Here is a 57,671-nt window from a genome sequence, read left to right on the forward strand (position 1 = left end):
CGTCTGACGCAACGCCTCGCGCAGGATGTTTTCGGTATGGGGCGACAACAGCCAGGCGTGCAGGCCGTCTTCCTCGCTGTACTGGTGGAAAATCTGCGCCTTGAGGGCAATGCGCGCGTAGTCAGCCAGCGCTTCGGGCTCGCGCTCATGCTGGCCGTACTCGATCAGCGACTCGACAATCAGCCGCACGGCACGCAGCGGCACACCTTCGCTGGCCAGGCGTTGCAGGACCGCCGAAAACCGCGAGAGCGGCATGATGCGTTGCAGTTCCTGCACCAGTTCCGGCTGGTTGTGCTCAAGCCAACTGAGGATCGATTTACTCTCCTGGATCCCCAGGAACTGCGGCCCGCTGAGCATCATCGCCTGCCTCATGCGCTCAATGATCAGGCTCGTCGCGGTAAAGCGTTCCAGCTGCGGGTCATCGAGCAGCGGATCATCAGGCGCCAACCACACCCAATCCTGTTCATCGCGGTCGGCCTTGCCGGGTATTGCGTGCTCGGGTTCAACCGCCAGCGCCTTGCGGTCCACGGCCAAATGGTTAACGACCGAGGCCTTGACCATCGGCACTTCATGCACACAAAAGCGCATTTCATCGGCGGCCAGGGCGTCATCCAGTTCGACTTCAAACGGCGGCAAGGTCAAACCGATATTGGCCACCAGTGTGTTTCGGGCCTGGCGTATCCCGTGGATAAGCTCGGTGACCTCTGGGGTTCCGCGCAGAACCGGGGAAAACTGCAGCAAGTAAGGTCGCGACGGATCAAACCCGCGCAAGTCTTCATCACCGTTTTGCTCCGGGCGCACGGCGTCCGCGGCTTCGGCGGCCGGCTGTTCTTGTCGTTGACGCTGGCGCATCAAGTAATAACCCAGGCCGCCGGTGACCATCGAAATCAGGATAAACACCAGAGTGGGCATGCCGGGCACCGCTGCAAACGCAAGCATCCCCACCGACGCAATCATCCAGCTCTTGGGTTCGCTGGTCATTTGCCGGGCAATTTCGGCGCCCATGTTACTGATCCCCTTGCGCCCATCCGGAGCCACGCGGGTGATGATCATGCCGGCGGTCAGGGAAATCAGCAGCGCCGGAATCTGTGCAATCAGGCCATCGCCGATGGTCAGCACCGAATACAGCCGTATCGACTCGGCGGCGCTCAAGTCGTGTTGAAACATGCCCGTGGTGAAACCACCCAATAGATTGACCACAACGATGATCAAACCGGCGACGGCATCGCCCTTGACGAATTTCATCGCACCGTCCATGGCACCGAACAACTGGCTCTCGCGGGACAATTGCTCACGTTTGTCCCGCGCTTGCGTGCCGTCGATCAGCCCGGCACGCAGGTCGCTGTCGATGGACATCTGTTTACCCGGCATCGCATCCAGGCTGAACCGTGCCGCCACCTCGGCGACCCGCTCCGATCCCTTGGTGATGACCAGGAAGTTGACCAGGGTCAGGATCAGAAAGATCACCATCCCCACCGCCAGATTGCCGCCCACGACGAAATTGCCGAAGGCCTCGACGATGTCGCCGGCGTCCTGTTCCAGCAGAATCAAGCGCGTCGTGGCGATCGACAGCGCCAGACGGAACATGGTGGTCAGCAGCAAAATCGATGGGAACGACGAGAACGCCAAGGGGCCTGGCAAATACAGCGCGAGCACGATCAACAGACAGGATATGCAAATGTTGAGTGCGATCAGAATGTCCACCAGCCAGGTGGGCAACGGCACGATAAAAATAAACACGATGCCCAGGATCACCACTGCGCCCAGGACTTCGGCACGTTGTGCCATTTTGAGCAGTACAGCGTTGATGGCTGACAGTGCAGTCACGCCGACGCCCCCAGGTCGCCGGCAAACTTGATCGGGCCGCGCTCGATCCGCTCCAGTTCCCCCATCACGGCCAAAAAGCTGTCCAGCGCGCCCTGGCGGGTTCGACTGTCAGGCCACAAGGCCAAAGGCAACTGCCGGACCAGAGGGTAAAGCGCGTTGAGAACAATCACTTGCCGGGGGCTCGGGCCACTGCCCAGATCATGCCCAAGTCGCAGGATTTCGCCCGCATCGATGCCGCTGCCGGCATACCCCAGCAGGCGCTGCAAAAGACTGATGGCGTCGTAGCCGATGCCCAGGCGCTGGATCAACGCGTGGCAACCGGCCAACACGGTGCTCAGTTGCCCACAGCTTTGCAGGGCCAGCAACAACGTGCGCAATCGCGGCGTGGTCATTGACGAAACCAGGACCGCGATGTCGTCAGCCAAGGCTTTGCGCATGCTGATGAGCCTGACGGAAAACGTATCGCCGCCGTATACGCCCAACAGTGCCTGCATCATCGTCGCCAGGGATTGGCGCGTGGCCACGCTGGCGTAATAAAGCGCGCGCAGCGCCTGGCGCTCCTGCGGATCACCACCGGCCTCCATCAACGCCGTGGCGAATTTGAGGCCCGCCTGGATCTCCCCTTTAAAGCCCACCGCCAGCATGCCAATAGCATCCCGCGCCAAGGCAGCTTCGGTGGGGCGCACATCATTGTCCGCCTGGGCTTCCAGATGCTTGAGCACCACGTAGGCACGTGCGGGGTCGCCCTCGGCGAGCTCTACCAGCTTGTCGACACTGGGATGCTGCTGCAATTGCTGCCTGAACCGCCGCGAAATAGTCGCCAGGGACTCCTGAGCAGGATGGCCCAACTGCTCATAAAGTTGCGCAAGCTGTTCGGAGGGGGGCACGCGAATCGACACCGAGCGCTGAGCGCGGTTGTTGGCAATCACTTCCTGGTCGAAGAGCGAAGCAAGCTCATCAACCTTCGCGGGTGCGGGCGTGGAAACAGGCGCAACGGCAGATTGATCCAGGCGCTGGGCAGAGGGCGCATCTTTAGGGGATTCGACTTTCATAAGCATGCCAAGACGGGAAGAGTGTGTCCCTATGTGGCAATGCCTGCCGATACGGTTCCATCAGAACGCGGCTATCGAGACGTTTGACAAGACCGGCACAAAGCCTCGGCGCTTTTTGCAAACTACTGCGCAATATCTCTCCATTTCAAGATATTTACCCTTAATAATCAGCTAGTTACGAGATTTTTTCATTTGGCACACCCAGTGCTAAAGGGGTTTCCATCGAACTTATTTCGATAGCGTCTACCCTGAGGAAAAAAACGTGAATATCCCAATTGAAGCTTTAGCGCACCTGGTTGGCAGCTCGCCTCAATTCATGCTCCAACTGACGGACGACCAACAGAAAAAACTCCGGCGTTTTATTCATAAACGCGTACTCAACCCCGAAGATGCAGACGACATACTGCAACTGACTTACCTGGAAGCCTGGCGCAACAGGGAGCGCTTCAGTGGTCAGGCGAGCCTCAGTACCTGGATGTGCGGGATTGCTCAGAACCTGGTACGCAACCACTTCCGCCGCCTGTACGCCAAGCCTGTGCACTGCGAATTCGATGAATCGCTGTGGCATGGGCAGGAGGAAACCAAGAACCTGGATTGGCAGTTCGAGATCAACCGCCGACTGGAGAAAACCCTGACCGCCATCGACCACCTGCCCACAGAAATGCGCAAGACGTTGTACGCCTCACTGGAGACCGACGGCAGCTACCAGGACACCGCCGACGTGTTGGACATACCCATCGGCACCGTTCGCTCGCGCTTGTCACGCGCGCGCGAACACCTCAAGCGCGTCACGCATAACCCGTCGCAACCGTAAGGTCCTCTAGCGGGTAATCGTTGGGCGGCAGGGATATCTGCCCAACCGAATTTTGCTCCTTTCATTCACCGCGACGCGTTCACCAACCGCCCGAACACCCCACTCCCTACCGACTGCCTCAGCGCCAATAACCACCTCAGCGGCGAAGACGCCCTGCCCTGCCTCTCCCACCTGATCCTCAGCGCTTGCGCTACCGTTCTCGACTGCGGCGCCATCTCGCAGCGTCACGATCAACGCCCTAGGGCATCTGCAGAAAATCACCACGACCGTGATTGATCGCTTAATTGAAAGCCTGCGCCCACACACGGCCCGACAGGCGGACGAATGACAAGCCACTCGTCGCCAGAACTGACGATTCCGGTTAAACAATTGAAAGCGTAGAAAAAATCTCGATAAAAGTGCTTGACGCATTCCCGTTCTACGCGAATAATGCGCGCCACTTGGCTACATAGCTCAGTTGGTTAGAGCATAGCATTCATAATGCTGGGGTCCGGGGTTCAAGTCCCTGTGTAGCCACCAAGTACCGATTTATAGAGATCCAAGGATGTCTATGAATCACCTCAAGAAGCCCGCCTCGTGCGGGCTTTCTTGTATCTGGACGTCCAAGCTGATCCATCCACAACCTTCACATCCTGTATGCCCCTGTGTATGCTTCAATAAAAATTGAACTGGAGGCATACACGCATGAAACGCAGCGATATTAAACGCCGTCCTCTCTCCGATACTGCACTAGTCAACCTTGCCCCTGAAGTGGTGGCCTACCGTGAGCTAGACAGCTCGGGGCTCTATTTTAGAGTAAAGCCTAACGGGCAGAAATCGTGGGAGTTGCGCTATAAGAAGCCCGACGGCAAATGGTCGTGGCTCGGGCTAGGCGGTTATCCAGAAGTCAGCGGCGCCCTTGCCCGGCAAAAGGCTGCCGAATTGAGATCAGATGCAGCAGAAGGCAAAAATCCGATAACCGCCAAGAAAGCTAGAAAAGCTGCGGAAGTAGCAGCAACAAACGAAACCTTTGAAGCCCTCGCTCGTGAATGGCATACATCTCGCTTGGGTGGCTGGGATGTCGGCACAGCAAAAAGAGTCCTTGGAGCCTTGGACCGTCACGTATTCCCTCTTGTCGGAAAACGTCCCTATGTTTCCATCATGTCGATGGAATGGATGGAGCTTTTGAGAGGGCTCGAACGTCAGGGCATCCTCGAGCAGATGAGTCGCGTGAGGGCTTACTGCAAAGACATCTACGACCTGGCTCGCGTAACCGGCAGGGCTATGAACAATCCTTTAGAGGGGGTTCATAAATTTCTGTCATCAGGAAAGGCTGAGAACTACGCCCATGTCTCCTTGGAAGAACTTCCCACACTGCTCAGAGCAATACGATCATACCCTCACGCCAAAGATGTTCAGCTTGGCCTCCAACTGCTTACTCTCATGGCTGTCCGTCCCAGCGAGCTTCGAGAGGCATACTGGGCTGAGTTCGACTTTGACAAACGGCTTTGGACCATCCCCGTTGAACGCAAAGGCCGTAAAAAGGGGCGTGAACACCTTGTGCCACTCTGTAAGCAGGCATTAAGCGCTCTTACTGAACTACGGAAAATCACGGGAGCGTACCCATTGCTGTTCCCTGGTCGAAGTGATCGAACCAAGCCTCGCTGCGATACCGTTTTTCTGATGGCGCTAAGGCGCCTTGGTTACGAAGGACGACAGACCGGACATGGCTTCCGTCATATTGCAAGCACTGTCCTCAACGAGCACGGCTTTCCAGCGGACCACATTGAAACACAGCTCAGTCACAAGCCGTCAGGTGTCCGAGGGATCTATAACAAGGCTCAGTATCTGGAGCAACGTACGACAATGATGCAGTGGTACGCCGATCATCTTGACGGGCTTGAGACAGGAAATACCAGAGCCGTGTAAAACTACGGCCTCTTAGCTTCTTGCCCAGTGAAGTGCGTCCGCAGAGCGTAGTGATAGGCTTAGCTTGAAGTCGACCATTTAGGTTGCGGGATGCCACAGCTTGGTGAGCACTTATCCAAATTGAGCTGAATGTCAGCTTTGATACTTTCACGCCGCCTACGAATTAGAGCTGTTGTTAACTCATAATAGTAGACGGTAGCTGGAGCTGAGCAACGCAGGTGGTGCTGCAGAAACCACCTCACATGTTTTTCTTTCCAGGAGTATGGAGTCGCGCAACCCCAGCGCCGACCAATTGCCTCTTGCATCCTTTCCGCTTGCCTGATGTGCCGCTGCCGCGTGGCATGCGCACCTTTGAGCACTGGACTCAGAAACAACGCCATGTCGAACGCGGATGTCATCGCCGACCTCCGATGTAGGCACTCACCACATCGATGCGGTTATGTCCCAACTCATGGCTGATTTGCTGGCGGGCTTGCCGATCAAGCTCTCGATCTTCTCGATGGCCACGACCGCCATTGACGGGTGCCGAGAAGCCCGTCAGTTGTTCATAACGCTCACAGGCATAAGCCGCACGCAGCTCATGAAAGCCTTTCAATCCATGCTCATGCAAGATGTCACGTGCCGATCGCACAACTGACTGCATAAACTCTTTGTAGCTCTCGTTGGGGGCCAACAGGTTCCGACTGCGACCGGGTGAAGCCTCCCAGGCCCTATCCAAGGCGCCACGAATTTGATCAGTAACCGCGATCCAGCGCGGTGCTGACGTGCCTGATCGACCGCCTTTGGTGCCGTCCTGGATGTTGAACTTGCCCAGTTGCCTGGCCTCTCGTTGCAGTCGGGGCAGGTCCGCCAGGATAGCTTCACGCAGACGCATGCCGGTCTCCCGGGCCAGGTGCACAATTGCGCTTACTCGTTGCTGACCGCGCTCTGACAACGCCAGTGCGATCTGCTCGACCTGCACACGGTCTTGTCCTTGCGGTGCCTCACTGCGCACGCCTGAGCGCTGCAGGCCCAGCGCCTTGCTCGGACTCGGGATTTTGACGTACTGATCACCGCGCAGCGCGGCCATCGTTCGGTTCACGCTGGACAGTCGGTTCTGCGCGGTGGCAATGCCCACGTTGCCCTGATCAACCTGCTCCCGCACGTGGACGGCGTACCGCATGAGGATCTCGCGGTCTATCTGGCGCGCGTCGTTGACCCTCGGTCCTTCATCGGATCGACACCAATGCACGAACGCCTGCCAGCGATCACTATGGGCTTTGACGGTAGCAAAATGGCCGTCGCCAAACAGGTCTTTCAGTGCTTGCGGTCCGGCGTAGCTGAGTTGGCGACCAAAGCCAAAATTACGACCCGCTCGCTTAGCGACCCGAGCCATTTTCCTGCTCCTGATCGACTGCCGCGAGCTCATAAAAAAGGGCTCGCCAGTGTGCATTCACAATAGCGAACTGGGCCCAATCAGTCGGGCGGAAACACAGCGTGTTGCCGGCGACGTATAGTTGCGCGCCCTCCTTTTTCAACCATTGGATTATGGCTGTCGTCGAGGTGCTAGCTTTACGGGTGATGGCGACACCGGCGACACCGGCGACAACCCTTGCCTTGTCTGGCTTTGAGCGTGGCGACACTCGCGGCGACAAACCGCACTTTCGGTTCATTTTGGCGCTGAGCCAGATGGTTACGCAGCGCTTCATCAAGATTGAACATGACGCACCTCGAAGGTTTGGCCATCGGTGATCAACCACTGATGATCAATCAACTCGACCAGCAGCTTGGCCGCATGACGGCTGCTCTTGCGGGCAAAGCGAGGACCGTTGCGATTCAGCTCTCGAATACTGAAGCGTTTCCAATCCTTGACCTGCAGCCAGCGCAACAGCCGGTCCGCCTCTTCTTTTACCCTGCACACCGGCTCCTGCTCGGTCAGGCGCTGGATCTCGGTGAGGTAGTAGCCAACTAAGGCCGAGGCCCGCTGGATATGGTCGACCTCCACGACACTGCTCTCCTCCACAACGGCCAAAATGCCGGCGACGCGCAACAGGTTGTCGGCGGCCTTCGAACCGCTGGGCCGCACGCTGGCCAGCTCGCCAAACTCACCCAGTTGAGCTTCGATAGCATCATGCAAATCAATCCAGCGACGACGCGCCAGCGGACTGAGGCTCAGATTTAACAGTTGCAAGGCTCCGTCAGCGGAAAGTGACCAAGGCTGATAAAACAGAGCCGAAAGGCGGTGATGATAACGCCTGAGGGCGGCGTCTTTGGACAAGTCGACAGCCTGGTAGCCACGTTGCCCGGCTAGACTGGTGGGCCACGTCATCAAGCAGCGCCCGAGAATGCCTTGCCCCTGCAGCAACGGGTCACTGAGTAACTGCACGGCCAAATACGGTTGCAGCATAAGGTGCAGGCTCAAGCGTCGGTCATAGGCTCGCAAGCTTTCACCAACCATGGAACGCGCGCGATCTATCGGGCTGCCATCCCAGAGTGACGACAAGGTCGTGACCGCTTTCAAACGGTTATCCCGACTCATGGTGCTGCTGCCAAGGAATTGTCCACCCTCATCACAGAACAGACCCATGCTCGGCAAGTCATGGCAGAGTCCCTTGATCAGGGCCTCGATAGTCGGATCCGTGGTGATCAGCCTAGGTGCTGAGGGCTCCGCTTCGAGCGACATTCCGTTTGCGGGCTCAGAATCGCCAGGCTTGATACGCTGCGCCTGTCGCTGTGCGGCACGGTACCGGACAAGTTGTTCGCGATAGCGCTGCCACTGTTCACGCTCCCATTGCCGTGCTGGGAGCAATGCACATCGATCCACCGCCGTTTTACGATCCCCTGACGCGGCCACCGTGATCAGGTACAACGACAGGGGATAATGTCTCCCATCGAGCTGTAAGCCCGCATGACCTTGAGTGGCCAGCGCCGAAGCAGCCAACACCGATTGTGCAGCCAATGCCTGGGGCACCCCGATGACCTCGGCCATGCGTTCGACTGCAGGCCCAAGAATCCCACCCAGTGCCTGCACCGGATAAGGCGGGGCCACGGGATTCGACTCAATCAGCAGTCGAGGTGGTTGTGGTAGTTCAAGCTTCGGATCTAACTGCTGCATGGGCCCTCTCCTCGTTCATTGCTGGTTGTCCTCACGTAGTCCCGCCACGGCTGTTGAGTGTTATCAGGGATCAAGGCCCCTGCGGCCTGTGAGGTGTTCACTGACGTGGAACGAACGGCTCCTTACGACCGGGAGCAAGGGCATGACCCCATGAATCTGGCCTCCTTAGTCGCATCCGAAGATGCGGGCGGGTAGAGGCTGTGCCGACTGACGAGTTCGGCACCTGGAGATCCGGAGTAAGAGAAGGCAACGACATGGACACCTGGGGCATGCCTGACTGTCAGTCAGATGCTGCCTTTCCATTGGCTGCGGCACCGGTGCCTGTGTCGTTGCGGATGGCGACGAATCGGATTTGTCAGGTCGATTGTCACGAGGAGAGTTGCGGCAATGCCCTGTACGACGTGGCTTGCAGCAGTGGTACGAGCGCCCGTCTCTTTCCAGCAGAAAGAGACGGGCAAGGTCTGGCGCAGCGAAGTGTGCCAAGAGGTGAGGTTGCTGCAATGCAGCGAGGTAGGTCCATCGTCGGCCGCAGGGGGCAGATTGGTCGAGTAGGCATCCATCACTCTTGGGGAGTGACCGTGCGAGCTGCCGGACACTAATCGCACTTGGGGAAGAACCACCACGCGAGGGGCGTAGCCTTAAAGGTTCTGGCTACCTGGGCAGGTGCTGTCAACGACAGCGATCCGTGCACCACTTTTTATACCCACTCGAAAAGGTGGTCAAGCGTCACAGCCAACGCGCTGAGAAAGTGGCGACTGTCGCCACTTCTGTCGCCATGCCCCAGACCACGTTATACGTGGGTTGTCGCCGCCGTCGCCGCTGTCGCCACACCTACATCCATGCCCAACGAAAAGATTCGGACACATACACTGAATAACGTTGCGCTCGATGGAAATCGGGGGGAAATACTGATGGTGAAAGTAGGCGTGGTGTGAATTAAATTTGAGCATGAAGGGTGGAACGCGGCGGCTTCCAGAAAAAGCGAGTGAACCCTCCGATCGGCACGATCAAAGATCGCTTGATCGGAGGGTTTGGCGGGAAAAGCAAATCTCAAACGTCAATTACAAACTCAGGCATCGAAGCGGGTTGATTGGGAGGTGACGGCCTCACGTCGCATGATCAGCGTCTGCTGCAACCGCAGCAAAAAACCTGCTTCAAATGCCTCTTGTGGATCACCTGGACGATGACGTTTTCGGTTCTGAGACAGCGCCCACCATAACGGTAATGATGAGCCCTCAAGCCAAGTCTCTGCGCAACGAACGCCCTCCTTGATTACCGGAGCGAACTCATCGCCCCACGGAGTTTGGATCGCGGGAGCCCCTTCAACTGACGGGACAGAGACATATTCATGAATCTGTTGATGGACGCTTTGAGCTGGGATGCCAGTCAGATTCCGGAACGCCCTGTCGTACAACACCGCGGCGTCATCCAACAGCTCTACTGCCAGCTCAACGTCTTGCGGAAAATGAAGCAGAATACTCTGGGCTCCGTTAAGCCGGAGAGTGGCAGCCTGCCGCAGTTTAATCGCAGCATCTTCAGGGGTAAGCACTGAAGTATCGATGCTGTTGGGTTTGGGGAGTCCGATGAGAAGCGAAAGATCAAACATCACGGAGTCCTCCGAGATAGTTTGCAGCCTGAACCATTTGGCCGGGGTGGCGCACGAGCTTAAAAGGGGGACATGCCATTTTCCTTATCTCCTTGGTTTGATTAAGGAATGCCATCCACCGTTGCGACACGAATGGGTGGCACACCGTACAGGGGTCGCAAACCGGAAACCAAGGAACCCGGCCAGGCCGAAGCCTGCCCTGCACGGTGCGCCATAGAAAAGCAGCAGCTAGCACTTGAAGTGCTGACTGTGCGATATGGCACATACCGCGCCTTGGTTTCGATTCAGGTTGCGACACCCGGTCGCGGGATTGACCGCGACGGAGCAAAGCGTAAATGTGAAGCGGCGACAACACAAGCATGAGTGTCAATAAGGCTGCATTCGAACAAGCGCTCTGAGCAGAAACTCACGCACGTTCGGATTTAGTGGCTATGGCAAGTCAGATACCACGTCAAGCCTTCTTATTTCCGACGCTGTCCGCAGTGATAGAATCGAAAACGCTATACACGACCCCCTCTTGAGAAATGGTATGACTACAGAGCTGACGGAAGAAGAAATGCGTCGGGCGCTATTCGGTGCGCCAGAGGCCCCTGCATCAGTGATCGACACCCATGAGCAAGACACTGCACCAGAAATCGTGATCGCGGAGCAGACAAAGGTAGTGAAGAAAAAGAAACTCTCAAAATCCTTTACTCCCAGATTGAAAGTCACACTGAGGGTGGGGAATGAATTCGAAGGCAAGATGCACGAGATCGTACATGAAGCCGATACGCTCAGTTCTCTAGTTGCAGAGCAAGAAGCTACAAAGTTAGCCAAGAAAAAATTCAGATTTGTGGAAGTTATCTCGGTCAAGTCGATGTAAGCGGGCACGCTAACGTCCGATTAAAGGGCATTTCATCCCTGCGGCCCGCCCGGCCGACAAGTTCATGTGAAGTGAGGGTCTTAACCTCGATTACCGTAGCCGTTCGCAGGCTTCAAAGCTAACGGTCAATCTAACGTTTCAAGGCATAACGGAACTACCAGCCTCCCCCGCTGACCTCGGTCTACGACGGGCAGAAAACGGCCAGAAGCGGACGCTGATGACATGTCACCTCCCGGAGGTCATTCAGGGCTCTACAATAATCAGCAACGATACAGAGCGCCCTGAATAAATTCCCAACAGATGGTTCATATCTGGATGGGTAATGGATGCTTGAGCTCACTGCCGTTGGTTGTCTACTGTAATTTACTTAGTACGTACCGAGGCAGCGAGCAGATGGGCGAATATCGCCCCAGCTTGGATTAAACAGAGCAGTAGTTAGCGGGCGATCATTCCGGCAGCTTGTTCGGTTGCTTCTGTAGTGCGAGTCGCGAGCTTGCGAACCTCGTCGGCAACGACCGCGAAGCCACGACCCGCTTCGCCAGCGCGCGCGGCCTCGATCGCCGCGTTCAGTGCCAGGAGATTTGTCTGGTTCGCAATGCTCTGTATAGTCCCAACTATCTGAGACAATTGAGCGATGTTTTCCTCAAGCGTCTGCTGATGCGCGACCTCTGCCTGTCTTAGCGCTTCCTGCTCGTGCTGCAGATGGACATCCACAAGGGCCCCTACCACCCGAAGCGGCGAGCCGGAGGCGTCGCGCCGAGTCTGACCTCGAGCTCTGAACCATCGATATTCACCGCTCTTCATCTTTAGCCGATACTCGATATCAAAGGGCGTCCTCCCAGACCGGTCGTTCAGGTGAGCTCCAAAGGCTTTTAGGCTTTGCTCCTTATCATCCGGGTGCAGCCTGGATGCCCAGCTATCCAAGACATCAGGGAACTCCTCCACGGTTTCAAATCCAAGCAATCGTCTGAATTGAGGAGACCACCAGAATGGGTTCTTTGGATTTACCGGGTCACCCGCGATAACTTCCATATCCCACAAACCGTCCGAGAGCATTTCCCTGGCCAGTTCGAACCTGGTGATGATCACATCGTGCTCTTCGTCTCGCTCAAGCTGATCATGGATGTCACGCAGAGAACCCGCTACGCGTATAGGCATACCTCGATCATCCCGCAGCGTTTCTCCTTGTGCATAGAACCAGCGGTATGAGCCGTCCTTCATCGCAAGCCGATTTTTCACCTTGTAAGGGGTGTGCCCGGATTTATCGTTCAGATGGCGGGTGAAAGCGTCAAGAGTGGCTTGCTTATCCTGCGGATGCAGGCGATCAGCCCAACTCGCTAGAACATTTGGGAAGTCGCGCTCATCGCTGAACCCCAGAAGGTTGCGTAGTTGCTGAGACCACCAAAAACGATTTTTAAGATTCACGGGGTCGCCGGCGACTACCTCCATATCCCACAGCCCTTCGCTGGAAGCGCGGTTCACAAGGTCGAATCTGATCTCGTGTGCAGAAGCGGACGATGCTGCGTCGCGAAGTAGCTCACGAGCTGCTTCCAATTCCTGCTCAAGCTCCTGTATACGGGATCTGGAACTGCGATCGAGTGAATCAAACGTCCTCCAGGCATCAAGGACTGCAACTGCTTCAGCGCATCCGTCTACTTTTGGCGGTACACCGCGAGTAATCGCAGTCACCAATTGTTTTATCGCGCGACGATCACGGCGCATTCCAAAGAAGGTAGTCATGGTAATTGGACTCATAATTGTTGCGGGCCCTATCCATGGCACCTCGCCACCTATATCGTCACTGAAGAAAAAAGCTGTACACAAATTTAAGTTTGTACACGTTCTTTTTGTATGAATTGCCCCTGAATGAGCAAATGTGTCAACAGACCTCGTTTAAAGGTCGCTTGTGGTCGGTTTCTACCTTTAGTGATCGGCAGTGTTCGGCCAAAGGCGGACGCTTTCCGAACTGAAGCTCAAACTCTGCAAGCAAGAAGCCCATCCTTCGCTTACAGGGCTACCTGAAACACATCACCCCATCGCTTTCTGGCGCCAACAGGATGCATCTGCACGGTTGTCGTAATCCTACGTCGATGCGGCTGTGTGCTATTCGATCAAGGAGTAGCGCTCGGCAGAACGCAATGTGAGCAACGTGATTGGCTAGCGGTAGTTCGCCAACTTTGAAAGATGCAGTCATTGGCTTCGCGGGCAAGGCACGAAGGTTGCGAATTGCTCGGCGTATACCTGAGGTGTCGAGCCTGCTCATCGTTGAGAGATTAAACGCTGCACAATTGCTTTAAGCTCTTTTAGGGCAAAGGGCTTTAGCAGGAGTTCGGTCTGGCCGCTTTTAAGTGCGATCGCCGGGACAGCATTTTCCAAGAAGCCGGAAATGAAAAGAACTTTGAGCGTAGGGCATTTTTCGAGAGCGATCACCGCCAATTCATCGCCACTCATACTGCCGGGCAGGCCGATGTCCGCGATCAGTAACGCTGCCTCTGCTTGTTCTTCCAACTCCCGCAGTGCTTGTGCAGCGGTTCCAGCCTTGGTGACTTGATAGCCGACTTCTTCCAGCGTCTCGCCAATAAGGTCCCGAATAGCATCCTCGTCGTCGACCACGATTACCCTTGCGTTATGTGCCTGGAAATCGTGTTCCATACTGATGGGTACGCTGACATCAACAGTTGTGGCTTGACTGTGGTGCAATGGCAGGAAAAGGCTCACCGTAGTGCCTTTCCCCATAACTGATTCGATCCGGGCTTCGCCCGATGATTGCTGGGCAAAACCATAGACCATCGAGAGGCCCAGGCCGGTTCCAGAGCCCAAGGGTTTGGTGGTGAAGAATGGGTCGAAAGCGCGCTCAAGCACGCTTTGTGGCATCCCCGTCCCGGTGTCAGATATCCGGAAAAGTGCGTATTGCCCTGCGTTCAGCGCTGTAGCGCCATCCGAGGTATCAACGCGGGCCTTGCTGATTTGGATCTGGAGCCGACCTCCATGAGGCATAGCGTCGCGCGCATTGATGCACAGGTTCAATATCGCGTTTTCCAATTGGTGGGCGTCACATAAGCACAGCAAAGTTTCTTCTGGTGCCAATAGCTCCAGTTCGATCCGCGGCGTGAGGCTCCTGCTGATGAGCTCCCTCATTTCTTGAGCTAGCAACGCCAGGTTGACTACTGAGCTCGCCAGAGGCTGACGTCGGGCGTAGGCCAGCAGCCAATGTGTCAGAGAGGCTGCCCGGGCAGAAGCATTTCGTGCGAGCCCTACATATAGTGGTAGGTCCTCTTGCTTGCCCTGGGCGATACGTCGGTCGAGCATGTCCAAGCTGCCCGTGATTACGGTCAGCAGGTTATTGAAGTCATGGGCTAATCCACCTGTTAGCTGGCCCACTGCTTCCATTTTCTGGCTCTGCTGCAACTGCGAGCTCACTTGCTCCAGCGCTTCTTGACATTCCTTGTATTGAGTAACGTCCCGCGCGACCGCAAAGTACAGCCCCTCTCGACGTGCTATTCGCCAGTTCAAGTGCAGCGGTTTGCCATTGGCGCGAGAGCCTTGGGTATCGAGCTCTGCGATATCCCCTCTGCCCAGGGTGAGTAGGGCGTCCGACAGTTGGGAGGGGGAGATGAAGCAGAAAAATGCACCGCCCTTGAGTTCTAGATCTGAAAGCCCGGTTTCGGTTTGCCAGGCTGGATTCATCGCCACGACGTCACCGTCCTCGGCCAACGTGCAGATTAGGTCAGGGGATACATTCCAGATACCATCTCGCTCCAGTGTACGACGCTCGACCTCATACTCCAGACGATCGTTAACATCGGAGAGGGCGCTCAAGGTTCTTCGGAATAAGGCGCAAACAACCGCCATGCCGAAGGTCACGAGGGCGAAACTTGCGCTACTAACCCAGGCTGTCAAGCCATCATTAAAGCCAATCTCGCCAATGAAGAAATAGTGTGCGGTGAGCACTGCTAGCACGCAGCCTATGACCGATGGACCAACGCCGAAACAGAAACCGATGAACATAAGCCCCGGTATGAAAAACAGGTACGGTAGTGCTGTAAAGGGAAGCTGCACGCGCACGGCGGCACAAAGCGCAATCACCACGACGGTGCCGGCGTAGCTAACCGGAGGGCTTGGCTGATTGCGTGCAAATCGGCGCACCAACTCAAGACTACGAGAGAGAATACTGATCAAATGTTGCTCCGTCGGGGCCAGGTCGGAGAGCTGAGGTGCGAATTGTCGGCAGTCGATATGGCGATGGTTCGCAACCTTAGATAATTATAGGCAACCACTCCTTCAGCTTTAAGCGGTTTACAACTAGGGCCTATAGTTTCTGATTATCAGCGCAATGGCTAACAATAATTGTGGGAATTTGGCGCCGTGATAAGCTCAAGGCATAGAATCAACACCTAATCTTGGTATTTCCAGCCGACTTATCACTCAATAGTAGCCGAAATGACCACATGCAACTTATGGCCCGAAGAAGAATGCGCTCGGCTGGTCGACGTAGACCGTTTGACCTCCGACTTGGAAAGCGGCTCGGACCCTGTGCTAAACAGCATTGTGGCGATGGTCTCCAGCTATTTTAAGGTGCCTACTTCGCTGGTCAGCATCATCGAGCGCGACTATCAAGTTTTCAAAGCCCGTGTGGGCATGGAGCCTGAACGGACCTCGCGCGAAATATCCTTCTGCGCCCACAGTCTCGACGAAGTGGGGATGTTAGAAATATGTGACCCTGTCGCTGACCCGCGGTTCTTGAGCAACCCCATGGTAATAGGCGCTCCGTTCATCCGGTATTACGCAGGTGCTCCGTTGACAATCAATTCAGGGCGCAACCTGGGCAGGCTCTGCGTGCTTGACTATAAAGCGCACGCTCCGATGGACGAGCAAGGGCGAACCCTTCTGCGCAACGCGGCCCAGGTCGTGGTGGCGAGGTTGGAATCCATGCACCGCTCGCATTACATCGACCCGATGACTGGCTTACCCAACCGGCAGCGCTTTGAAGCAGACATTCTGCAGGCACCTGATCAGCATGAGCGGGTCGCTGTCCTTATAGAGCCGCTCTCCGCATCGGGGATGGACAGTTTGGCGAAGTCGCTTGGCAGCGAGTTTTTCACCAACTTCATGCTGGCGGTCAAAGAGCTGGTCTTGAAGTTGCTGCCCGCAGAGACGCGTTTGTACCGCTCCGGCACTCTGGGCTTTGTCGCATTGCTCAACCACCGGACACTGTCGCTGTCCAGCCTGGCCGACAGCATAGTGCATGCGTTCGAAAGACCGCTGTACTGTGGGGATATCCCCGTTTTCTCCGATGTAGGGATCTGCGTACTGCCGCACAAGCCCGAATCTGGCCTGCCGACGGATATCCTGCGCCAGATGTCCAGCATCACTGATGCTGCGCGCCGAAGCGAGAGGCGTTGGCTCGATTACGACCCCGCGATCGATTCGAGCCTGCGTCGCAGCACCGTACTTCTGAATGACATCGAAGCGGCACTTGGCACCGTTGATCAATTCAGGCTGGTCTACCAACCTCGTGTCGATCTTGCCAGCAACCGGTGCGTTGCTGTTGAGGCACTGCTGCGGTGGTCGCATCCCAAGCTAGGTGAGATTAGCCCTGCTGAATTCATCCCGCTGGCCGAAACCACAGCTTCTATTCGCCACATCACCAGTTGGGTAGTGCGGCGCGTCTGTGAGCAGCTATCAGAGTGGCGCGCTAAGGGCTTGGAAATGACTGTCTCCCTGAACGTCTCGGCACTGGATCTGACTGACGCACGTCTGTTCGATCAGTTGGTCGAGAGCCTGCAAGCCTTCAAGGTAGCACCACGATTCATTGAGCTCGAATTTACCGAAAGCGTCCTAGTGACTGACTTCCAGGCCGTGCGGGTCCAGTTGCAACGTTTTCGCGATCTCGGCGTTGCCATTGGGATTGATGACTTTGGCAGTGGTTACAGTAACTGGGCCTACCTGCGCGAGATTCCGGCAAGCAGCGTCAAGCTCGATCGTTCACTGCTCGTTGATCTTCAGCCGGGTAACAAAGAATGGCACATAATCCGAGGCCTGATCAGCTTGGTGAGAAATCTTAGCCTGACCGTCGTGGCGGAAGGAGTTGAAACTGAGCTGCACTACCACCTGCTGCGAGGTTGGGGGTGTCAGCAGGGCCAAGGTTATTACTTCGCCAAGCCATTATCACCGGTCGCCCTTCTCGCCTGGCTTGACGAGGGTGCCTGGTTGTCTGGGCGGCCTAGCTGACGTAATGGCGGGCTGCTTCGTTTCGGCGGGACTTGTACAGCCATCTATAGCTAAGAGAAAGCGATTCAAGAAGCGGATAAAATCCGATCTAAACGCATCGATGCGCATCATGAAACTCAGTATCGGAGCTGGAAACGTATCCTCAAATCGGTCCTACCCTGGCGCGTTACAAAGTCTAAACTGAGAATCCAGGAGTACTTTTGGTACAGCGGCAATGCTCAGGATGAGATAGTAAGTCCCGGGTGTGCTTCTGGCCGAAAAGCGTCTGCTCGTGTTAAAGGGCCGGGCTTGAAGAATTGACAGACCATTTGTGCGCTTGAGTTCCTTTACTGTGGTTGCCGGAGTTGGAAAGCAATTTGTCGTTGCAAATCTGGCTTACGGCTGTTCACGACCCGAAGAGCACGAAAGGGGGTGTACCAGGGATCATGCGAGGTGCTCATTTCGATTTTCTTAAGCAAATACCTCCCAATGATCAAGCTACGCCGCTCTCTATGTGCACTGCATAGGCTCCGCATCTGATATCGTCGCGACGCTTCAAGCACAAAATTTTCTGTTGTTACGCAATGCGACTCCTCTTTTGTGGTCTGTAACCCTGACTCCGCAAAAGGAAAGGCTCATGTCGATACGCCCTCTGCTTGGCCTGATTGCATTGCCGTTGTTCGCAGGTTGCCAGTATTTGCCCCACACCAACTACTTCACCGCGCCCGAAAACGAGCCCAATCCTGCCTGGGTACGTATCGTCGACTACACGCAACATGCCGAAGTTTACCAATACGAAAACGGTAAACGTTCCGGCGGCGCTGTTCGCACCGGCCTCCTGCCGTTCACCCATACACAGGACTTGGGTATGCCCAAGGCAGGGCAAGACCTCACATGGGACTATTACGAAACGCAGATCCGACCCGGTATAGAAACGCAGGTGGATCTTTTCTGGGAGGGGTCACTCACTCGCTCCTGCCACATCTCGACGAAGTTTACTCCCCAAGCCGGACTCTATTACCAGTTCAGGCTGACATCCGGCTCATCAGGCAGCTGTAGGGTGTACGCATCGCTGATTGAGGGCGACACAGAAGGACACGGTTGGCATCTCACGCCGAATCCGCAGGTGACCTATAACGGTGATGGACCGACGGCCCAAACCTATTACCAGAACAGCAGGTTTGAGGACCCCGATTATCATCCACCTGAAGCTCTGTATCCGGGGATGGACATTTACTAGATAGGTGCACGACTACAAGGAATCGTTAATTGGCTAGCGCAAAATACTTCCGAACGCTCGGCGAGCGAGCCTCAGAAGATGTGTTCGCATGGGCGGCATTTGTCGCGCAAACAGAATTCCTGTGGAAAGACACAAGGTCAGTCCAGAACGCCGTCGCCTGGCGGCGTATTTGGTTCGAGCTGGAAATAATCAACGGGCTTGCGCTGGCGCATTGGGAGGATGAGGGAAAGCCTGTTAACTGGTCGAGCCGCTGGAATACCGACTTTCGACAAGAAGCGGCGGCCCTGGCGAATGACTTGCTGGAGCTTTTGTGTGATGCAGAATCATCTGGAGGCTGAACCATCACGCTGGTCTCACGCAAAGTGCCCAGAAGTCGGATTGCGGCGAACAACGACCCGACGGTCAGCTCAATAGGGTTCTAAACCGCTCTTCAGGGAGTTCCCCTGCAAAAATTGCGTCGGCTTTCAGCGGCACATTCTCAAAATATGCCAGCTTATCCATGTTCCTTGGTGAGCGTTTTTCGGTCGCGCATTTATACGGCGGCGGGCTTATCTGTTTAGCAGTGTGGTTCGTTCTCAGTAAGAGCAAGCCGAAGCAATAGCCCTCACCGGCTTCGGATTGATCCAATAACTCAAACGGCACTCAACAATTCCTCATCTGATTGGCTGGTGGCCACTAAGTGAATACCATGTCTTAGTTTTGCGGAGTCTTGTGGGTGACTTGCCCGGACGCATACGGATGATGAATAGAATGGGATTGAAGAACAGCGAAAACCAAGTCGGAGTTTTAATTGCCGCTGCACATTTCATCCGGACTGGGCGTATGGATCTGGGTGCTGAGCTGGTGGAGAAACTTTGCCCTCCTAAAGCGCACATTACCGGTGTAGGTGACTACGACCGATGCCAGCTAGTGCGGTTAAACCTGGAGCGTGGATTCAATTTAGAGGGGCTTGATTCCATTAAGCCAGGTTTCGACCACGAATCACTTTGATACGTTGAGCGCCGCCGAACCCCATGCCGCTCCGATCAAGCCCGGATAGCAGGGAAAAAGCGCCACGAATCCGGTTGTATCAACCTGACTTCACCGGACGCTTACCAAGCACACACATCATTCTCAAAGGCAGCCAGTAGTCACGAAAAACGACCATGGCACTCACGAAATTTGAGCACGGCGGGCTGCTTCAGCACAGGTCGTTTGGCTGTACGATGGGCCCCAGGTGGCCGCAGAGGCGCTCAAACAAGTCGGCTTAGCCCAGGTTGATTCAATACGCCGCTCACTCCTTACCCGGCGGATACCCGAACCGCGCCTTGTAGGCATGGGTGAAGTTGGCCGGGTCTGCGTAGCCGACACGGTACGCAACCTGCGCCACCTGCCATTTGCGTTCGCACAACAGTTGGCGAGCCACTTCCATGCGACAGTCGCGCAGGTAGTGCAGCATCGACCTGCCGAACGCCTGCTTGAAGGCGCGGCGCAGCGTGGTCTCCCCCACACCCAGCATGCATGCCAGCTCAGGGCTGGCCGGTGGCCGGGCGAGATTATCTTCGAGCAGTTGCCGGGCTTCGTGCGCCAGATCGCGCTGGGCACGGGTCTGGCCCTGGGGGCGGGTTTGCTGGCCGCCCAGGTGCGCTGCCAGCTCCACCAGTACTGCCAGGGTCAGGCTTTCCTGATGCAGCCTGCCCAGTGCGCCGTGGTAGGGCGTCTGGTACAGGCGCTCGAACAGCGAGCGCAGCGCCATGCAGCGGGGCAGTGGCGTGAAACGTACACCGTCCTGTTGCAGGCGCAGCAGCGGCAACAGCGTGGTGTCGCCTTCCTCGGCCTGTTCGTGAATGAACGAGCCGGCGATGCGCAGCCCCGCCAGCCGTGCGTGGCTACCGGACGGCAGGATATCCACCGCTTCCATTGGCTCGCTCAGGCCCAAGCTGACCGGGGCTTCCGGCGTGTAGCGATTAGGCGTGCGGCGGTCGATGCTATGGCTCCATCCTCCTTCGAGGACCTGCACAATGCACAGACTTTCGGGCAGCACCTTGTGGATGCGCAGCGGCTCGGTAAAGCGAAGGTCGCAGTCGAAATACTGCATCAATGGGCGCACGGTTCGCGCCTGGTAGTACCCGCTGGCACTGCCGATGATCTCCCGCGCGGACGCGTCGAGGATATTTGACCGGCTCAAGGGCTGCGGGCCATCGAAGAACACTTCGGTGTCCCGGTAAGGGGTCCAACTCTGCATGGCTTTCAATACTGGCTAACGGCTATTTGACGTCAATCCGACAATGGGGTCGCAGTATAGTGCTGGTGGTGCTTTTTTAACCAGTGCCTGTGACCGGCGGCCATTCACTTGTGTGAGGCGGTCAGCAACCTTGACGATTCGGTGACTCTGGCTTATCAGGTGCACTCATTTCATTACCGAGGACACTGGCATGTTCCTGAGCACCTGCGCGCGCGCACTCACCGTTGGCGCGTTGCTGCTGACTTCCGCTTTCACCCTGGCCGACGACGCCCGCCCGGAAGTGGCCGACAAGGTCATGGCTTACCAAGGTGAGCAAGGCATGAAGGTATGGACGCTGCGCATCGGTGCCCGCCCTGTCAACGAGGCCCTGGTGCAAGTGGAAGGGGTGGACCATGACTGGAACCTGCGCATCCAGAAAATGAAAGTGGAAAAGACCGCCAAGGACACGCGCTACAGCACCGAGGTCAACGGCCAGAAGTTCGTGGCGCTGATCCTTCAAGATGGCTATGGCGAGCTGTACTTGCCTGACGAAAGCCAGGAGTTGAACGTGGGCTACAGCGAAGGGCTATCGTCACAGGGCAATGCCCAAGCGTTCCTCACCGACTACCTGAACCAGAAGTGATCATGTCTACCTCATCACGCAGGTTGCGGCTGCTGGCCTTTCTGTTTCTGGTCCCGTTGGGGCTGATGCTTTACGCACTGCTGCAAGACGGTCGCGTGCACTGGGCATTGAGCGACGAGCAGCAAATGCGCGACTGGATCGTGGCCGCCGAAAAAGACCCCGAGCATCTTTTGCCGGTGCACAAGAGCCTGACCGGCGGGTATGTGGGGGCCGAGTACATCGTGCCGCACATGCAGCAGGAGATCGCCCGCATCGTGCAGGACCACGGCTGGCTGACGTTACGCGGGTTACTCGCGCACCTGGCTGAGCTGTGTGCGCTGGCGGCCGCCCTGACCGGTCTGGCGCTGCTGGGTAAGCTCAAGTATGACGCCCTGCGCTCTATTCGTTCGCAAGACTACATGCTGCAGCACCTGACACTGGCCTGGCAGCGGGTCACCCAACTGATCTTCCTTGATGTGGCGCTGCTAGTGGCAGGTATCAGCCTGTGCCTGCTCTACGAAATGGTCTGGGCCTACAGCAACTGGGACAGGGGCGGCGCCATGCCGTTGCTGTTCACCCTGCCGCTGTGGGTCGTGCTGGCAGGTGGCGTGCTGTTGCTGCGCAGCATCCGCAAGCGGCTGGCACCGCTGGAGGCACCTGCGCTGGGGCTGCTGGGGCGTGAATTGTCACGCGAGCATGCGCCGGGCCTGTGGCGTTGGGTGGATGACATTGCACGTACGGCCAATGCACCCTCGCCGGATCATATCGTGGTGGGCGTTGATCGCTCCTGGTTCGTGACCAGCAGCCAGGTGTTCCTGCAGTCAGCGCAGGCGCCGCTGCTTGGGCGCACGCTGTATATCCCGCTCACCTACGCCTCGGCCATGAGCCAGGACGAAGCAGGCGCTGTGGTGGGACATGAGCTGGGGCACTTCGCATCCGGCGACACGGAGAAGGGCTCGCAACTGTCGTCGCTGTTCCATAGCGTGCATTCACGTATCCACACCATGCTCGAAGACAACGACAGTGACACCCTGCTGGCCGGCCCTGGCATCTGGGTGTCGCTGTACTTTCTTGAGCGATTCGATCACGCCTTCCATCACTGGAGCCGCCGGCAGGAACTGGCCGCCGACGAAGTGGGCGCCAGGGTGGCCGGTGCCCGAACATTCGCCTGCGCCTTGCTGCGGGTGTGTGCCTTGTCCGAGCTGATCGACCTGCTGCTCGCCAGCCCGCAGACCCGCAACATTGTGCAGGCGCTCAACAGCCACATGGGGCAGCACGCGTTGCCGGTCAGCCCCCACACCCTCGAACACCGTGTCGAGCACCCCTTCGACACCCATCCGCCCACCTTGCAGCGCGTACACAACCTTAAGGTGGCACTGGACGACGACTTGCTACGTCAGGCGTCCCGTCCGGCCAGCGAGGCTGACAGCCAGTGGTTCAACCAATTACTCGCCGACACGGCGCACACCGCATGAGCAGCACGGAGACTTGACCCATGAATAAACCACCCTACCAACCTGGCAGCGCTGCCGACCTTGCTGCGTCGCTGACCGACGAATACAACCAGGCCACACGCACCGAAGCCGAAGACGCCACCGGTAACTTGCAAGCCTTCATCGACTCGGTGCCGGATAAGACCGAGTTTACCTCCTCACCTCGTGTCAAATACGTGTTGCCCATCGCCGCGTTGGTGATGGCACTGCTGGCCTGGGCGGTGCTGCGTGACATGGGTGGGGTGCATCGTCCGGGTGACAAGGGCGGCGTGGGCGCCTTGATCTTCTGCCTGGTCGGGGTTGCCATACTGGTTGCCGCTACCTGGGCCAACCGCCACTCAGGAACGTTTGTGTTCATGACGCTGGATCACCGTTGTCTGCGCGTGCACAACCTCCAACAGCCTATCGACCTGCTGCAGGTGGGGCGTGTGAGCTACAAGAACGGCCGTTGGATGGAATCGCTGATACTTGAACTCGGCTCGGACTCAGGCGAAAACTCACACCAGCGCAAGGTCAGCTTCGAGTTCTCCAAGGCCCTGTTCACGCGCAGCCGTGGTACGCCAAAGGTACGCATCATGTCCGTGGGCTATCGGGTCAACGGAAAACCGCTGCGCGATGACGAGCTCCTGGGCGTGATGGAGAGCTACTTGAACGTGGCCCGGGCTGAGCAGGAACTGGCAGCGCTGCGTCAGCGTCAGATGGGCTTCGTATGAAGTCCGCATTAATTGCCGCAGGGCTGGCGGCCGCATGGGTGAGCTCTTCGCCATACGCAGCTGAGCACGTGCCGCTGTATCGTGAAATCAAGGACTGGGTGGTGGGATGTGACAATACACGTCAGTGCACAGCAGTGTCTGCGTCTGAGGACATGGAGCTTGCGCAGTGGACGGTACGCATTACCCGCAAGGCCGGCCCTGAGGGCAAACTAAGGGTTGCTCTTTATACCCAACAGGACGTTAATGGCCAGCCCCAACTGGACGGCAAACCGTTAAGGAGTGCACTGCAGAAGGGCGATGCAGAATCAGGCGAGGATTGGTACGCCACCGGCGCCGTAGCATTGACGCTGATCGACGAGTTACGCAATGGCAATCGCCTGACTGTAGCTGCGACACAGGGCGAACAGGTAGCCTCGCTTGATGGAATCAGTGCTGCACTGTTGTTGATGGATGCAGTGCAGGAGCGAGTCGGCACACAGAGCGCTTTGATGCGTCGAGGTGCCAAGCCTGACAGTGAAGTGCCGTCGGCGCCGGCCGCACCTGTACTGCCGGAGTTCAAGCCTGTTGGGCAGCCGGATGAAGCAGAACAAAAGCGTATCGGCGATGCGGTGATCGCTGCGACTCTTGATACCTGGAAACAAGACGTCGATGATATGAGCAAGGTCGAGACCAGCGTTTACGCTCTGAACGAGGAACAGGCGCTGGTTATCATCCAGACTTGGTGTGCAGCCTACAACTGCGCATATGTGCTATACCAAGCACCGCGTGAGCATCCTGAGCAGGTCAAGCCTCTTGAAATGCAGGTTTTTCCTCATGGCTTGGGCGATGAGCCAAACGGCGCTGTTGGTTACGATCCGGACACAGGAGAACTGTCGAGTTTTAACCGGGCTAGGGGCTTTGGTGACTGTGGCAGCGAGCAGTTCTGGCGCTTCGACGGTGAGCGGTTCCAGCCTCTGTCGCTATCTGGCATGGTGCGCTGCGCGGGCGTGGAGTCGCCTTATTGGCCTCGGATGTACCGGGCAGCAGATATCTGAAACCGCGCCAGGTACACCTAAGCCCCGCCGTAAAACATGGGGCCAGGTACGTAGGAGAGGAATGTTTTTCGATCCTCAAAACCGAGTGCATAGGGCTGATCAGTTTTCAAAAGGTGCTGCTCGCCGGCACTATCAAGCCCAAGCGTTGCAAGACACCGCGCGAGCTTTATTTTCTTCGTGATAAGCCGACTCCTGACAACATTCGCCTGAGTTACGCAATGCAGGAAAGCGTTAGGGCTATATGCCCTAAAGTACAATCTACTTTTTCTTTTTATCCGGCGCTTGAGTCAGTGCCGAACCTGCAACTGATTTTTCATCAGCGGTAGATTTCTTGTCCTTCAGTTGCTCGCTGGCCTTGGACGCAACACCTTTACTTGTTTTTTCATTGTTAGCCATGCGGAACCTCTCAGTAGGTGTGCCGATGGTGGCACGTTACCTATTTTTAATTTATAGACCACAGTTCTGCTGGGGTCGAATCGTGGATTGAAAAAGCCATGCCTACCAAAGCCCCTAAAGTGCGGCTGGATGACCGTATACTCGATGCGCAGATAAAGGCAAGCCACTGGCTTGCAGATGGCAACAAGGCCTTTGCAGCAGGCCGAGTCACGAAAGCTGATCGATACTTTCAGAAGGCACGATTTTGGTTAGATCGCGCAAATCATCTTTCAGGGCAGGGTGAAAGCCCGGCTCCATCCCGGTAAAAAGCATAGAAGTAAACGATGAGGTTTACACGATCCTGAGCGACGCGAAAGTCCTTTGCTCGGCGTCATTATCAGCTCACAGGCAAGCCGCTAGGTGTCACAGGTGAGGTTGCAGAGTATGAAGCCGCTCGCATTCTCAATCTCAAATTGGAGTTGGATAGGCAGGCAGGGTATGACGCGACGGTATTGAGGAACGGCGTGGCCCTCAAGATCCAAATCAAGGGTAGATATTTTTCCAACCCTCAAATGCGAGGCGGCCGAGTAGGATCCATTGATTTGAACCAGCCTTTTGATTGGGGCCACTTGTGGGCATGACGGGTGATACGGGCAACGGTCACTTCCCTGGGCAGTGACGGTAGGTACCAGTGCGGTGGGATTGGCCCGCATTCAATACTCACGGAGTGCCCCCCAAGCTTAACCTCACACGGCTGTCAGTACTTCACCTTGTAGGTTGGTGTATCCTCCGGCCGCTGGCTTTTTTTGCACCGCCAGAAAAGTCGTACGCATCAGCTGCGCGACCCGCAGGTGCAGATGTTCGCAGGCTTCGAAAAAAGCTAACGGCATGTCTGCGGCGCCTTCATCCAGCAGGTTGGCCGTCTCTTGAATGAGTTCGCTCATCTCTTGCTGCTGTCTGATGTGTGCTGTTTCAGGCATGGCGGTTATCTCAGGCGCTGTGAGCGTGGATTTCAACCTGACCAGCCAGAACACACCGGCCACCGAGGCGCTTAGGACCAGCGCAATCGTGCTATGCGATAGCACGCATGCCCCAATACCTAGCTGGCTCGCTGGCAAGCGTATACACCGTCCTGAGGCCCCATTTATTCATCGAGAAGGAGGTATCGATCACTAGCTCCTGAGCGACGCCAAGAATTAATAAGCCTGTGGTAACTACCAGCAGGTATCCCGCGGTTTGACTCGCCCATGTCCCAAGGTTGGCATTTGACATAAGGGCCTGCCTTTTCATGCCGTTCACGGCACGCGGCGTGTATTCAACCCGCTGGTCCAAACGTTTCGCCGTCCCTGGTCAGGGTTATGTACACCGGCTTGTGGGAATCGTTGGTGGTGTCCCACACAAAAAAATGCCGGCGCGGCACACCCATGGCTTGAGAGTTATCGATCACGCGGGGACGTGTATCCTCATCAGCCGCGGTGAACTCAAAACTGTACCTGGGCAAGTTTGTGGCAACGTCATACGGTGCCGCTTGCCGCCAGTATTTTTTATGGATCAATCCTTTTTTTCAGTAACCATCGCTACATCGTGTTTGGAGTGGCTACGTTGGTAAAGCGTCTATCGACGCCCCCCTATCAACAAAGTGTGTGGGCAATTAACGCTTTAACAATACAGCGAGGCCTGGATCAGCCCGATGTGTAATTAGCGCCCAGCTGCTGCCATTACCAACGCCCTCACTTCTTGCCTGTTTCCAGCATTTCCGTTGGCGTAAAGCCAACGGCAGCGTTATGACAGCCCCAGTGGGTGATACGCCAGTCACCACGTCATAAAATCACTTCCACGCATATTCCCAGGTGGAGCAACTTTTTTCGAGACGGCAACATCCAATTCGCTGATTGTATAACGATAGCTACCTTTAACCCGCTTATCCATTCATCACAGGAGTACGTCATGTTTACTGACATCAAACCGGGACCCAAACCTAAGCGCGAGGACGGTCAGGATGATCGCAGACGGCATGTAGATCCGCCTAGCGAGAAAAAACACCCGACCTTGCCACCACACAAGCACAAGCCGGGCGACTGATCAATTGTAGTGCGACACTTCAGACTTGTTTGACATGTGCCCGCCAACAGCGGGCTTTTCCATTGAGACAATCAAGTTACGCATTCGCGCTATGATTGAGAGCGATAACAAGCCCCACATAGTTTTGCAACTGCGCGGAGAAACATAGACTGGGTAGGTCAGGCTGAAGCCCAATAACGCGGCAATAGCTGATCTATGGCACTTTCACGTTGGCCATGAAGCCTCTGGCAAGCCCATTAACATGCACCGATTGGGTGCTTGCTCGCGATACAGATTTAACTATGGATTCCCGTTCAGGCAGTTGGAAATTGATGGTATCAAGATGTGCATGTCGAATGGCTTAACGAGCACCGCGGTATCGTTTGGTATCCGGTGTTCCAGGTCAAGGCCGGCATATCCAGTAATGAGCAACGCTGGTAGTTGGTAATACAGCATTCGGCACTTGTGGGCAGTTCGCATCCATCTATGTAACCGCTCAAGCCAACGTCACTGGTCATCAATGCGAATGGCGTTTTATCGTCCTTCAGTCCTCTAGAGCGGCGGTCGCATCGTAGACGGCGACAACCTCATGCCCAAGCTGCATTAGCCAGGCAGCAAGCGTTTCGCGCGCCTCGAACTCGTCATCGACCAGTAAAATTCGTATTCTGGGGGTTGCAAATCACTGGTCATCTGCGAATTAGTTGACCAGCCAACGACCTGACGAGAAAACAGGTCTAGCACCACCGCCAAATACAACCAGCCTTCATTCGTACGTAAGTACGTGGTGTCGGTGATCCAAACCTTGTTGGGTTCCACGACAACTAACTGGCGCGTCAGCTGATTGGATGAGGCGACCGCTCGATTACCGCCGTACTTTCCTGGGCGGCGTCGATAACCTGTCTGAGAATACAGACCTTCAAGACGCATAAGCTTTGCCATACGATGACGATCACAATCCTCACCGACCTCGCGCATATCGTCATGGATTTTGCGATAGCCATAAACGCCGCCGCTCTCCAGCCAGGAATGCTTGATCAAACCCAGCAGTCGTCGGTCGTCTTGGGGGCGTACAGATTGCGGCTCAGAAAGCCAGGCGTAATAACCGCTGGGATGGACTTTCAGCGCCAGGCAAAGCCGTCAAATCGAACAGTCGCCTGCGCACTGCTTCATAAAGGCGTACTTCAGCCGTGCTCCTTGGCGAAGTACGCGGCGACCTTTTTAATATGTATCGCTATTCAATAACGCGCTTGAATTCCGCTCGCAGACGACGCAGTTCAGAGGGGTAATGATCGTCTTGCTATCGTTCTTCTAAAGGTTTGCTGTAGCGTTTTATCCAGGCATAGAGGCTATGCGTCGACACGCCAAGGCGGGCCATCACATCAGCGACAGGCAGCTTCTTTTCGGTTACTCGATTGACCAATTGGATTTTGAATTCTTCTGGGTAACGCGGGTTGCTCATGGCACCTCCTAATTGGCCTCATTTTAAGGCAAAGAGGTACATACGAAACCCGCCGCGATTCAGTCTGGAACATCGTTTTGTTGAGATGAACGACGCGATGCCAAGCACAGATATCAGGGCAGTAGCCGTTGAAAGTCCGTCAGTGTGTATGCCTATGTGTATGCCTTAATGATTTAGTATTCAGAAAATATTATAAATACAAAATCTTAGGACTCCTGTTCAAATGACTGTGTAGCCACCAAGTACTAAAAACGGCTTACCGAAAGGTAGGCCGTTTTTTTATGCCTGAACAAAAGCCCTCAGGCATACTCGCCCCCAACCACAAGGAGGCGATACGTGAACCCGCACTTCCCCACCCACGGCATTGCCACCGAACGGCTGATACTGCAAGCCGCCCAGCCGTCTCACGCTCAGGCCCTGCACACCTATCTGCTGCAAAACCGCGCTTACCTGCGACCCTGGGAGCCCACGCGCGACGATGACTTCTTTGCACTCGATGCCATCACCCAACGCCTCGAAACCATGGCCGAGAAAATCGCCAGCGGCGAAGCGCTGCACCTGCTGATACGGCGCGACGGTCAGATCATCGGCGCGTGCAATTTCACCAATATCGTGCGCGGTGCATTTCAAGCCTGCCACCTGGGCTACGCGCTGGACGAATCGGCTCAGGGCCAGGGCCTGATGCACGAAGCGCTGAAGGCTGCGATTGCCTATGTGTTCGATGCCATGAAACTGCATCGAATCATGGCCAACTACCGCCCCGAAAATGCACGCAGTGCACGCCTGCTGGAACGGCTGGGGTTTGAGCGCGAGGGTCAAGCGCGGGCTTATCTCAAGATTAACGGCGTGTGGGCGGACCACGTGCTGACGTCACTGATCAACCATGCGCAGAGCAACTGATGAGCCTCAGCGTATTCGCCATCATCCTCTTGGGCGCCGCGCTCCACGCCACCTGGAACGCCGTGGTCAAAGGCGGCGCCGACAAGCTGTTGACCACCTGCATGATCGCCTCCGTCGCCTCGTTGATCGCGTTGGCCGCCACCCCGTTTCTGGTGCTGCCGGCAAGAGAGAGCTGGCCGTTCATCGGCGCGTCGGTGATTCTCCAAGTGCTGTATTTCGTGCTGGTGGCCTCGACTTACCGCATTGCCGACATGAGCCAGACCTACCCGATCATGCGCGGCACAGCGCCGCTGCTGGTCGCGACGGTGAGCGTGTTTGTGTTGGCCGAGCCACTGTCGACATCCGCCTGGCTTGGCATTGCGGTGATCTCACTGGGCATTTTGAGCATGGCCCTGGCGCCTTCTTCAGGGCAAAGAAAAGGCCTGGTGCTGGCCCTGATCAACGCCGGCGTGATCGCCGGCTACACCCTTATCGATGGCTTGGGCGTGCGCAAATCCGGCGCGCCAGTGGCCTACACGCTGTGGATTTTCCTGCTGACCGGCGTCCCGCTGGCGACGTGGGCGTTAGCTTCCCGGCGCGCGCTGTTCTGTGATTACCTCGCGCGTAACTGGCGCTTGGGCGTCGTCGGCGGCGTGGGCACGATCGCCTCGTATGGCCTGGCGCTGTGGGCCATGACCGCAGCCCCCATCGCGACCGTTTCGGCCCTGCGCGAAACGTCGATCCTGTTTGGCGTGGTGATCTCGGCCTGGGTGCTCAAAGAGCGTCTGACGCGCGTGCGCATCGTGGCCGCGTGCGTGATTGCCGCCGGGGCGATGGTGTTGCGCCTGGGATGAGCAAGAAGCATGCGCTCAAAAAAACTCCGTATCTGTATTTTGACGCCTTAAAGACCCACTGTTAGTGTCCAGCCTCCCTACTCGGAGTGCCCTCGATGAAACTGGATATCTATCAAGTCGATGCTTTCAGCCAACACCCCTTTGGCGGCAACCCGGCGGCAGTCTGTCCGCTCACCGAGTGGCTGCCCGACGAACAACTGCAGAACATCGCGGCTGAAAACAACCTCTCCGAAACCGCCTACTTCGTACCCCGTGGCGATTTCTACGAGTTGCGCTGGTTCACCCCGGCGGTCGAAGTGGACCTGTGTGGCCATGCCACGCTGGCCGCAGCCTGGGTGTTGATTCACCAATTGGCGGATGCACCCGACGTATTGCGTTTTGCCACCCGCAGCGGCGAGCTTCGCGTGACGCGCAATGGCGACGAACTGGCGATGGATTTCCCGGCCAAACAGCCCCAACGCTGCGAGCCGCCAAGCGGCATGTTGAGCGCATTGGGGATTGAGCATGCCCAGGTGTTTGCCACCGACGACTACCTCGTGCTGGTCGAAGACGAAGCTCAAGTCGCCGCCCTGACGCCGGACTTCGCGCGGCTCAAGGGCCTGCCCAAACGCGGGATTGCGGTGACGGCCAAAAGCACGCGGTTTGATTTTGTATCCCGTTGGTTCGGCCCCAACGTGGGCGTCAATGAAGACCCGGTCACCGGTTCCGCGCACACCTCGCTGGCGCCCTTCTGGGCCGAGCGTTTGGGCAAGTCGCAGTTGACTGCTGAACAGGGCGGCAAGCGCCGTGGGCAACTGCGTTGCGAACTCAAGGATGACCGCGTGATTATCTCCGGCCACGCGGTGCTGTACCTGCAAGGCACGATATACCTGTAAAAAGCCGTAACCCAAGGACAACAGATCATTCTCAAAATGAACGGAGTTCAGCGCGTGTTTTCGATTTCCCGCCGTCAACTGTCAATGATTGCCGCCGCCCTCGCCCTGGCTGGCTGCCATACCGCCGTCAATGAACAACCGCCCGCGCCGGAGCTGGGTTCGGGTTATCGCACCGACCTCACCACCCGCCACGCCGAACGCCATATGGCCGCCGCCGCCAACCCGCTGGCTGCCGAAGCCGGGCGCGAAATGCTGCGCCAGGGTGGCTCGGCCATTGATGCCGCGATTGCGATGCAGGCCGTGTTGACCCTGGTGGAGCCGCAATCATCCGGCATCGGCGGCGGCGCGTTCATCATGCTGTGGGATGGCAAAAACGTGCACGCATATGACGGCCGCGAAACGGCGCCCGCGGGCGCCACCGAACGCTTGTTCCTTAAAGCGGACGGCACGCCGATGGCCTTTGCCGAGGCGCAGATTGGTGGGCGTTCGGTTGGCACGCCAGGCGTGTTGCGCGCGCTGGAGATGGCACACAAAAAGACCGGCCACCTGCAATGGGCCAAGCTGTTTGAACCGGCGATTCGCCTGTCCGAGCAAGGCTTCGCGATTTCCCCGCGCCTGCACGCGCTGATCGCTGCCGACCGTTACATCGCGCAATCGCCCGAGATGGCGGCGTATTTTCTGAATGCCGACGGCACACCTAAAGCTGCCGGCACGCTGTTGAAAAACCCGGCGCTGGCCAGCGTGTTCAAGCGCATCGCCAAGGAAGGGCCGGATGCGTTGTACCAGGGGCCGATTGCCGATGAGATCGCGCGCAAGGTCCAGGGCAACCGCAACGCGGGCAGCCTGTCGCAGGCGGACCTCAAGGGCTACACCGCCAAGGAGCGCACGCCACTGTGCACCGACTACAAGCGCTATCAGGTGTGCGGCATGCCACCGCCGTCGTCGGGCGGGATTGCTGTCGCGCAGATCCTCGGTACGTTGCAGGCGTTGGAAACCCGCGACCCGCGCTTGGCCATCGCACCGATGAAGCCGGTGAAAAGCACATCGCCTGCCGGCCTTGAGCCCACACCTGAAGCCGTGCACCTGCTCGCCGAAGCCGGTCGCCTGGCCTTCGCCGACCGTGGTTTGTACGTGGCCGACGCCGATTTCGTGCCGGTGCCGACCGCAGGCCTGGTCGCCCCGGACTACCTGGCCAAACGCGCCACACTGATCGGCGACCGTAGCATGGGCATCGCCAAGCCGGGCACGCCTGCGGGCATCCAGGTGGCGTACGCGCCGGACCGCTCGCCGTTGCGCATTTCGACCTCGCAGGTGGTGGCGGTGGATGACCTGGGCGGCGCCGTGTCGATGACCACCACGGTGGAAGCGGCGTTTGGTTCGCACGTGATGGTTCAGGGCTTTTTGCTGAACAACCAGATGACTGACTTCTCGTTCATCCCCGCAGAAAACGGCCAGCCGGTGGCCAACCGCGTCGAGCCGGGCAAACGTCCGCGCTCGGCCATGGCGCCGACGCTGGTGTTCGATCGCAAGAGCGGCGAGTTGCTGGCCACCGTCGGATCGCCAGGCGGTTCGCAGATCATCGAGTACGTGAGCAAATCCCTGGTGGCGATGCTCGACTGGAACCTCGACCCGCAAGCGGCCATCAGCTTGCCCAACTTTGGTAGCCGTAACGGCGCCACCGAGCTTGAGGCTGGGATGTTCAGCCCCGAGTTGAAGCAGGTGCTGAGGGACAAAGGCCATGCACTGAGCGAGATTGATATGACCAGCGGCATCCAGGCCATCGTGCGCACGCGGGACGCCCAGGGTAAGGCGTCGCTGAGCGGCGGCGCCGACCCTCGGCGCGAAGGCGAAGCGGTCGGCGACTGACTTTATTGAGCGGAGAGAGCCCCTTGCAACAGGCAAACAACCTCGGCGCCATCCCCGGCGTCGACCACGGTTTTTGTTCGATCAATGATCCATTGCGGCCGCACGAGGTGTTCATCTGCAAGCAGGTGCACAGTGCTTCGGTGATTGAATGGCAGGCGCAGCAGGTGAGCAACACCATTGAGGCAGACGGCGTGTTCACGCGCGCGCCTCAGCCAATCGCCGTGATCACCGCTGATTGCCTGCCCATTCTGATCGCCGCACACAGTGGTGAACGGGTCGCCGCCGTGCATGGCGGCTGGAAGGGCCTGCAAGGGGGAATCATCGCCAATGCGGTGAAACAATTGGCTGCCGAGGGCATTGCCGTTGACCAGTTGCGAGTGGCTATCGGGCCGTCGATCAAGCCGTGTTGTTATGAAGTGAGCGCCGAGTTTATCGCGCAATTTCAGGCGGATCAGGGGCACGTATGGCGTGACGCTCAGGCGCCATGGCACTTCGAGCAACCGACGCCACGGCTGTCACCGCAGATTGCACCGCCCCACGCGCGGCAAGCGGGAAGTGCGTGGTTTGACTTGAGTGGTTACGGGGTGATGCTGTTGCAGGCGGCGGGCCTTAAGCGTGAGCAGATCGACGTCAGCGAGGTGTGCACGTATTGCACATCACCGACCTTCGCCAGCTACCGCAGGAGAACCCACCACCCTGAAGAGCCAAAGACGCTGATCTATTCGTGGATCGCCCGCAAAACCTGAGGAGCAAGCTCGTCGTGGCGAGCGGGCTTGTTGTGGCGAGCGGGCTTGCCCCGCGTTGGGCTGCGAAGCAGCCCCAAAACCACCCAACTCATTTCTGTCTGACACAATGCGGTGAGCCTGACGGGGCTGCTTCGCAGCCCAACGCGGGGCAAGCCCGCTCGCCACAAAAGATAGCTCGCCACAACAATCAGCGGCTGATCTTCAGCCCCTTGCGCCCCGCATGTCGCTCCAGCGCCAGCTCAATCAAGCGGCTTACCAATTCGCTGTAACTCATGCCCGCCGCCTGCCACAGATTGGGGTACATGCTGATGCGGGTGAAGCCGGGCAGTGAGTTGATTTCGTTGATCAGCACTTCGCCGTCGTCGGTGAGGAACACGTCGACTCGCGCCAACCCGGCGCAGCCCAAAACCTCAAACGCTTCAATGGCAAGTTGGCGAATACGCTCACTGGCCTCAAGGCTGATATCAGCCGGCACCACCACTTGGGCGGCCTGGGCGTCGATGTATTTACTGTCGTAGGAATAGAAACCGCTGCCCACCACGATCTCGCCGCAGCCGCTGGCGACAGGGTTTTCGTTGCCCAACACGGCGCATTCAATTTCACGCCCCCGGACAGCGGACTCCACCAGCACTTTTTCATCAAAGCCCAAGGCCAGTTCGACCGCGGCATGGTACTCGGCCTCGTTGCTGACTTTACTCACGCCCACCGAGGAGCCCTCGTTGGCGGGTTTGACGAACATCGGCAAGCCAAGCTTGTTCACTGCTGTATCAAAAGCGCTGCGCGCCGCGTTGCGACGCGTCAGGGTGATGAACGGAGTAACGGCAATACCGGCATCGCGCAGCAGGCGTTTGCTGATGTCCTTGTCCATGCACACCGCCGAGCCGAGCACGTCGGAGCCTACGAAAGGCAGGTCCGCCATGCGCAGCAGGCCTTGCAGGCAGCCGTCTTCGCCAAGGGTGCCGTGGACGATAGGGAAGATCACATCGATGTGTTCCAGCAGGCTCTGCCCGGAGGTTTCCACCACTTGCTGGCTGGTCTTGCCCGGCACCACCGCCAGTTCGCGGTTGGACTGGTTGAGGGCGATCAGGGCCGGGTTTTCCTGGTTTATCAGGAAGTTCGAGGTTTCGTTCAGGTGCCAGTGGCCGGCCTTGTCGATGCCGATCAGAACCGGCTCGAAGCGCGAGCGGTCCAGTGCATCGACGATGTTGCGCGCCGACTGCAGCGAGACCTCGTGCTCGGCCGAACGGCCACCAAAAATAATACCTACCCGCACCTTGCTCATGACTCGGCCTCACTGTTGAAAGTAAGGCTTCTTACCATGAGCGGTCAGCGATTCGCTACCAGATGTGCGCCGAACAACAGGTAGCACCCACCGGCAAACCGGTCGAGCCACTTGCGTGAACGGCTGTAGAGGTTGGCCATGCGCTCACTGGAAAACACCAGGGCCACGCTGGTGTACCAACTGAACGACAAGGTGGCCATGGTAATCACCGCCAGGGCCAACAATGTCGGCGACGGTGAAGGCGGCATGGTCGATGCGAAGGCCGTGGCGACGAACAGCGCGGCCTTGGGGTTGGACAAGTTGCCCAGCAGACCGAAGCGCCAGGCGGAGAACAGCGAGCGCTTGGGTTCGTCGGGCAACACGGTCTGGCTCGCGGTTGGCGCCGAACGCTTGAACAGTTTCAGCCCCAGGTAGATCAGGTAGCAGCCACCGATGATCTTGAATGCCAGATAGAGCATCGGCGCCGCAGTGAACAGCGACTTGATGCCCAAACCGCCCGCCAGCCCCCAGATCACCGTGCCCGTGGCTACTCCGGCAGACGCCACCACGCCATGCCGACGCGAACAGCTCGCCGCCAGTTGGGCGGTATTGAAGAAGTTCGGGCCCGGCGTCACCACCGCGACGGTCCAAAGCAGCCCCAGCGACAGCAGCGGCGCAACGTACGGCAAGTCGGAGAACAGCATTGGACGACCCCTCTTGTTCTTAAGTGGTTAAACCTATTCGCCCGCAGGTTCAGGCGTGTGCACCAACAGGTCGCCAGGCTGGCAGTCCAGGTAGGTACAGATCGCATCCAGCGTACCCAGCCGTATGCCCTTGACCTTGCCTTGCTTGAGCAACGACAGGTTCTGTTCGGTAATCCCGATGGCGGCTGCCAGGTCTTTGGATTTGACCTTGCGCCGGGCAAGCATAACGTCCAGTTCAATCACAATGGGCATTTCGATCTCAAACAAAAGTGCGGTTTTCAGAGTCCACTTCGCTGGCCTGCCACAGGATACGCGCGATTACCGCAATGCACGCAGCGAGAAACAACGCGACGAAGCTCGGCGGGGTCAGACTCAAGGTGAAAAATCGCTGGCCCAGCGGCTGGTTCATCGAGACCCAGAGGCCGAGCAACGGCTCGCATAAAAAGTCCAGCAGTACCCACAATGCAACAGCTCGACCGACTTTGCCCAGGTGCTGCGCCGCCGCGCTGGAGAAATACTCGCCCCGCGCGTAGTTGCGAAACAGCTGGCGCAGATGGTTCAAGCCCGACACCAAGGCCACCAGCGGGATGCTGGAAAAAATGATTCCGCCAAGTTTTTGCCACCAAGGGAGCAGCGCAATTTGCACGCCGCTGTCCTGGATCCGGTTACTCAAGGAAAAGCTCAGGCCCAGGCCATCGGCGGAAGAACCCAGCACCGGAAACAGCCAGACGCCGGTGTTGAGCACCAGCATGACGACCATCAGCAGGAGCGTAAGCAGCGACATGCGCTGGCTGAGCTGAGCCAGACGTTGGGTATTCATAAGTAACCTCGATCAGTAAGTGAGGTCGCAAAAATAATAGATTAATTATCGTAAAACAATCATTTATTAACCTAATTCAACATTTACGCTGCCGAATGCCTCCTCTCAAGTACGCACAATCGTTCAAGACCTCGACAGACACGACATGCCAGACTGGGTTAACGTGTTTCCCACCTCTATTTGTGACAAGTCACCATGGGCCAACCCACTTCCACCCTCGATTGGTTGCACCGCGCCCCGCACGCCAGCGGGCTGGACCGCATCGAAGCGTATTTCGCCGGCTTTGCATTCGACCCGCATCGCCATGACACCTACGCCATCGGGCGCACCTTGTTTGGCGTGCAGAGCTACCACTACCGTGGCTGCATGACGCACAGCCTGCCGGGTACGACCATGGTGATTCACCCTGACGAATCCCATGACGGCCGCGCCAGCAGTGTGGAAGGCTTCAAGTACCGCATGATTTATGTGGAGCCGGCGCTGATCCAGCAGATTCTCGGCGGCCGGCCGTTGCCGTTTATCCACAACGGCCTGTCGACTGACACGCGGCTGTTCCGCGCCAGCGAAGTGTTGCTGCAAAGCCTGGACTGCCCGATTGACCCGATGCAGGAACAGGACGCGCTGTACGACCTGGCGCAAGCACTGAGCGCTGCCTCGGGGGTGATCATCAGCCGTAAATCCTTCGATTACGTCGCCGCCGAGCGCGCGCGGGAATTTATCCACAGCGCCTTGGGCCGCAGCATCACCCTGGATGAAATGGCCGACCATTGCGGTCGTGATCGGTGGGCGCTGTCGCGGGATTTTCGCTTGTTGTTCGGCACCAGTCCCTATCGGTACCTGACCATGCGACGGTTGGACCTGGTGCGCGGCTTGCTGGCCCAGGGCCAATCGCTGGTGGACGCGGCGCTGACCGCCGGTTTCACCGACCAGAGTCATATGACCCGACAATTTCGCAGCACCTACGGCATGCCGCCATCGCGCTGGGTGAAGATGCTCGGGCGCTGATGTGAAACGCAATCAAAATGTGGGAGCGGGCTTGCTCGCGAAAGCGCAGTGTCAGTCGATGCATGAGTGACTGATCCACCGCCTTCGCGAGCAAGCCCGCTCCCACATTGGTTCTATGTTGTTTCCACTATCGCATTCGGCTCGGGCGCTTGCGTTTTGAGCCGCAGCGCCACCACCGCGCCCACCAAGGCAATTGCCGCGCTCCACCACAGCGCCAGCTCAATACCGCCCGCATTCGCCACCGACACCAGCACCGCCAGGCCCAACGCGCCGCCGATCTGCTGGCTGGTAGACGCCATCCCCGCCGCCACGCCCTGCTCCCCTGGCCGAATACCCAGCCCTGCCGCCACCCACATCGCCGTCCAGGTCATGCCCTGTCCGATGCTCAAAATGAAGATTCCCGGCAACAGCGACCAAAACCCCACGCCCGTCGGCAATGCCCAACACACCAGTGCAATGCCCAGCGCGCCCGCCAGTTGCCCGCTGACCAAGGTGTTGCGCAACCCCAGCCTGGCCAGCGAACGTTCTGCCAACCAGATGCCAAACGTGCACACCAGGGTCGCCGGTAAAAACGCCAAGCCGGCTTGTAATACGCTGTAGCCATAAACCTGCTGGTAATACAGCGCCAGGAAGTAGTACTGCACGCCAAAGCTGCTCATGAACACCGCCGTGAGCACCATCGCCATGCGCAGTTCGCGGTAGGCGAACAAGCGCAGCGGCATCAGCGGATCGCTGCCGCGATGCTCGATCCAGGCGAACACCCCAAGCAGCGCCAGCGCCGAGGCGATGCAGCCCAGCGTCTGCGGCGCCGACCAGCCCCACTCGGGGCCTTGCACCAGCGCGAACACCAGCAGCGTGCCGCCGACAGTCACAGTCAAGGCGCCGCCGATGTCGAATTTGCGCCCACGCACACGCTCGCCATCGGCTGGAATCCAGTAACGCGCCGCCCAGGCGCAGCCGCCCGCCAACGGCACATTCACCAAAAACACCGCCTCCCACCCCCACACCTGAGTCAGCACGCCGCCCAGTAATGCGCCAAGTGCCAACCCCGCTGCCGAGGCTGCGCTCCACACCGCAAATGCTCGATTGCGTGCAGGCCCTTCGGCGTAGTGCGTGTTGATCAACGCTAACGTGGCCGGGAACAACAACGCCCCGCCCACGCCTTGCACCGCCCGCGCCAGCACCAGCAACACCGCGCTGCCGCCGAGCACCGCTGCCAGGGAAGCCAGCGCATACAGCGACTGGCCCACCCGGTAAAAACGGCGCTTGCCAAGCAGGTCCGTCGCCCTGCCACCCAGCAACAGAAAACCACCAAACGCCACGCTGTAGGCGCTCACCACCCATTGCAATTGCTGCGCGGAAAAATCCAGGTGCGCGCCAATCTGCGGCAGGGCGACAAACACAATGGTGGCATCCAGGGCGATGATCAGTTGTGCGGTGGCCAGCAATAAAAGCATCCAGCCAGAGGGTCGAGAGGAAGACATCACAGCGTCCAGTCCGAAAATAAGAGGTGCCAGTTTCTTTCATGCCTGACAGATGATAAATAGCGCTATCACTCTTTCAGTAATGACTTTAATCATGGATCTGAACGCCGTTCGACTCTTGGTCCGCGTGGCCGAAACGCGCAGTTTTACCCGCGCGGCCGGGGAATTGGGGCTGACGCAGTCCGGGCTGTCCCGCGCAATCTCGCGCCTGGAAAGCCAGCTGGGCGTGCGCCTGCTGCAACGCAACACGCGCAGCGTGAGCCTCACGCCCGACGGTCAGATGCTGTACGAGCGCAGCGCGCCGTTACTGGCAGAACTGGCTGAAACCGAAAAGCTGATGCTCGACCGGCGCAGCAGCCCGTCCGGCCTGTTGAAAATCAGCACACCGTCGTTGTTCGGTCGCAAGGTGGTGATGCCGGTGATCGGCGAACTGACATTGCGCTATCCCCAATTGCGCATCGAAGCGGTGATGACTGACCGCCTGGTGGATATCGTCGACGAAGGTTTCGACGCATTGCTGCGCACGGGCGAGATCCAGGATCAACGCCTGATCGCCCGTGCCCTGCCGCCGTTGCGCTGGGTCACGGTGGCCTCGCCCGCTTATCTGGCGCGTTGGGGCACGCCGCAAACGGTGGACGAACTCAAGGACCACAGCTGCCTCACTGTGCGTAACTTGCGCAGCGGGCGCATGGTCGATTGGCAGTTAATGAAGGAGGGCAAAGTGCAGGACGTGAGCGTCGAAGGGCGGCTTATTTTCGACATTGGCGATGCGCTGGTAGACGGCGCGGTGGGTGGTTTCGGCATCGCCCAGGTGATGGATTTTGCGGTGCGCGACGACGTGGCCGCCGGGCGCCTGGTGCCGTTGCTGGAAGACGTTGCCGGGCGCAGTCGCGCGATCTCACTGGTCTATCCGCCGTCCCGGCAGTATTCGCCCAAGCTGATGGCGTTTGCCGATGCACTGGCAAACGCCCGCTGGTAAGGCCTACAGCTGGCGCCCGACCACCGGCTCGCCGATGCTCAGGAAATTCCCGCCCGCGATATGGTGCAAGGTGCGCAATTCGTCATGGCCTTCGAAGTGCCAGTGCCCGTCGCTGAACACGCGCGCGTCGGAATAGGCCGCGACGACTTCGCCGAGGAATAAATCGTAGGTCTGTTGGTTATGGGGCTCGGGCAACAGGCGGCATTCCAGCCACGCTACGCAACCGTCCAGCAGCGGCGCTTCGGTGTGCTCACCGTTGAATGTCTGCAAGCCATAGGTGGCGAATTTGTCGGTGTCTGCGCCCGTGGTGTTGCCGACCGTCTGCACCAGATCGGCCTGGGCCACACAAGGCACCTGCAGCACAAAGGTGCCGGCGGCTTCCAGCAGTTGGCGGGTCCAAGTGGCCTTGTCGAGCACCACGGCGACCTTCGGCGGTTCGAAATCAAGCGGCATGGCCCAGGCAGCGGCCATGATATTGCGCTTGCCAGCGTGGGCCGCGCTCACCAATACGGTCGGCCCGTGATTGAGCAAACGGTAGGCCTTGGACAACGGTACGGGGCGACGGTGGGTAGGGCTCATGGAGGAACGGCTCTTCAAGCAAGAAAAAACCTACGATACCTCAAGCACAAGCCCTGCGGGTCAGCTCGACAGCTGATTGGCAAACTGCCCGACCGCGCTCACCACCTTTTGTGCACCGTCCTGGATTTCCACAATCACCGTGCCCGCCTCGGCCGCCAGGGCCAAGCCTTGCTCGGCCTGCAGACGGCCCTCGTTCATCACGGACACCGCATCGCGGGCCATGTCCTGGTTCTGACGCACCACGCCGACAATTTCATCGGTGGCCTTGCTGGTACGCGAGGCCAATTGCCGCACTTCATCAGCCACCACCGCAAAGCCACGGCCCTGCTCGCCGGCCCGTGCTGCTTCGATGGCCGCGTTGAGCGCCAGCAAGTTGGTTTGCTCGGCGATGCCGCTGATGGTCTTGACGATGGTGCCGATCACTTGGGACTGGGCGTTGAGCGCCTCGATGCCATCACCGGCCTGTTGCATGTGCCTGGCCAGATCACGCATGACATCCACCGCCTGCGTCACGACAGTGGTGCCGCGCTGGGCACTGTGGTCGGTTTGCAGCGCGGTGCTGTAGGCAATGTTTGCGGCCTCCGCCACGGCCTGCTCCTGGTTGACCTGGTCGGTGATCACCGTGGCGAATTTGACCACTTTGTACAGGCGGTCATTGGCGTCCAGCACCGGGTTGTAGGTCGCCTCCAGCCACACCACACGGCCATGGCTGTCGACACGTTTGAAGCGCGCCGCAACAAACTCACCGGCGTTCAAACGCTTCCAGAAATGCTGGTACTCGGCGCTGTTGTATTCCTCCGGCTCGCAGAACATACGGTGATGTTTGCCCTGGATCTGCGCCAGGCTGTAGCCCATGCCACCGAGGAACCGGTCGTTCGCGGTCAGCACATGACCGCCGAGGTCGAACTCGATCACCGCAGTGGAACGCACCAGCGCGGTGATCAGGTTCTCATGCTCGCGTGACCCCTCGATGGTGCGGGTGAGGTCGCTGGAGTAAATCGAAAAATGCTTGAGACGCCCGTCAGAACTGCGCACGGGCTGCAGGATCGAGCGCAACCATGCCTCTTTGCCGTTGCCACGCATCAGGCGCACGGTGCCGGCGAAGTGTTCGCCGCGCACCAGGGCATTGTGAAAACGCTGCTGGAATTCGTCCTGGCGCAGGTGCGCAGGCACCAGCTCTTCCATGTGCCGCCCCACGATGTTGGAGGCCTGGTACGACAGCTCTTGCAGGAAGTTGGCATTCGCCCACTCCACCCGGCCTTTGGCGTCCAGCGTCAGGCACAGCATTTCGCTTTCCAGGCTCTCCTTGACCTGTTGCAAGCTGCACAACTCTTCGCGAAGAGCCGACAGCTCCTGCTTCAAACGGGTGTTGAACATGGGGCACCGATGGTCATTTGGGGGAGATGGATCTGACCTGCATCGGCGCTGGCGAGGTTTTCTGAAGCGCTTTTTTGTGGCGTGCCCAACTGTTTTTTGGATCCATTAACTGCCGTTGTTTCGGCAAACACCCATCACCTTGTATTCCACCGTATTGAGCTTGCCGCTGGAGTCTTCATAGGTCATGCGTGAAGGCACGGCATTGCACGAACTGATCGGCGGCGTAACGTTGACGACCTTGGCAATATCCAGCGCCATGCCATAGCGATACGCCTGTACCTGGGGTGCTGGCTGGCCGTTTTTTTCCGCGTAAGCCGCCATGGCTTTTTGATTACGCTCCATCATCAGCGCAAACGTGCGGTCGCCTCCGCCTTCGGCCATCGCCCCCAGTGACAGGACTGCAGCTAATACACCCAAGCCAATTTTATAAAATGTCATTACAGGTTCCTCGGTTGATAAGTTCAGTCACGAGACTAATCAACCAACCCTGTCGCCATGTTCACCAAAAGATTACTTATCTGTTAGATCGCCTTGAGCTTCCAGAATTGTAATGTTCGCGCCACCTGACCGTTATCCCCTGTTTGCAACTATCAGCCCGGGCCAGATCAATAAAAACGCCCCTACCTATAAGAAGCTGAAAACTGCCAACACCCAGGAGCGAAACATGAACATTACTTACTACACCCTTCCCTTTTCATTGATTGCCGCACTGCCTCTGGCAGCCGTGGCGGTGGAAGACACGCCCGAAGGTTTTATCCAAGGCAGCAGCGTAACCGTGCTGGCGCGCAACTTTTACTTCAATCGCGATGACCGCAAGGGCCAGTCCAGCCCGACCGGCAATGGGTATTCCGAAGCCTGGGCGCAGGGTTTGATCGGCAAATTCGAATCCGGTTTTACCCAAGGCACCGTAGGCTTTGGCCTGGATGCGTTTGCCATGTACGGCCTGAAACTCGACTCGGGCACCGGTCGCAGCGGCGGCAAGGGTTCGTTCGGCGTGCTGCCGGTGGACAGCGACAATCACCCCGAAGGCAGCTACAGCAAAGTCGGTGGCGCGGCGAAATTGCGCGTGCTGGACACGGTTATCAAGGCCGGCGATGTGTTCCCGCTCACGCCGGTGGTGGCCTACGGCGATTCGCGGTTGTTGCCGGAAAGCTTTCGCGGCGTCACCGCGCAGAACACCAGCCTTGAGGGCTTGAGCCTGCAAGGCGGACGCCTGAGCGGCATGAGCCAGCCAAGCGAAAGCGGGATGAACAAGGGCTTTGCGACCTTTTACGCGGGCAAGGTCGACTCACCCTGGATCGGCTATTTCGGCGCAGAGTACGCCGTCAACAAACACCTGAACGTGAGCCTCTACAGCAGCCGCCTGAAGGACGCCTGGGACCAGTACTACGTCGGCAGTGCCGCCAGTTACCCACTGACCGACGACGTGTCGTTATTCGGCGATTTCAACTATTACAAGGCCGTGGACGAAGGCAAAAAGCTGCTGGGCAAATTCGACAACAACATCTGGAGTGCCAGGCTCGGGGTAAAGGTCGGGGCCCACAGCGTGGCCCTCTCGCACCAGCGCAACAACGGCGATGACGACTTCGATTACCTGCGCCAATCGGACTCGATTTTCCTTAATAACTCGATCCAGTACAGCGACTTCAATTCGCCCAAGGAGCGTTCGTGGATGGCCCGTTACGACCTCGACATGCAGGCGTTCGGTATACCTGGCCTGTCGCTCATGACCCGTTATGCCAAGGGCACCGGCGCCGATTACAGCCATGCCAACGCGGTGTACATGCGCCGCGATGCAACCGGCAATCCGCTGACCGATCAACGCCGCTGGGAGCGGGATGTCGAGGCCAAGTACGTGGTGCGAAGTGGCAGCCTGAAGGATTTGTCATTGCGCTTGCGCCAGGCCACCGTGCGCTCCAGTGCGTTTGAGTCGGACCTGGAAGAAGTTCGCCTGATTGCGGAATACCCATTGGTCGCACTTTGAACAATCGCCCAGTTGAGTGCTTACATTCGTTCGCGCTTGACTAACATCTGTTCACAAATTGCTATCTATCAAAACTGTAACATTGGCCCCAGCTTCCCGTTAAGTTGAACTTCCTATACTCGCTTCAACTTGTCAGCAACGAGCAACATTCGTCTCTGAAGCTTTTTTTTAGCTCCTTTGGAAAGAGATGATTTTTTAACGCCCCTCTGGGGCGTTTTTTTTGGGCGCAGGCTTGGTCGCGACCCATTGCCGCAGTTGACCCTGAAGCTGCTTCACACTTCAGAATTTTCCTACTCACAACACACCTGATTCCATAGGGAAATGGAACCCTTCTCTTTCAGTAAAAGGTAAATCCCCATGCGTATCCTTGTGGTTGAGGACGAGCAAAAAACCGCTGACTACCTGCAGCAAGGCCTGAATGAAAGTGGCTACGTCGTGGACTGCGCGTCCAATGGCATTGATGGCCTGCACCTGGCTGAGCAGCACGCCTATGAGTTGGTGATTCTTGACGTCAACCTGCCGGGCAAGGATGGCTGGGAAGTGCTGGAGCAATTGCGCCGCAACGGCACCCAGCGCGTGATGATGCTGACCGCCCGCGGCCGGCTGGCCGACAAGATCAAGGGCCTGGACATGGGCGCCGATGATTACCTGGTCAAACCCTTCGAGTTTCCCGAATTGCTGGCGCGGGTACGCACCCTGCTGCGGCGCAGCGAGCACATCCCACAGCCGGAAGTGTTCAGCGTGTCGGACCTGGAACTGGACCCTCGCCGCCATCGCGCGTACCGCGGCACACGGCGCATTGACTTGACCACCAAGGAGTTCGCACTGCTGCAGGTGCTGATGCGCCAGACCGGTGAAGTGCTGACCCGCACGCAGATCATTTCGCTGGTGTGGGACATGAATTTCGACTGTGACACCAACGTCGTGGAAGTTTCCATCAGCCGCCTGCGGGCCAAAGTGGACGATCAGAGCGAGGTCAAGCTGATCCACACCATTCGCGGCGTGGGTTACGTGCTGGAAGCACGGCCATGAAAACCGGCAGCCTGTCGATGCGCCTGGGGTTGACGGTCAGCCTCATGGGCGCCGGCCTGGTGCTGTTGCTGGCGACGTTGGCGTACCTGGCCCTGACCCACGAACTGGAAAAACTGGCGCGCAAAGGCCTGGAAAGCAAGATGGAACAGATCCAGCACAGCCTGTCTCAAGGCCTCGACGCCCACGCCATCCGGGCGCGCCCGCATTCGCTGATGGACCTGGTGATCGGCCATGACAATTTTTACCTCACTATCGTCGGCACCGCGCCCGATGAAACGGTGCTGCTGAGCATCGGTGCCAAGCCTCAGGAGCCGCTGCTGACAAACTTCACACCGCGAGAAACGCTCGGCTACCTCAATTGGGCCGACAGCAATGGCAACCAGGTGCTCAGCGCCTCCAGCCTGATGCGCCTGGCCAGCGGCGAACGCGTACGCGTGCTGTTGTCGCTGGACCGCAGGGACGATCAGGCACTGCTCAGTGCCTATCTGCGCGCCACCGTGATCGCCTTGCCCATGTTGTTGATACTGATCGGCATGGGGGCCTGGTGGCTGGTGCAACGCGGGCTTGCTCCGTTGAAGCAGTTCAGCCATGTGGCGGCCAAAGTCACCACCCAGGACCTGACCCATCGCTTGTCCGTCGACAACCTGCCCAAGGAACTGGGCGAGTTGGCGCAAGGCTTCAATGTGATGCTCAACCGCCTGGACGCCGGGGTGCAGCAACTCTCGCAATTCTCTGACGACCTTGCTCACGAATTGCGTGCACCGCTGACCAACCTGATGGGCAAAGCCCAGCTCACGTTGTCGCGCCAACGCCCACCGGACGAATACAAAGCAGTGCTGGAATCCAACACCGAAGAGCTGGAGCGCCTGGCACGCATCGTTTCCGACATGTTGTTTCTGGCCCAGGTCAGCCACCCGGCAGCGCGAGCTTCGTTTACCGCAGTATCGCTGGCGGACGAAGCTCATCGGGTCATGGATTTATTTGCCCTGAGTGCCGAAGACAAACAACTGACCCTGACCCTCAACGGCGAGGCCCAGGTGCACGGCGATCGCCTGATGATTCAACGCGCCCTCTCCAACCTGCTGTCCAATGCAATCCGCCATAGCCCGGCGGGCGCGCATATTTCGTTGCGGGTGGAGGCTTACGGCAACAGCGTGTCGTTGTCTGTCAGCAACCCAGGCCCGGGGATTGAAGTGCACCACCTGCCGCACCTGTTCGAACGGTTCTACCGTGTCGACAGCAGCCGCGCGCGCACCGAGGGCGGAACCGGCCTGGGACTGGCCATCGTGCGATCGATCATGACCCTGCACCAGGGGCAAACCGACGTGCGCAGTTCGCCCGGCGCTTTCACCGTGTTTCGCCTGGTGTTTCCTCAGGTGTAAGCCCCTTGAGGGTGAGCCTGCTTGTTGTGCCAAGCGCACTTGTTGCGGCAGCGGCGTTGTTGTGGCAGCGGGCCTGTTGTGGCGAGCGGGCTTGCCCCGCGTTGGGCTGCGCAGCAGCCCCCATCAAGGCCACCTCGGTATCCCTGATATACCGTGGCGAAAGATTTGGGGCGGCTTCGCCACCCAACGCGGGGCAAGCCCGCTCGCCACAACAGGCCCGCTCGCCACAGTAAGCGGGCTCACCCCACCCGCGTCATTCCTCCTTGCGGTGCGCCCACTGATACAACGCCGGCAGCACCAGCAAGGTCAGCAAGGTAGAGGAAATAATCCCGCCGATCACCACCGTCGCCAACGGGCGCTGTACTTCGGCGCCGGTGCCGGTGGCCAAGGCCATGGGTATAAACCCCAGGGAAGCCACCAGCGCGGTCATCAACACCGGGCGTAAACGTGTGAGCGCCCCTTCGTGGATCGCCACCGACAGTGAACGCCCTTCCTCGCGCAGGTTGCGGATGAAGGCAATCATCACCAGCCCGTTAAGCACTGCCACACCGGACAACGCAATAAACCCCACCCCCGCCGAGATCGACAACGGAATATCGCGCAGCCACAGCGCCATGATCCCACCGGTCAACGCGAACGGAATCCCGGTAAACACCAGCAAGCCATCCTTGAGGTTGTTGAACATCATGAACAACAGCCCGAACACCAGCAGCAACGCCACCGGCACAACAATACGCAAGCGCTCGGAGGCCTCCTTCAGCTGTTCGAACTGGCCGCCCCAAGTGGTCCAGTAACCCGCCGGGACCTTCACCTGAGTGCTGATGGCAGACTCGGCCTGTTCGACGAACGAACCGATATCACGCCCGCGCACGTTGGCGCTGACAATCACCAGGCGCTTGCCGTTCTCGCGGCTGATCTGGTTGGGGCCCAGTACCAAGTCCAGGCTGGCGACCTGGGACAAGGCAATAAAACCCAACTGGCCCGAGGCGTTACTGGCCAGCGCCGGCACCGGGATCAACAGCCGCGACAAGCCCTCGATATCGGTGCGCAGCGCATCGGATAAACGCACGACCATGTCGAAGCGGCGGTCACCTTCGTACAGCGTGCCGGCTTGGCGGCCACCCACGGCGACAGCGATGGTGTCCTGCACGTCGCCCACGTTCAGGCCAAACCGCGCGGCCTTGTCGCGATCAATATTGATGGTCAGCACCGGCAAGCCAGAGGTCTGCTCCACCTTCACTTCCGAGGCGCCATCAAGCGTTTGCAAGGTCTCGGCGATCTCTGCGGCGGTCTTGTTGAGCACTGCCATGTCGTCGCCAAATACCTTCACCGCCACGTCACTGCGCACCCCGGAAATCAACTCGTTGAAGCGCAGCTGGATCGGCTGCGACAGTTCATACGCACTGCCCGGCACAATCGCACTGGCGCGCTGGATATCTTCGATCAGCGTCTCGCGGGATTTCGCTGGATCAGGCCACTGATCCTTGGGCTTGAGCATCACATAGCTGTCGGAAATATTCGGTGGCATCGGGTCGGAAGCGATTTCCGCGGTACCGGTGCGCGCAAAGACTCGCTCGATTTCCGGCACCTGGGCCATCAAGGTTTTTTCCAGCTGCTGCTGCATCTGCACCGATTGCGTCAGGCTGGTACCAGGCACACGCAGAGCCTGTTGAGCGAAGTCGCCTTCACTGAGGCTGGGGGTAAATTCGCTGCCCATGCGGCTGGCCACCACGCCCGAAGCGACAATGGTCAGCACCGCCAGGCCGAACACCAGCGGGCGGCGCGTCATGACCCAATCCAGCACCGGCGCATAGGCCCGACGCGCCGTGCGCATCACCAGGTTTTCCTCTTCCTTGACCTTGCCGGTGACAAACAGCGCAATCGCGGCCGGCACAAAGGTCACCGACAGAATCATCGCGCCGAGCAAAGCGATGACCACGGTGAACGCCATGGGGTGGAACATCTTCCCGGCCACTCCGGTGAGGGCGAAGATCGGCAGGTACACCACCATGATGACCAGTTGCCCGAAGATCAGTGCGCGCCGCGCTTGCTTGGCCGCAGCGAACACTTCGTGCAGGCGCTCACTGCGGGTGAGCAAGCGGCCATGGCGCTGCTGCGCATGGGCCAGCCGGCGAATGGCGTTTTCGACGATCACCACCGCGCCGTCGACAATAATTCCGAAGTCCAGCGCGCCAAGGCTCATCAGGTTGGCACTGACTTTGTTGGTAAACATGCCGGTAAAGGTGAACAGCATCGCCAGCGGAATCACCATCGCGGTGATCAACGCCGCGCGGATATTACCCAGAAACAGAAACAAAACCGCGACCACCAGCAGCGCGCCTTCGAAGAGGTTTTTCTTCACGGTGGCGATGGCTTTTTCGACCAGGTTGGTGCGGTCATAAACGGTAACGGCGACCACGCCCTGAGGCAGCGAACGGTTGATCTCTTCGAGTTTTTTCGCCACCGCCTGGGACACGGTGCGGCTGTTTTCACCGATCAGCATGAACACCGTGCCCAGCACCACTTCACGGCCATTTTCCGTGGCGGCGCCGGTGCGCAGCTCACGGCCGATGTCGACTTGCGCCACATTGCGCACGCGGATGGGCGTGCCGTCCGACGTGGTGATCACGATGTTGGCAATGTCATCGATCGACGCCACTTGCCCCGGTGCGCGAATCAACAGCTGCTCGCCGCTGCGCTCGATGTAACCGGCGCCGACGTTGGCGTTGTTGCGCTCAAGCGCGGTGACCAAATCGGTCAGCGTCAGGTTGTAGGCCGCCAAGCGTTTTGGGTCCGGGGCGATCTGGTATTCCTTGGCAAAGCCGCCGATGGTGTTGATCTCGGCCACGCCCGGCACGTTGCGCAGCTGTGGCTTGATGATCCAGTCCTGGATCACGCGCAGGTCGGTCGGCGAATAAGACGTACCGTCTTCCTTGAGCGCGCCGTCTTCGGCTTCGACGGTCCACAGGAAAATTTCCCCGAGGCCAGTGGAAATCGGCCCCATCGCGGTTTCGATGCCAGTGGGCAATTGCTCGCGGGCCACCTGCAGGCGCTCGTTGACCAATTGGCGGGCGAAGAACAGGTCAGTGCCGTCTTTGAAGATCACCGTGACCTGGGACAGGCCGGAGCGCGACAACGAACGCGTCTGCTGCAAACCCGGCAGGCCGGCCATGGCGGTTTCGATGGGAAAGGTAATGCGCTGCTCGGTTTCCAACGGTGAAAAGCCGGCCGCCGCCGAATTGATCTGTACCTGCACATTGGTGATGTCGGGCACCGCGTCGATGGGCAACTTCTGATAACTGGCGATGCCGACACCGGCCATCAACAGCACCGCCAGCAACACGATGATGCGCTGCTCGATGGCGAATTGGATAAGGCGCTCAAACATGGGGAATCACTCGCAGGATCAATGGGCGTGCTCGGCCGAGCCTTTACCCAGTTCGGACTTGAGGATGAAGCTGCCTTCGGTGGCCACTTGCGCGCCGGCTTCAAGGCCCTGGCGCACTTCGACGTAGCCGTTTTCACTCACGCCCAGTTCGAGGTGGCGGGTGATGAAACCGTCCGCCGTGCGCACGAATACCGAGGGTTTGTCCTCGACGGTCTGGATGGCGGTTTGCGGCACGGTGACCTTGGCCTGGTAGGTGTCGGTGGCAAGTTGCACAGTCACAAACAACCCTGGGCGCCAGGCATCGTCGGGGTTGGGCACGGTCACGCGCACGGTAGCGGTGCGCGTCTGCTCGCCGAGCAGGTTGCCGACATAGGCCACGGTGCCTTGAACTTCGGTGCCCATTTCAGTGGAGCTGACCTTCACCGGTTTACCGACGCGCACCTTGTTCAAGTCCTTGGGAAACACGCCGAAGGTGACCCACACCTGGGACAAATCCGAGAGCGTGAAGGCGTTGCTGGTTTCGCCGACCACTTCGCCCACGCCCAAGTGTTTTTCCACCACCACACCGGCGAATGGCGCGCGCAGCTCGTAGCGATTACCGCCGGCCAGTACGGCGCTGCCGCTGAGCGCCGTCATCTTCTGACGCGCGTTGGTCAGCGCGATTTCCGCTTCCTGCAAGGTCTGGCGCGCCAGCAGGTAGTCCTGCTCGGCGGAGATTTCGTCCTTCCACAGCTGGCGCTCGCGCTCAAAGGTGGTGCGCGCCAGCTCGACGCGTCGCTCGCTGGCGGCCAACTCGCTGCGCTGGTCGGAAATCTGCTGGCTGGCGATCACGGCCAACAACTCGCCCTTTTTCACCGACTGGCCAAGGTTGACCTTCACCGCCTCCACCACTCCGCCCGCACGCGGCACGATGTGTGAGGTCCGGTCCTCGTCGAAACGCACTTCTCCCGGCAGCGTCAGCAGCGTGCTGATCGCGCGCGGTTGGGCTTGGGCGAGCTGAATACCGGCCGCCTGGATCTGCTGCTCGGTGAGTTCGAGTTTGCCTTCTTCTTCCTCTTCGGCCCGTGCAAAACCAGACAGCATCAGGCCCAGGGCGACGGCGAGCGCCACACCGTGTTTATGCTTCATAAAAGACTCCAGAAAAAATCAAAACCGGGCGAGGTCGCCGTAAATCCGTTCGATGCGCACCCAGGCGTCGGTCGCCTGAGCGGTCGCCACCAGGTATTGGGTGCGGGCTGCGATCAAGGTGCGCTGAGCGTCGAGCACGTCGAGGAAGTTGAACTTGCCCATCTCGAAGCCACGGGTGGCGCTGTCCACCGCGCTCTGGGCGGCGGGCAGGATGTGTTGGTTGAACGCGCGCACTTCGGTGTCGGCGGTTTGCCACAGGTCCAGGGCCTGGCGGGTTTCGGTGCGCAGGCGCAGTTCGACCGCGTTGCGCAAATCGCGGGCCTGATCGGCACGGCGGCTGGCGGCGAGCACATTGCCCTGGTTGCGGTTGAACAGCGGGATCGGCATCGACACGCCCACCAGGTTCACGCGTTCACGCACGCTGGCGTCGTACTGGCTGCCGATGGACACATCGAGGTCGGGAATCCGCTGGGCCTTTTCCAGGCCCACGCTGGCTTCGCTTTGAATAATGTGCAGGTCGGCCAGGCGCAGTTCGGTGGTTTGCTCAAGCCGCGCGAGCAATTGCGCGGCGGCCGGCAAGGGCGGCGCGGATTGGCTTTGCGCGGCCACGTCCTCAAAGTCAGGCGTGGCGCTGCCGGTGCTGGCGGCAAGGCGCCGATAGGCATCGCTGAGGCCGATTTGCGCGCGGTTCAATTCCAGGCGGATCTGCGACACCTGCACCTGCGCGCGCGTGGTTTCCACCGGCGATGACTTGCCGGCGGTGACGCGACCTTTGGCGACCACCAGGCCACGCTCGGCCAGGGCCATCGAGCGTTGCGCCAAGTCGAGGCGCTGCTGGGCACGCAAAGCACTGTAGTAACTGTCGATTACGTCGGCGCGCAGGCCATTGCGACGCTGCTCCAGGGTCAGCGCCGCGGCGTCCTGGGCGCGCGTCGCGACGTCAATGCGCGCGCCACGTTTGCCGCCCAATTCCAGGGTCTGGCTAAGTTTGAGGGTGGTCGTGCGCGTGTTGCGGCGAGTGTCTTCGGCATCCCAGGAAGCCACCGGGTTGGGGATCAAGCCGGCCTGCTGGCGACCGCCCTGGGCAATGTCGATGTCCCATTGCGCAGCAGCCAGGTCAGGGTTGTTGGCGAAGGCGGCTTGCAGGGCTGCATCCAGAGAGAGGGTTTGCGCCTGGGCAGCACCTGCGGCCACCCACAACGCTGCTGCCCCCAAAAGTGTTCTAACGGAAAGTGCCATAACGAAAGTTCCACGCCCATGAAGTCGCTGAGATTTCCCAGCGGGGGGCAATGTAGCTTTCGGTACTTATCAGGGCCGTGGGCGCAACATTACAAATCCGTTAGCCGGGCTCAGGCATGCACCTCGTCATGTTCGTCGTGCACAAAACCCTCGCCTTCCACCTGAATCGTGGCGTGGGAAATATCGAATTGTTCGTGCAGCAATTCCGTCACCTGGCTAAGGATTTTTTGTTCCGTGTTCAGCGCAGCATCCGCCACCAAGTGCGTGCTCAGCACATTTTTGCCACTGGTCAGGGCCCAGATATGCAGGTCGTGCACGTCCTTGACCCCCGGCACACCCCGAATGGCCTGCTCGACCTGATCGATATCGATGCCGTCCGGCACGCCCTGCAGCAGCACGTTCATGCTTTCCTTGAGCAGCGTCCAGGTGCGCGGCAACACCCAGAAACCAATCGCCGCCGCCACCACCGAGTCAACCCAGCCCCACCCGGTGAACATGATCACCACCGCCGCGATCATCACGCCGATGGAGCCGAGCATGTCGCTCCACACCTCCAGATAAGCGCCCTTCACATTCAGGCTTTCACCGCTGGCGGCACTGAGCAGTTTCATCGAGATCAGGTTGACGATCAGCCCCAAAAACGCAATCACCAGCATGCCGGTGGACTGGATCTCAGCCGGTGCCTGCAGCCGTTGATAGGCCTCATACAGAATGTAAAACGCCACGCCAAACAACAGCAGCGCATTGAACGCCGCCGCGAGGATCTCGAAACGCGCGTAGCCAAAAGTGCGCTTGCGGTCGGCCGCGCGCTTTGCGACCTGGATGGCCACCAGAGAAATCGCCAGCGCCAGGGCGTCGGTCATCATGTGCGCGGCGTCGGACAACAGCGCCAGACTGCCGGTAATAAACGCGCCGATCACCTCAGCAATCATGAAGCTGCTGGTCAGCCCCAGGGCGATCCATAGAAGACGCTCGTGACCGGCGCGTACCTGACCGTGGTTATGTCCTGCGCTCATGAAAATTCCTCAATAGGTGGGGTTCGTTGATCATAGAGCTATAGGCCAGATCCCCGCGCAGGGGTTGCAAATTTGTCATCCGCGCGACAGCTCGCCGTTATATCGCGCGCACCAAAATCGCCCATGGACGCTCTGCAACAGTTCTATCAGGTATGCTTTTTGAGCAGGAAACAAAAAGAAACAAATTAGCCAACCTGTTCGATAAGGAGTCCCGTTTTGGAGTTATCGACTGCCGCGTGGATGGTTCACGACACCCGTCTCATGTTCTGCGTTCTGCTGGCCATCGCCAGCATTATTGTGCTGATCAGCGCGACCAAGCTGCCGCCATTTTTATCGATTCTGATCGGTACGTTTATCGCCGGCGTCGGCGCGGGGCTGCCGCCGGAAGAGGTCGCCAAGGCCTTCAGCAAAGGCGCCGGGGCGATCCTCGGTGAGGCCGGGATCATCATTGCCCTGGGCTCGATGCTCGGTGCATTAATGGCCGAATCCGGCGCCGCCGACCGTATCGCCACCACCTTGCTCGGGCTGGGCAAAGGCAAGTCGTTGCCTTGGGTGATGGCATTGGTGGCGATGGTGATCGGCCTGCCGCTGTTCTTCGAAGTCGGGCTGGTGATGATGGTGCCGATCATCTTCGTAATGGCCAAACGTTCGAATCAGCCGCTGCTGAAAATCGCCATTCCGGCGCTGGCGGGCATGACTACCCTGCACGCGCTGATGCCACCGCACCCGGGGCCGCTGATTGCGGTGAGCGCATTGCACGCCGACTTGGGCCTGACCATGTTGCTGGGCTTCTGCCTGGCGGTGCCGGCGGTGATTCTCGCGGGCCCGCTGTATGGCAACTGGCTGTCCAAGCGCATGCAGGTGGATGAGCCGGCCGACATCGGCGCGCTGTTCAGCGCACCGCCCAAGGCACCGCGCCAGCCGAGTTTCGGGGTGTCGTTGCTGATCATTTTGTTGCCGGTGATCTTGATGCTCGGCAGCACCCTGGCCAAAGTCGCGATGGCGCCGGAAAACCCGCTGGCACTGACCTTGAAGTTCCTCGGTGAACCGCTGATTGCCCTCGGCCTGGCTGTCATCGCCGCCGTGATCTGCCTGGGCTGGGCCGCCGGCATGCCACGCGCCGAGGTCGGCAACACGCTGCGCAAAGCCCTCGCGCCCATCGCCGTGTTGCTGTTGACCATCGGCGCCGGCGGAGGCCTCAAGCAAACATTGCTGGACGCCGGCGTCAGCCAGACCATCAGTAAAGTCGCCGAAGGCGCGCACATGCCGTATTTGCTGCTGGCCTGGTTGATTGCCGTGGCCCTGCGCCAGGCCACCGGTTCGGCGACCGTCGCCACGACAACCACGGCGGGCATTCTCGCGCCGATGATGGCGGGTTTGACGGCGACGCAGAGTTCACTGGTGGCGCTGGCGATTGGCGCCGGCTCGGTGTTCTTCTGCCACGTCAACGACGCCGGGTTCTGGATGGTGCGCGAGTACTTTGGCTTGCAATTGAAGCAGACGATCTGGGTGTGGTCGGTGCTGCAAACCATCGTTTCCGTGGTCGGCCTGGTTGGTACGCTGTTGCTCTGGCACTTTCTGACCTGAAGATCTTGTAACGGGGGGGGGCGCGCTCCCCTTCACGTTGTCAGTGATGTAAAACGAAACGAGCGTCGAGCTTACTGAGCAACTCGAAGGTGTTCATGTACGGAACGCCAAACAGAGCACACACGTTGGGAATGGTGTATTTGCGCTTGATGTCAGGGTTGTAGACTTCATGTGTGACAACCACAGCCCCCGTCGTCATCGCCTTGGCGATTAGCCAAGCATCTGCCCCTTCAAGAAACTCTTCCAGTGCTCCGGCCTTCATCACCGGTACTTGCTCGGCAATTCTTGAGACAATATTCCCAAAGGCCACTTGGGTCTGTTGATCACTCGAGTCTTCAAACAGTCCAGCATTACCCTTTACCCACAGCGTCAACTCATCGTTGCCTTTGGCTAGTTCGTCTCTGACTGGAACAATACTGGCAATTTCCAAGGCCTGATGCTGCTGAAGTATCCATGCCCAATAGCCTGGGCAGATCGTCATCCCGTAATAACGGTTCTTGGCCTCGATTAATGTATTCGAATCCAATAGATGCTTCATGCCGATAGTTTCATCCCATAAGTCTTCAGCTTAGCTGGCTGCACACCCAGCAATTTTCCTGCGTCCCGCAACAAAATTCGCCCGCTCTGTGCTTCTGCGAGAACGGCCTTGCTAAACCGAGTGCTGTTCCTGATAGCTGCTGTGCGGTAGTAGTCGCCTCCACTGCCGTCTTTATCTCGATACTCCTGCAAGATCCGGCGGTAGTAAGCGCCGTATTGATCATTACTGATGTAGCCAAGATCACGGGCGCGCCGTGCAATCACCAATGCGCTGACACGAAAGCGTCCGGCCAAAGGCCCCAGGTTTTCTTCCCAGTGAACATCGGCAACCCAATGCGCTCGGAAAATGAGTTCCGGCGCTAGAAACTCTCCAGCCACCGCATTGCAGAAGGCCTCTTCCTGACGGGCGCTTTGACTGCTGCCACCAGACACGCCCGTGCTACCAATCCATATATGCGCCAGTTCATGCATCAATGTAAAAAGCCGCGCCGTGGGCGCGTCCGCACTGTTGATGAAAACCACCGGGGCCATCGGATTGCTGATCGCAAAACCTCGAAACTCACTGACATCGAGTTTCCTGTGGGTGTTGCCCAAGGCAACACCACTTCGCATGACGAGAATTCCGGCCTCTTCCGCACCACTCACCAAAGCCCTCACATAGTCTTCGTAACCCATTCGAGCAAATGCATCCGTCACGCCAAGTACGCGACGAATATCTGCAACAACGTCTTTGATCGGCGAGTGGCTATTGAAATGTCCAACAAAGGGCAACGGGGCTCGTTCGTGATCCTGCAAGTACTCCAAGTACCAGTCTTGCTTACGGAGCACGTCTCTCACTGTGTCCATCAGGTTCAAGCTGGGCTCATCTGGAAAAACGCCACCCACAGTACGCAGGTCTGGAAGAGGCAAATGCTCTAGTGGAGGAGCCCTGAGAAAGAGATAGCCGAAAGGCACGTGCACAATCGCAGCCCACTTTTGCGCCTGGGAGAAGGTGGGAAGACTCTGGCCGCCTTCCCACTCCTTCAGCCGGTCCAATTTGACCATGAGACCTTTGGCAACCTGCGCTTCAGATAGCCCTGCTCGCTGGCGAGACCAGGACAGGATTGCAGGGTTGACATAGGCGACCTGAGACATAGAGGTAAGTGTGCTCGTCAAGATTGGGCGTGACTATAGGAGCGACCTTCCTAACCGTCAATTAATGGCCCTAAGTGCCATTTGTAACAGCGTTTACTGGGTGGCGCTTGCCAAACAGCGCCACACTCGCCACCCCGACCGCGCCCATCACCACGCAATAGCCCACGCAAATCCACGGGCGCGAGGGCATCAGCGCGATCAGCAGCAACGGCGTAGTACTCGCCCACAACGCGTAGGCAATGTTGTAGGTGAAGGAAATCCCCGACACTCGCACGTGCGCTGGAAACAGGCCCACCATCACCGACGGCACCGCGCCCACCACGCCGCAGCTCAAGCCCGCCGCGGCGTACGCCGCGCCCAGCCACAGGCCGCCGTTGATAAGGCTCGCGTACAGCAGCGCAATCCCCACTGGCAGCAACAGGCTGTAGACCAGCACCGCGCGCCAGGCGCCGATACGGTCCACCAGCAGGCCGGCGAGTACGCAGCCGATATTCAGAAAAACGATGCCCAGCGCGCTCAAGGCGAAGGTGCGGCTGGGGCTCATGCCGAAGGTTTTTTGCATCAGGGTCGGGGTGATGACGACCAGCACCACCACGGCCGAGGTGAGTACGCAGGTGAGGATCATCGCCGGCAGCAGCACGGCGCGATGGTCGCGCAGCACGGTGCGCAGCGGCAGTTCGGCGGCCGCCTGGCGGCGGGCCTGCATGTCGAGGAACACCGGAGTTTCGCTGAGCCAGCGGCGCAGCCACACGCCGATCACGCCGAATACGCCACCGAGCAGGAACGGGAAGCGCCAGGCGTAATCGAGGATTTCGGCTGGGGTGAAGACTTGCGCCAGCAGCGTGGCAGTGAGTGCGCCCAGCAGGTAGCCGAAGGTCAGGCCGGCTTGCAGGAAACCCAGGGCGTAACCGCGGTGATGACGCGGTGCGTGCTCGGCGACGAAGGTCCAGGCGCTGGGCACTTCGCCGCCCACTGCGGCGCCTTGCAGCACGCGCAGCACTAGCAGGATCAGCGGCGCGAAATAGCCGATTTGCGCGTAGGTCGGCATGATCCCGATCAGCAGGCACGGCAGCGCCATCATCAGGATGCTCAGGCTGAACACGCGTTTGCGACCCAGGTGATCGGCAAAGTGCGCCATCAGGATGCCGCCGAGCGGGCGCGCCAGGTAGCCGGTCACGAAGATGCCGAAGCTTTGCAGCAGGCGCAGCCACTCGGGCATTTCGGGCGGGAAAAACAGTTGGC

General features: G+C 58.6%; 47 protein-coding genes, 1 tRNA gene and 2 pseudogenes (2 of these 50 running past the window's edge). 22 read left to right on the top strand and 28 right to left on the bottom strand.

Annotated features, from left to right (window positions below):
- Positions 1-1,827, bottom strand: partial view of a type III secretion system export apparatus subunit SctV gene (gene sctV / locus L8K08_RS05980; RefSeq protein ID WP_242194909.1) — the 5' portion only. Its footprint begins 267 nt before the window's first position; 1,827 of the gene's 2,094 nt are visible here — the first part of the coding sequence; its start codon is at positions 1,825-1,827; its stop codon lies beyond the left edge, outside the window.
- Complete coding sequence (locus L8K08_RS05985; RefSeq protein WP_242194910.1) at positions 1,824-2,879, bottom strand: TyeA family type III secretion system gatekeeper subunit; 1,056 nt, start codon at positions 2,877-2,879, stop codon at positions 1,824-1,826. Before L8K08_RS05985 ends, sctV begins: the two co-directional genes overlap by 4 nt.
- 262 nt (positions 2,880-3,141) lie before the next feature.
- On the opposite strand from L8K08_RS05985, the gene L8K08_RS05990 reads away from it, so the two are divergent.
- The 3 genes from L8K08_RS05990 to L8K08_RS06000 all read left to right on the top strand — a co-directional run bounded on the left by L8K08_RS05990 (position 3,142) and on the right by L8K08_RS06000 (position 5,601).
- Positions 3,142-3,693, top strand: coding sequence for an RNA polymerase sigma factor (locus L8K08_RS05990; protein WP_106578536.1), 552 nt, complete (start codon positions 3,142-3,144; stop codon positions 3,691-3,693).
- Between the two features lie 442 nt (positions 3,694-4,135).
- Positions 4,136-4,212 (top strand) — tRNA-Met (locus L8K08_RS05995).
- A gap of 165 nt (positions 4,213-4,377) precedes the next feature.
- Positions 4,378-5,601: a tyrosine-type recombinase/integrase gene (locus L8K08_RS06000; RefSeq protein ID WP_242194913.1), complete on the top strand. Its 1,224-nt coding sequence runs from the start codon at positions 4,378-4,380 to the stop codon at positions 5,599-5,601.
- A gap of 59 nt (positions 5,602-5,660) precedes the next feature.
- Here L8K08_RS06000 and L8K08_RS06005 read toward each other — a convergent pair whose 3' ends face one another.
- The 5 genes and pseudogenes from L8K08_RS06005 to L8K08_RS06020 form a co-directional block, all read right to left on the bottom strand.
- On the bottom strand, positions 5,661-5,999 hold the full coding sequence (locus L8K08_RS06005; RefSeq protein WP_242194915.1) for a hypothetical protein: 339 nt from the start codon (positions 5,997-5,999) through the stop codon (positions 5,661-5,663).
- On the bottom strand, positions 5,996-6,976 hold the full coding sequence (locus L8K08_RS06010) for an integrase domain-containing protein (protein ID WP_242194917.1): 981 nt from the start codon (positions 6,974-6,976) through the stop codon (positions 5,996-5,998). Before L8K08_RS06010 ends, L8K08_RS06005 begins: the two co-directional genes overlap by 4 nt.
- A pseudogene (locus tag L8K08_RS30335) lies at positions 6,960-7,302 on the bottom strand (hypothetical protein). Before L8K08_RS30335 ends, L8K08_RS06010 begins: the two are co-directional and overlap by 17 nt.
- Positions 7,289-8,695 (bottom strand): YfjI family protein, encoded by a 1,407-nt coding sequence (locus tag L8K08_RS06015; protein ID WP_242194919.1) that lies wholly within the window; start codon positions 8,693-8,695, stop codon positions 7,289-7,291. Before L8K08_RS06015 ends, L8K08_RS30335 begins: the two are co-directional and overlap by 14 nt.
- A gap of 1,069 nt (positions 8,696-9,764) precedes the next feature.
- On the bottom strand, positions 9,765-10,301 hold the full coding sequence (locus L8K08_RS06020; RefSeq protein WP_065950575.1) for a LasR-specific antiactivator QslA: 537 nt from the start codon (positions 10,299-10,301) through the stop codon (positions 9,765-9,767).
- A 529-nt stretch (positions 10,302-10,830) separates the two neighbouring features.
- Between L8K08_RS06020 and L8K08_RS06025 the strand changes: the two genes are divergently transcribed.
- A complete protein-coding gene (locus L8K08_RS06025; RefSeq protein ID WP_065950574.1) occupies positions 10,831-11,163 on the top strand; it encodes a hypothetical protein in 333 nt (110 codons plus the stop codon).
- 435 nt (positions 11,164-11,598) lie between these two features.
- Here L8K08_RS06025 and L8K08_RS30250 read toward each other — a convergent pair whose 3' ends face one another.
- Both L8K08_RS30250 and L8K08_RS06040 read right to left on the bottom strand, forming a co-directional pair.
- A complete protein-coding gene (locus L8K08_RS30250) occupies positions 11,599-12,903 on the bottom strand; it encodes a PAS domain-containing protein (protein ID WP_277933505.1) in 1,305 nt (434 codons plus the stop codon).
- A 519-nt stretch (positions 12,904-13,422) separates the two neighbouring features.
- Complete coding sequence (locus L8K08_RS06040) at positions 13,423-15,342, bottom strand: ATP-binding protein (RefSeq protein WP_242194921.1); 1,920 nt, start codon at positions 15,340-15,342, stop codon at positions 13,423-13,425.
- A gap of 261 nt (positions 15,343-15,603) precedes the next feature.
- Here L8K08_RS06040 and L8K08_RS06045 point away from each other — a divergent pair, with 261 nt between their 5' ends.
- The 3 genes from L8K08_RS06045 to L8K08_RS06055 all read left to right on the top strand — a co-directional run bounded on the left by L8K08_RS06045 (position 15,604) and on the right by L8K08_RS06055 (position 18,951).
- Complete coding sequence (locus L8K08_RS06045; protein ID WP_242194924.1) at positions 15,604-17,394, top strand: GGDEF and EAL domain-containing protein; 1,791 nt, start codon at positions 15,604-15,606, stop codon at positions 17,392-17,394.
- Positions 17,395-18,010: 616 nt separating this feature from the next.
- Positions 18,011-18,613 (top strand): hypothetical protein, encoded by a 603-nt coding sequence (locus L8K08_RS06050; protein ID WP_065951382.1) that lies wholly within the window; start codon positions 18,011-18,013, stop codon positions 18,611-18,613.
- Between the two features lie 29 nt (positions 18,614-18,642).
- Positions 18,643-18,951 carry a hypothetical protein gene (locus L8K08_RS06055; protein WP_065951381.1) on the top strand — a complete coding sequence of 103 codons (309 nt, stop codon included), beginning with the start codon at positions 18,643-18,645 and terminating at the stop codon, positions 18,949-18,951.
- Positions 18,952-19,886: 935 nt separating this feature from the next.
- On the opposite strand, the gene L8K08_RS06060 is transcribed toward L8K08_RS06055, so the two are convergent.
- Positions 19,887-20,837, bottom strand: a complete 951-nt coding sequence (locus L8K08_RS06060; RefSeq protein WP_242194927.1) for an AraC family transcriptional regulator — start codon at positions 20,835-20,837, stop codon at positions 19,887-19,889.
- 196 nt (positions 20,838-21,033) lie between these two features.
- Between L8K08_RS06060 and L8K08_RS06065 the strand changes: the two genes are divergently transcribed.
- From L8K08_RS06065 to L8K08_RS06080, 4 genes are read left to right on the top strand one after another with little or no spacing between them, the layout of a single operon-like run.
- On the top strand, positions 21,034-21,459 hold the full coding sequence (locus L8K08_RS06065) for a hypothetical protein (protein WP_242195088.1): 426 nt from the start codon (positions 21,034-21,036) through the stop codon (positions 21,457-21,459).
- 2 nt (positions 21,460-21,461) lie between these two features.
- Positions 21,462-22,913 (top strand): M48 family metallopeptidase, encoded by a 1,452-nt coding sequence (locus tag L8K08_RS06070; protein ID WP_065951377.1) that lies wholly within the window; start codon positions 21,462-21,464, stop codon positions 22,911-22,913.
- A 20-nt stretch (positions 22,914-22,933) separates the two neighbouring features.
- Positions 22,934-23,644, top strand: coding sequence for a hypothetical protein (locus L8K08_RS06075; RefSeq protein ID WP_065951376.1), 711 nt, complete (start codon positions 22,934-22,936; stop codon positions 23,642-23,644).
- Positions 23,641-24,678 carry a DUF1176 domain-containing protein gene (locus L8K08_RS06080; RefSeq protein ID WP_065951375.1) on the top strand — a complete coding sequence of 346 codons (1,038 nt, stop codon included), beginning with the start codon at positions 23,641-23,643 and terminating at the stop codon, positions 24,676-24,678. Before L8K08_RS06075 ends, L8K08_RS06080 begins: the two co-directional genes overlap by 4 nt.
- A gap of 258 nt (positions 24,679-24,936) precedes the next feature.
- On the opposite strand, the gene L8K08_RS06085 is transcribed toward L8K08_RS06080, so the two are convergent.
- From L8K08_RS06085 to L8K08_RS06095, 3 genes and pseudogenes are all read right to left on the bottom strand, one after another.
- Positions 24,937-25,074: a hypothetical protein gene (locus L8K08_RS06085; protein WP_175413286.1), complete on the bottom strand. Its 138-nt coding sequence runs from the start codon at positions 25,072-25,074 to the stop codon at positions 24,937-24,939.
- Positions 25,075-25,799: 725 nt separating this feature from the next.
- Positions 25,800-26,087: a hypothetical protein gene (locus tag L8K08_RS06090; protein WP_242194930.1), complete on the bottom strand. Its 288-nt coding sequence runs from the start codon at positions 26,085-26,087 to the stop codon at positions 25,800-25,802.
- Between the two features lie 1,702 nt (positions 26,088-27,789).
- Positions 27,790-28,573: pseudogene (locus L8K08_RS06095) on the bottom strand (IS3 family transposase); the annotation flags it as partial.
- Between the two features lie 336 nt (positions 28,574-28,909).
- Between L8K08_RS06095 and L8K08_RS06100 the strand changes: the two are divergent.
- From L8K08_RS06100 to pgeF, 5 genes are all read left to right on the top strand, one after another.
- A complete protein-coding gene (locus tag L8K08_RS06100; protein WP_242194934.1) occupies positions 28,910-29,473 on the top strand; it encodes a GNAT family N-acetyltransferase in 564 nt (187 codons plus the stop codon).
- The gene (locus L8K08_RS06105; RefSeq protein ID WP_242194937.1) at positions 29,473-30,306 is read left to right on the top strand and encodes an EamA family transporter; all 834 of its coding nucleotides are present in this window, start codon (positions 29,473-29,475) and stop codon (positions 30,304-30,306) included. Before L8K08_RS06100 ends, L8K08_RS06105 begins: the two co-directional genes overlap by 1 nt.
- A 95-nt stretch (positions 30,307-30,401) precedes the next feature.
- On the top strand, positions 30,402-31,181 hold the full coding sequence (locus L8K08_RS06110) for a PhzF family phenazine biosynthesis protein (RefSeq protein WP_242194940.1): 780 nt from the start codon (positions 30,402-30,404) through the stop codon (positions 31,179-31,181).
- A 36-nt stretch (positions 31,182-31,217) separates the two neighbouring features.
- The gene (gene ggt, locus L8K08_RS06115) at positions 31,218-33,047 is read left to right on the top strand and encodes a gamma-glutamyltransferase (protein ID WP_242194943.1); all 1,830 of its coding nucleotides are present in this window, start codon (positions 31,218-31,220) and stop codon (positions 33,045-33,047) included.
- Between the two features lie 23 nt (positions 33,048-33,070).
- The gene (gene pgeF, locus L8K08_RS06120) at positions 33,071-33,793 is read left to right on the top strand and encodes a peptidoglycan editing factor PgeF (RefSeq protein WP_242194946.1); all 723 of its coding nucleotides are present in this window, start codon (positions 33,071-33,073) and stop codon (positions 33,791-33,793) included.
- Positions 33,794-33,980: 187 nt separating this feature from the next.
- Here pgeF and ddlA read toward each other — a convergent pair whose 3' ends face one another.
- Genes ddlA through L8K08_RS06140 form a run of 4 tightly spaced genes read right to left on the bottom strand, consistent with a single transcriptional unit; the run spans position 33,981 to position 36,578 of the window.
- The gene (gene ddlA, locus L8K08_RS06125) at positions 33,981-35,075 is read right to left on the bottom strand and encodes a D-alanine--D-alanine ligase (RefSeq protein WP_242194949.1); all 1,095 of its coding nucleotides are present in this window, start codon (positions 35,073-35,075) and stop codon (positions 33,981-33,983) included.
- Between the two features lie 44 nt (positions 35,076-35,119).
- A complete protein-coding gene (locus L8K08_RS06130; RefSeq protein ID WP_242194952.1) occupies positions 35,120-35,758 on the bottom strand; it encodes a LysE family transporter in 639 nt (212 codons plus the stop codon).
- Between the two features lie 33 nt (positions 35,759-35,791).
- Positions 35,792-36,010: a helix-turn-helix transcriptional regulator gene (locus L8K08_RS06135; protein ID WP_145165515.1), complete on the bottom strand. Its 219-nt coding sequence runs from the start codon at positions 36,008-36,010 to the stop codon at positions 35,792-35,794.
- A 7-nt stretch (positions 36,011-36,017) separates the two neighbouring features.
- Positions 36,018-36,578, bottom strand: coding sequence for a DUF2975 domain-containing protein (locus L8K08_RS06140; protein ID WP_145165513.1), 561 nt, complete (start codon positions 36,576-36,578; stop codon positions 36,018-36,020).
- 195 nt (positions 36,579-36,773) lie between these two features.
- On the opposite strand from L8K08_RS06140, the gene L8K08_RS06145 reads away from it, so the two are divergent.
- Complete coding sequence (locus L8K08_RS06145) at positions 36,774-37,583, top strand: AraC family transcriptional regulator (protein WP_242194955.1); 810 nt, start codon at positions 36,774-36,776, stop codon at positions 37,581-37,583.
- Between the two features lie 113 nt (positions 37,584-37,696).
- On the opposite strand, the gene L8K08_RS06150 is transcribed toward L8K08_RS06145, so the two are convergent.
- Positions 37,697-39,067, bottom strand: coding sequence for an MFS transporter (locus L8K08_RS06150; protein WP_242194957.1), 1,371 nt, complete (start codon positions 39,065-39,067; stop codon positions 37,697-37,699).
- A 94-nt stretch (positions 39,068-39,161) separates the two neighbouring features.
- On the opposite strand from L8K08_RS06150, the gene L8K08_RS06155 reads away from it, so the two are divergent.
- A complete protein-coding gene (locus L8K08_RS06155; protein WP_242194960.1) occupies positions 39,162-40,046 on the top strand; it encodes a LysR family transcriptional regulator in 885 nt (294 codons plus the stop codon).
- Positions 40,047-40,049: 3 nt separating this feature from the next.
- Here the strand turns inward: L8K08_RS06155 and L8K08_RS06160 are convergent, their stop codons facing one another.
- The 3 genes from L8K08_RS06160 to L8K08_RS06170 form a co-directional block, all read right to left on the bottom strand.
- A complete protein-coding gene (locus L8K08_RS06160) occupies positions 40,050-40,625 on the bottom strand; it encodes a flavin reductase family protein (RefSeq protein ID WP_242194962.1) in 576 nt (191 codons plus the stop codon).
- A 60-nt stretch (positions 40,626-40,685) separates the two neighbouring features.
- Positions 40,686-42,002, bottom strand: a complete 1,317-nt coding sequence (locus L8K08_RS06165; protein ID WP_242194966.1) for a methyl-accepting chemotaxis protein — start codon at positions 42,000-42,002, stop codon at positions 40,686-40,688.
- Between the two features lie 105 nt (positions 42,003-42,107).
- Positions 42,108-42,440 carry a DUF2790 domain-containing protein gene (locus tag L8K08_RS06170; protein WP_145165503.1) on the bottom strand — a complete coding sequence of 111 codons (333 nt, stop codon included), beginning with the start codon at positions 42,438-42,440 and terminating at the stop codon, positions 42,108-42,110.
- 226 nt (positions 42,441-42,666) lie between these two features.
- Here L8K08_RS06170 and L8K08_RS06175 point away from each other — a divergent pair, with 226 nt between their 5' ends.
- From L8K08_RS06175 to L8K08_RS06185, 3 genes are all read left to right on the top strand, one after another.
- Positions 42,667-43,986, top strand: coding sequence for an OprD family porin (locus tag L8K08_RS06175; RefSeq protein ID WP_242194969.1), 1,320 nt, complete (start codon positions 42,667-42,669; stop codon positions 43,984-43,986).
- Between the two features lie 357 nt (positions 43,987-44,343).
- Positions 44,344-45,018, top strand: a complete 675-nt coding sequence (locus L8K08_RS06180) for a response regulator transcription factor PcoR (RefSeq protein ID WP_119736387.1) — start codon at positions 44,344-44,346, stop codon at positions 45,016-45,018.
- Positions 45,015-46,400 carry a heavy metal sensor histidine kinase gene (locus tag L8K08_RS06185; protein WP_242194972.1) on the top strand — a complete coding sequence of 462 codons (1,386 nt, stop codon included), beginning with the start codon at positions 45,015-45,017 and terminating at the stop codon, positions 46,398-46,400. Before L8K08_RS06180 ends, L8K08_RS06185 begins: the two co-directional genes overlap by 4 nt.
- 253 nt (positions 46,401-46,653) lie before the next feature.
- Here the strand turns inward: L8K08_RS06185 and L8K08_RS06190 are convergent, their stop codons facing one another.
- From L8K08_RS06190 to L8K08_RS06205, 4 genes are all read right to left on the bottom strand, one after another.
- Entirely contained in the window at positions 46,654-49,788 is a 3,135-nt protein-coding gene (locus L8K08_RS06190; protein ID WP_242194975.1) for a CusA/CzcA family heavy metal efflux RND transporter, read from the bottom strand.
- Between the two features lie 18 nt (positions 49,789-49,806).
- Positions 49,807-50,916 carry an efflux RND transporter periplasmic adaptor subunit gene (locus L8K08_RS06195; protein WP_242194978.1) on the bottom strand — a complete coding sequence of 370 codons (1,110 nt, stop codon included), beginning with the start codon at positions 50,914-50,916 and terminating at the stop codon, positions 49,807-49,809.
- A gap of 18 nt (positions 50,917-50,934) precedes the next feature.
- Entirely contained in the window at positions 50,935-52,155 is a 1,221-nt protein-coding gene (locus tag L8K08_RS06200; RefSeq protein ID WP_242194981.1) for a TolC family protein, read from the bottom strand.
- A 110-nt stretch (positions 52,156-52,265) separates the two neighbouring features.
- Positions 52,266-53,171, bottom strand: a complete 906-nt coding sequence (locus L8K08_RS06205) for a cation diffusion facilitator family transporter (protein ID WP_106578516.1) — start codon at positions 53,169-53,171, stop codon at positions 52,266-52,268.
- Between the two features lie 216 nt (positions 53,172-53,387).
- Here L8K08_RS06205 and L8K08_RS06210 point away from each other — a divergent pair, with 216 nt between their 5' ends.
- Positions 53,388-54,758 carry a gluconate:H+ symporter gene (locus L8K08_RS06210; protein WP_242194984.1) on the top strand — a complete coding sequence of 457 codons (1,371 nt, stop codon included), beginning with the start codon at positions 53,388-53,390 and terminating at the stop codon, positions 54,756-54,758.
- Positions 54,759-54,798: 40 nt separating this feature from the next.
- On the opposite strand, the gene L8K08_RS06215 is transcribed toward L8K08_RS06210, so the two are convergent.
- From L8K08_RS06215 to L8K08_RS06225, 3 genes are all read right to left on the bottom strand, one after another.
- Positions 54,799-55,296: a DUF4411 family protein gene (locus tag L8K08_RS06215; protein ID WP_145165490.1), complete on the bottom strand. Its 498-nt coding sequence runs from the start codon at positions 55,294-55,296 to the stop codon at positions 54,799-54,801.
- Positions 55,293-56,429: an XRE family transcriptional regulator gene (locus L8K08_RS06220; RefSeq protein ID WP_242194987.1), complete on the bottom strand. Its 1,137-nt coding sequence runs from the start codon at positions 56,427-56,429 to the stop codon at positions 55,293-55,295. Before L8K08_RS06220 ends, L8K08_RS06215 begins: the two co-directional genes overlap by 4 nt.
- 70 nt (positions 56,430-56,499) lie before the next feature.
- On the bottom strand, positions 56,500-57,671 hold the 3' portion of the coding sequence (locus L8K08_RS06225) for an MFS transporter (RefSeq protein ID WP_242194990.1). 133 nt of this gene lie beyond the right edge of the window; only the last 1,172 of its 1,305 coding nucleotides appear in the window; its start codon lies off the right edge, out of view; the stop codon is at positions 56,500-56,502.

The organism is Pseudomonas sp. TREG-RG-20F-10-E-6-01, assembly GCF_022662455.1.
GTDB lineage: Bacteria > Pseudomonadota > Gammaproteobacteria > Pseudomonadales > Pseudomonadaceae > Aquipseudomonas.

What these genes read in the sequence shown, in the direction of transcription:
- L8K08_RS05985 (WP_242194910.1), bottom strand. Translation starts at nt 2,879, where the DNA reads ATGAAAGTCGAATCCCCTAAAGATGCGCCCTCTGCCCAGCGCCTGGAT.
- L8K08_RS06000 (WP_242194913.1), top strand. Translation starts at nt 4,378, where the DNA reads ATGAAACGCAGCGATATTAAACGCCGTCCTCTCTCCGATACTGCACTA.
- L8K08_RS06005 (WP_242194915.1), bottom strand. Translation starts at nt 5,999, where the DNA reads ATGACATCCGCGTTCGACATGGCGTTGTTTCTGAGTCCAGTGCTCAAA.
- L8K08_RS06010 (WP_242194917.1), bottom strand. Translation starts at nt 6,976, where the DNA reads ATGGCTCGGGTCGCTAAGCGAGCGGGTCGTAATTTTGGCTTTGGTCGC.
- L8K08_RS06015 (WP_242194919.1), bottom strand. Translation starts at nt 8,695, where the DNA reads ATGCAGCAGTTAGATCCGAAGCTTGAACTACCACAACCACCTCGACTG.
- L8K08_RS06020 (WP_065950575.1), bottom strand. Translation starts at nt 10,301, where the DNA reads ATGTTTGATCTTTCGCTTCTCATCGGACTCCCCAAACCCAACAGCATC.
- L8K08_RS06025 (WP_065950574.1), top strand. Translation starts at nt 10,831, where the DNA reads ATGACTACAGAGCTGACGGAAGAAGAAATGCGTCGGGCGCTATTCGGT.
- L8K08_RS30250 (WP_277933505.1), bottom strand. Translation starts at nt 12,903, where the DNA reads ATGACTACCTTCTTTGGAATGCGCCGTGATCGTCGCGCGATAAAACAA.
- L8K08_RS06045 (WP_242194924.1), top strand. Translation starts at nt 15,604, where the DNA reads ATGACCACATGCAACTTATGGCCCGAAGAAGAATGCGCTCGGCTGGTC.
- L8K08_RS06050 (WP_065951382.1), top strand. Translation starts at nt 18,011, where the DNA reads ATGTCGATACGCCCTCTGCTTGGCCTGATTGCATTGCCGTTGTTCGCA.
- L8K08_RS06060 (WP_242194927.1), bottom strand. Translation starts at nt 20,837, where the DNA reads ATGCAGAGTTGGACCCCTTACCGGGACACCGAAGTGTTCTTCGATGGC.
- L8K08_RS06070 (WP_065951377.1), top strand. Translation starts at nt 21,462, where the DNA reads ATGTCTACCTCATCACGCAGGTTGCGGCTGCTGGCCTTTCTGTTTCTG.
- L8K08_RS06075 (WP_065951376.1), top strand. Translation starts at nt 22,934, where the DNA reads ATGAATAAACCACCCTACCAACCTGGCAGCGCTGCCGACCTTGCTGCG.
- L8K08_RS06080 (WP_065951375.1), top strand. Translation starts at nt 23,641, where the DNA reads ATGAAGTCCGCATTAATTGCCGCAGGGCTGGCGGCCGCATGGGTGAGC.
- L8K08_RS06085 (WP_175413286.1), bottom strand. Translation starts at nt 25,074, where the DNA reads ATGGCTAACAATGAAAAAACAAGTAAAGGTGTTGCGTCCAAGGCCAGC.
- L8K08_RS06105 (WP_242194937.1), top strand. Translation starts at nt 29,473, where the DNA reads ATGAGCCTCAGCGTATTCGCCATCATCCTCTTGGGCGCCGCGCTCCAC.
- L8K08_RS06110 (WP_242194940.1), top strand. Translation starts at nt 30,402, where the DNA reads ATGAAACTGGATATCTATCAAGTCGATGCTTTCAGCCAACACCCCTTT.
- ggt (WP_242194943.1), top strand. Translation starts at nt 31,218, where the DNA reads ATGAACGGAGTTCAGCGCGTGTTTTCGATTTCCCGCCGTCAACTGTCA.
- ddlA (WP_242194949.1), bottom strand. Translation starts at nt 35,075, where the DNA reads ATGAGCAAGGTGCGGGTAGGTATTATTTTTGGTGGCCGTTCGGCCGAG.
- L8K08_RS06130 (WP_242194952.1), bottom strand. Translation starts at nt 35,758, where the DNA reads ATGCTGTTCTCCGACTTGCCGTACGTTGCGCCGCTGCTGTCGCTGGGG.
- L8K08_RS06135 (WP_145165515.1), bottom strand. Translation starts at nt 36,010, where the DNA reads ATGCCCATTGTGATTGAACTGGACGTTATGCTTGCCCGGCGCAAGGTC.
- L8K08_RS06140 (WP_145165513.1), bottom strand. Translation starts at nt 36,578, where the DNA reads ATGAATACCCAACGTCTGGCTCAGCTCAGCCAGCGCATGTCGCTGCTT.
- L8K08_RS06145 (WP_242194955.1), top strand. Translation starts at nt 36,774, where the DNA reads ATGGGCCAACCCACTTCCACCCTCGATTGGTTGCACCGCGCCCCGCAC.
- L8K08_RS06150 (WP_242194957.1), bottom strand. Translation starts at nt 39,067, where the DNA reads ATGTCTTCCTCTCGACCCTCTGGCTGGATGCTTTTATTGCTGGCCACC.
- L8K08_RS06155 (WP_242194960.1), top strand. Translation starts at nt 39,162, where the DNA reads ATGGATCTGAACGCCGTTCGACTCTTGGTCCGCGTGGCCGAAACGCGC.
- L8K08_RS06160 (WP_242194962.1), bottom strand. Translation starts at nt 40,625, where the DNA reads ATGAGCCCTACCCACCGTCGCCCCGTACCGTTGTCCAAGGCCTACCGT.
- L8K08_RS06165 (WP_242194966.1), bottom strand. Translation starts at nt 42,002, where the DNA reads ATGTTCAACACCCGTTTGAAGCAGGAGCTGTCGGCTCTTCGCGAAGAG.
- L8K08_RS06170 (WP_145165503.1), bottom strand. Translation starts at nt 42,440, where the DNA reads ATGACATTTTATAAAATTGGCTTGGGTGTATTAGCTGCAGTCCTGTCA.
- L8K08_RS06175 (WP_242194969.1), top strand. Translation starts at nt 42,667, where the DNA reads ATGAACATTACTTACTACACCCTTCCCTTTTCATTGATTGCCGCACTG.
- L8K08_RS06180 (WP_119736387.1), top strand. Translation starts at nt 44,344, where the DNA reads ATGCGTATCCTTGTGGTTGAGGACGAGCAAAAAACCGCTGACTACCTG.
- L8K08_RS06185 (WP_242194972.1), top strand. Translation starts at nt 45,015, where the DNA reads ATGAAAACCGGCAGCCTGTCGATGCGCCTGGGGTTGACGGTCAGCCTC.
- L8K08_RS06190 (WP_242194975.1), bottom strand. Translation starts at nt 49,788, where the DNA reads ATGTTTGAGCGCCTTATCCAATTCGCCATCGAGCAGCGCATCATCGTG.
- L8K08_RS06195 (WP_242194978.1), bottom strand. Translation starts at nt 50,916, where the DNA reads ATGAAGCATAAACACGGTGTGGCGCTCGCCGTCGCCCTGGGCCTGATG.
- L8K08_RS06200 (WP_242194981.1), bottom strand. Translation starts at nt 52,155, where the DNA reads ATGGCACTTTCCGTTAGAACACTTTTGGGGGCAGCAGCGTTGTGGGTG.
- L8K08_RS06205 (WP_106578516.1), bottom strand. Translation starts at nt 53,171, where the DNA reads ATGAGCGCAGGACATAACCACGGTCAGGTACGCGCCGGTCACGAGCGT.
- L8K08_RS06215 (WP_145165490.1), bottom strand. Translation starts at nt 55,296, where the DNA reads ATGAAGCATCTATTGGATTCGAATACATTAATCGAGGCCAAGAACCGT.
- L8K08_RS06220 (WP_242194987.1), bottom strand. Translation starts at nt 56,429, where the DNA reads ATGTCTCAGGTCGCCTATGTCAACCCTGCAATCCTGTCCTGGTCTCGC.